The following is a 54,532-nucleotide window of genomic DNA, read 5'->3' as shown; positions in this document are numbered from 1 at the left end:
AGGCCTACCCTCCATCGGTAAGCCTGTGAATCACAACCTCTCGCTCAGTTCAATAAATTAATAGGTCCTGAGCCTAGATCACGTTAACAAAAGGACTGAGCCAGCACCTTGCGGCGGCGATATTGAGGAAACTCATAAAGGACAGGGCGATTTTGTCGTATCAGATCGTGATGTGGCGCGTCTGCTTGAGATGGTTGATCATCCGCTTGATGCGGTTGCGGTCTCTGTAACGCCGCCATTCTGTTTTCTTTAAAGCACTGTGACCTTTGCCTGATGGAATGACCCTCAGGATCCGGTGAATCAGCAGATCCTGACGGAAACCGAATTTCATTTACCGTAGTGCGCTCTGGCAGCAGAAGTGAACCGATCATCGCCCATTCCTAAGCCGTCAGATTACTTCGTCGCATGCTCGCTTCAGAGTACCGTCTGCGTTGAATCTGGCACCAAGTCAGAACTCAGGCTGGTCGTATAGACCTTTTGTCAACGCAGCCTAGTAGTCTGTTAGCAAAGTGTGATCTGCTTGGGTATATGACCCAGAACAAGATAGTTCTGCCTCTTAAAAAGAAATTTCCACAGAAAGAAAATTAATGGCGGCTTCAGATAGTACGCATAGTTAGGATATTTTTTGGTATTGGATAAGATTTATCCAAATGTTGTTACGTTATTATTATAAATGGGGCTCAGTTAGGCCCGGCCGACCGGTTTCGATATGTCCTGACAGTTGCAGGACTATGTTGGTCCGTTGGGTCGATAGAATCTCCAGATCGTACCAGTATGAAGCTGGGGCAATATCCCATTGGATTGTTTGGGTTTCTGCAGGGGACAGAGAAACCGTGCGGAGGCTGGCAGCATGTTTTTCGTTAATATGAAAAGTCTGGGCCTTGGACGTTGTATTACGAAGACATAAAAGTATTGTGCCTAATTTATGATCATATTGAAGCGTCGTCTCAGGAAATTCTTTCCCTCTCAAGTAACGATAGAAGCCATTGGGACCGTGAACTGTGATCGCTTCCATATCGGAAGGTTTTATAGGAACAAGGAGGCTTGTTCGGGCATCGAGAGTGTAATGTCGGGCGGTACCGTTGGTACGAACCCGAAAAACGGCGCCCTGGGAACCAGTATTTGTCAGTTTGAGGGTATCTGGCATCAGAAAATCAGCGTGCAAATCATAAGGTAATGCACGGGCCGGACGTTGGCCTGCCTCCTGTCGGGGCAGTTTCTGGACTGTCGGGACGACCGGATGGGGAAGCACGCAGGAGCGTCGGGTTTCGGGGAGATAGTCGTCCGTATTTGGGAGGCTTGCGGTCCATGTGCGATCTGTCTGGGCGAAGTCGAACACTGATGTCAGGTCGCCGCAGACGCTGCGACGCCACGGTGTAATATTCGGGCATTTAACGCCAAACCGTGCTTCAAGAAAGCGCAGAACGGAGGTGTGATCGAACACCTGCGAATTGACCCAGCCGCCTTTTGTCCAGGGCGAAACGATGATGGCGGGGACGCGCGGTCCCAGTCCGACCGGAACATCGTGATAGGACTCTCCCTGCGTTGAGACGGTCCCGCCGCCCTGCTCCGGTGTCAGCGCGGGGACCGGAGCAGGAACGTGGTCGAAAAACCCGTCATTTTCATCGTAATTGAGAATAAAGACGGTGCGTGACCAGACGTCGGGATGGCGGACGAAGACGTCCATGAGCTGGGAAATGAGATGTTCGCCGTAGCCAGGTGGGGCGTTGGGGTGTTCACTCAATGCGGTGGGCGGGACGATCCATGAGACCTGCGGCAGGCGCCCTTCCGAGATGTCGCGTTCGAATTCGGCAACAAGGTAACGGCCTTCGGTCGTGTGCATGTCGGCTTCGGTGGGGCCGGGAACGATCTGTCGTGCGCGGCGATATTGCCAGGATGTCGGGTCAAGATTGCGAAACTGTGCAAAGGATGCCAGCGGGTTGTCGCCGAAATTGTCGTATTCCTGATAGACGCGCCAGGAGACACCGGCGTCCTGAAGTTTTTCCGGATAGGTGTCCCAGCGGAACGGTGTGAAATCGGGATGGTCATGGGCCATGTCGGCCGACCAGTTCCCGTCATCCACGTTCTCAACGGCCTGTTTGCCGGAATGGCCAACGGCCAGACCGCTCGTTCCGGAAAACAGGAAAAGGCGGTTGGGATTGGTCGGGCCGAAAAGGGAGGCGTGATAGGCGTCGCAGATCGTAAAAGCGTCGGCGAGGGCGTAATAATAGGGAATTTCAGCGCGAGTAAAATGCCCCATGGTCATGGGCCCCTTGTGGGAGATCCATGTGTTCCAGTCGTTCCATGCGGCCTGGGTGCCTTTCCAGCTATGGTCGAGACTGGCGAGGCAGGCGCTGGAGGTGTGGGCCGTGTTGAACAGGAACGGGAGGACGGTGCCTCCCTTTCCGTCCGGTTGGGCAAAGACGCTGCTGCCGTCCGGCAGGCGTTCGGCGCGGGGGTCTGCGTAGCCGCGAACCCCCTGAAGACAGCCGAAATAGTGATCGAAAGACCGATTTTCCTGCATCAGGATGACGACATGTTCCACGTCCTGAATCGTGCCTGTGACGGTATGCGGAGCGATGGCGAGGGCACGCTTCAGGTTCTCCGGCAAAAGGGCCGCCGCCGCAGTGGCGGAGCCGAACCGGAGAAACTGTCGACGGCTGGGGGAACGGGGCATCAGGGCGTCATCCGTAAAGAGGTCAGCGATCAGAAGAAGTGCTTGCGCAGGGTGAAGAACACCATGCGGGGGGCACCGGCCTGAAGGGTCTGGAGGCTGCCGGACGGATCACTGACGGCAAAGCCCGTGCTGCCGACGGTGGCGACATAGCGTTTGTCGAACAGGTTGGTGACGTTGATCTGGGCATCCAGACCATGCAGCACCCAGTTATGGCTGTGGAAGCGATAGCCGACATTCAGGTTGAAAATGTCGTTCGGCTTGATCCACTGGTCGTTCGTGTAGGTGTAGGTTCTGCGGCCCTGATACTGCATGCCGACATTGCCCCAGATCGAGCCGTCGTCGTAGCTGAGCTGTACGTTGGCCAGATTGCGCGGCATGGCAACCACGCTCTTGCCCTTGGTGGCGTAGGTCACGCCGCCGGTCGTCAGGTTGTCGTCATAGGTGGACTGGTTGTAGGCGTATGAGGCGTAAATCGACCAGTTATCGGTGAAATGATAGTTGAAGGCGGCATCGATGCCGCGTGCCGTGACACCACCGACATTGCTCAAGATGCTGGCATAGCCCTGAACGTTCGTTCCGCTGGACACGGGCGAGATGGACGCAAGGCGGTTTTCGAATTCGATGTAATAACCGGTCAGAGACGCCTGAATGCGGTGGTCGTGATAGCGGTAGCCGATTTCTTCGCTGTAGGACATTTCAGGATGCAGCGAATTCTTGGCTGCTGCATACGCTGCGGTCGTCATTGCAAACGGACTGGTGGCGCCAGTCGTGGAGTTGTCGAAGGCCGCCATGTTGCGGGCGAAATCGGCGAAAATTTCGTTATGACGGTTGATGCGGTAATTGCCGCCAAGCTGCGGCAGGAAGCCGTTGGCTGACGTAATGGACCCTCCGGCATAGGTGTTGGCGACCGGGGTGCCCATGTAGTTGCCTTCAAGCTGGCGGGCATGATTGTCGACGACCAGAGACTTGAATCCGTAATTCAGCTTGAAGGCCGGAGTGATTTGCCAGGTGTCCTGAAGATGGAACTGGTATGTCTTGGTATTAAACGCGCTTTGCCACTGCGTGGCGAACGGATTGTTGCGGAACCAGTGGACTGAACTACCAGTATAGCCGCTTTCGCTAAGCGGATAAAAACGGCGAGCCTGCTCGAAGTCGTTGTTTTCGAACCAGAAGCCGCCATCAATTGTGTGGTTGGCGATCTTGTAGGTCAGGCCGCCGATAAAACCTTCGCGGTGGATGTCATATTCGGTGGTTCGCACCGAAATGGGCGAGCCGCCGAGTGAGTCAGGCGTGGGTTCATAAGGTGTGGCGTAAATGCCCTCGCCGGTATTAGTATGGCCGTAAACCGTAGCATAGCCCTTGAGGCGGCTGGTGATGTCGAAGTCCAGCCGTCCGTAACCCAGCGCGTCCTGACGCAGACCGGCGGAGTTGTAATAGGACTGGTCCTGATTTGTGATCCCCTGCGGGAAAGCCGTGCCGTTCTGGTAGGCCCGGGCGATCTGCTTGGCCAGTCCGTAGTCGTTGGTGATGTTATCGACGTTGTAGCCGCGGGTGTGGATCAGCTGCAGGGACAGATCCTGATAATCATTTTCCGCGCGCTGGCTGTAATCGCCGAACAAGGTCAGCTTGACCTTCTCACCCAGCGGCTGGATGAACTTGGCGTTTGCCTGCTGCTGCTGCTGGATGCCGTCGCCTTTCCACTTGTTGGCATCCTGATAATCATAAGAGACGTACAGCCGTCCACCGCCAGGCAGGGTGCCGGAATTGACGCGGGCGAATGTGCGCCATGTGCCGTAAGACCCGACCGTTCCGGCAACGTCCACACCATATTTCGTGCTGGGGTCGATGGACGTGAATTCGAGTGCGCCACCGAGATCGTTCGAAGCCGCAACGCCGACTGATCCTGCCCCCTGGGCGAGAGTTGCGGGGCCGTTGTTTTCGGTTTGCAGGGCGCGGCCGATCGACAGGCCGTTATCGTTGCCATAGGCGAGATTCCCGAGCGGAATACCATCCATCGTGAAGCCCAGACGGCTCTGGTCGAAGCCACGAATAATGATCTGCTGCGACCATTCGTAAGCGCCCAACGGGTCTGAAGACGTGAACATGACGCCGGGAAGTTTCGAGAGCGTCTTCAGAGGGCTGGTGCCGGGGGCGACTTCCTGCAGCGCCAGACGAGAAAGCGTCTGGGTTTCACGCGAAGCACCCGAGCCGAGAACGACAATGGATTCTGATTTGTTGGAAACGGTGGCTTCAGGCGCGGCGCTTTTTTTAGCGGCAGGCTTCTGAGGGGCTGTCCGGGGTGTCCTGTGCTGGGATGTGTCTCCGTGGGGGGATGTTTTCGCAGGGACCGGAGCTGCATGGGCACTGTAGAAGACCAACGAACTCAGACAGGTGGTGAGCAGGACACCATTCTTTTTCATTTCGCGTTTTCCCGGCATCAAGAAAATAAAATCTGGGCAGTGATAACGCGGCGAACATTATGTTCGCGTATCTGTGATGTCGTGTAATAGTTTCATGAAAAATATGTTTCATAAATATTGCACATTTATAAATTTATAATTATTAAATACCATAGGATTTTAATTTATAATTCTGCTTTATTGGAGATTTTTCTTCTCATAGTTAGCGGCTCGCCTCAGTACGAGGCATCTTTCAGGGCCTATGAGGTGTTGAATGGCGCAGAGAAGTGTAGAGTTTTTTGTAAGTAATATGATGCTGTCTGTATTTTCTGAAGATGCATGATCGGTCTGTGAACCTCCATGTGAGGCAGTTCATCCGGATAGCAAAATCCCGTCTCGGACTCTGCAACAGACCATATCAGCGATTTTCTCGCGCCACCAAAACCGGGACGAAATGACGATCCAATCCTCTGAACTCGCTCCTTGGTAGACGACAGCTCAACTCTCCTCTGTTAGGCACCAGGCGGCGTCCGGCAGGTTCTATTCCAACAGTTGAAAAGTCAGGATCCTGCTTTGGACACGAGCTTTTCGACGCACGGACATTCGAGTTCATCACAAGAAGGCAAGAATGATCGTGAAGCAGTTGGCCGATCATGTAGGCCCGACCAGCTTTCTATCGTCAGTACCAGTCAGGCGACCATATCGAACGCGGCGTCCCCACAGGCATTCGCTTCGTCGATTGTCAGAAGCAGCCGGACACGCTCCGGCACCGGGCGGAATGAAAGAGGGGGTGAGCGATGGAGAATTTGCTCTGCCTCATCCCAGCCCGGAAAATGCTTCCCCTTGAGGAAAACGACTGCCCCTGTCGGAGCCTCCTGCACAGTCTGTCCCTCATCAGCAGTCCACTGAACTCCCGGCCCGACATAAGCCCGAAGCAGCCGCAGATCCACACAATCCACGTGGAATTTCCGGCAACTGTCCGTGGTGATTTTCTCCAGCCGGACACGCAGATTCCGGTGTCCGGACACCGCACTGTAAACTTCCGCAAGCTCAAGCATGTCCGGAATCAGAAGCCGCGCTGACTCCGGACAATGCGGAGTAAGCTGTGCGGCCATTTCGGACAGAGTCCCCTTTGCCATAAGCAGACGCGGCCCCGTCACAAGATAGGCTGACGCTGCCGCCGTCAGAGTTGGTGACACGACCATCGGGTGCATCTCAAGGCTGCGATGCGCAGACAGGATGCCACTGAACGGCAACTGGCGCTCCAGACGGCGGCGTGTCGGACAGACAGACATCGCAGACAATATCCCTTATCATTGATATGTTATATCATATCAAATAATGAAGGCGGATCAACCCGCTGCAACGTCCCAAGGATTTCCTCCACATGTCGGATACTCGATTGCCCGTGACTGTCCTTTCCGGTTTTCTGGGGGCCGGCAAGACAACGCTTCTCAATCATGTCCTCAATAACCGTGCAGGGCTGAAAGTTGCCGTCATCGTCAATGACATGAGCGATGTGAATATTGATGCGGATCTCGTTCGCAACGGGGGCAGCAACCTCTCGCGAACAGACGAAAAACTGGTCGAAATGACCAACGGATGCATCTGCTGCACCCTGCGCGACGACCTTCTGACAGAAGTGGACCGGCTGGCGCAGGAAAAGCGGTTTGATTATCTCCTGATCGAGTCCACCGGCATTGCCGAGCCTCTCCCTGTGGCCGCAACCTTTGAATTCCGCGATGAGGACGGGCGCAGCCTGAGCGACATCGCACGCCTCGATACGATGGTGACGGTCGTGGATGCGGTGAACCTGCTCCGGGACTATGGCTCGACCGATTTTCTGCGGGACAGGGGTGAAGTCGCGGGAGAGGACGACGAACGCGCGCTCGTGGACCTCTTCGTCGATCAGATCGAATTTGCGGATGTCATCATCCTCAACAAAATGGATACCGCCTCGCCTGCACAGGCCGAGGCGGCCCGACTGATCATCCGCTCCCTGAACGCCGATGCAAAGCTCATCGAAACACGCCAGAGCCAGGTTGCGCCGGACCAGATCCTGAATACGGGTCTTTTCGACTTCGACAGAGCACACCAGCACCCAACCTGGTTCCGGGAACTGCACGGTCATGCCGAACATCGCCCCGAGACTGAGGAATATGGCATTACCAGCTTCGTCTACCGGGCCAAACGCCCCTTCAATCCGAAAGCTTTCGCCGCGTTCATCGAACAGTCATGGGAGGGTGTCGTCCGGGTCAAAGGCTATTTCTGGCTCGCAACCCGACCGGACTGGGTTGGCGACCTGAGCATCGCAGGTGCTCTGGCCCGCCATCAGGCTGCGGGACGCTGGTGGGCCAGCGTTCCCCACCAGAACTGGCCGGACGACGCGGCATGGCGCACCACACTCGCAGGCTACTGGGACGACGTTTACGGAGACCGCCGTCAGGAACTCGTCTTCATAGGCGCAGGAATGGACGAAGCGGCCATCCGCGCAGCTCTGGACGATTGCCTTGTCCCGCCCTCACAGGACGAGGTGTTCATGCCCTGGCATTACGATCATCTCGCGGATCCTTTTCCACACTGGGAATAAATAAAAGTTTCTAGGTTCAGGACTCATAGCCAGAACATGACGGTTGCAGCGAGGCAGATGGCTGAGAGGGAGACGGTCGGGCATCTGTCATAGCGTGTTGCGACCCGTCTCCAGTCTTTGAACCTGCCGAACATGATCTTGATACCTTTCTCCTCCAGGGCCTCCCTGGACCAGTCAGCGTCATAGCCCCGGTCCGCCAGCATCCATTCGGCTGTTAGGAGACTGTCCAGAAGGGCAGCGGCACCGGTATAATCACTGATCTGACTGCGGTCATGAAGAAGTTCAGTGGACGCCCGTTCGGTGACGGCATGCAACCTCGTATTCATCCCGCCTTTGGTCCGCCCGCTCAGACGGCCTGGGCCCCCTTGTTTAACCGCAGGCTCGAAGCTGTGCGATATGCCTTGAGATAGGTCGCATCAATCATGATCGTCTGAGGCTCCGCCTTGTCAGTGGCCAATCCGTCGATCATGCGAATGAATGTCCCCATAGCACTCCAGCGCTTCCAGCGGTTGTAGAGCGTCTTGTGTGGACCGTACTCCCGGGGTGCATCACGCCAGCACAGACCATTTCGTTTCACGAAAATGATCCCGCTCAACACACGACGGTCATCAACGAGAGGTTTGCCATAGCTCTTCGGGAAAAGGGCCGCAGACGATCCATCTGCTCGTCCGACAGCCAATACAGATCACTCCTCTTCAGTCTCCTCAGGGAGCCTGAATTACATCCTGCCGTCCAGATCAATGCGTCCTGGGCCTAAAATGCGTTGGGAAAACCAGCGATGTTCCATGCAATGTGTGCTGCCCGATAACGCGACGGGCCAGAACTTCCGGATCATGCGACGACAGAGTGCGAACATCGCGCCAGTACTGATCGAAATCGGCTGCCCATGCCGTTCCCCGACCTCCTGCGAGTTCAAAAATACGCGGCGTAATCTCAAGAGCGGTCCGGGATGCAAAAGTCCGGAGCGAGAGTGTCTCAAGGGCGATTTTGCTACGTTCATCGTCCGTCAGTTCGCGGCGACGCTCCCAACCGGCCTGAACTGTCTGGATGGTGGTGTCGAAATAAGCGCGAGCAGCCTGGGCTTCCACCCAATACTGACCGAATTCTGCCTGTATGAACGGATCGTCTGCGGATACCGTGGCACCGGCAAACGTGCCCTGACGTCGGCCGCTCAAAGTATACTTCCGCACGCGCTCCAGTGCTCCCAGCGTTCGTCCGATAAAAACAGCCGAATAAAAGATGGCTCCAAAACTTGCCCAAAGCGGCAGAGGCCCAGTCTGACCCGGACCATGGGACCAATGGAGAACTTCTTCAGGTAGAATTCTGACATTATCGAATTCAATCGTTCCGGAATCAGCCCCGCGCAAACCAATAGGATTCCAGTCATCGTGAAACGTCAGACCCTTACGATTGGTCGGAATGACTGAATAGATATAGCGGTCGCGATCAGGATGAATGGCAAGAACAGTCGTGATTTCTGCCAGCGGGGCACCTGTATTCCATTTCTTTATGCCGCTGATTGTGAAGCCGCCTTCAGGATGATGTTGCGCCACGAAGTCCTTGTTCACATACTGCGTCACATTCCCCCAAAGCCAGCGTGACTGCGTTGAGCGTTTTACGAAATCAGCATTTTTATCCGTATAGTCGGCAAGTAACGGCACGAGTGAATTATAGAAGTGAAATCCAAGAAGCGCTGCTGTGGAGCCGTCAACTTTGGCAATTTCCAACACGCTCTGAGCCGCGTCCTGCAATGTCCCGCCGCCGCCGCCGAGCGCTTTTGGATAGAGCAGACTTACCAACCCGCTCTCACGCAGGCGGCGGATCTGGTCGACAGGTCGCTGCCCGTCATGATCCCGGTCAATGGCACCCGCCTGAAACTCCGAAGCAAGTTCACGGGCGCGTGCAACCCAGTCCTCAGGATAGGTTTCGACTGTTTTGGGACGTGTCGCAGCAACAAGGGCATTCCGCGCCGCGGCAACCGGAAACAGAGTATTGATGGTGTTCATGGTGTCCAAGCCTTGATGATATGAAGGATCAGGATGCGCGGGTACGGAAGATGTGAAGGGTCAGGCCAATCCAGAAGATTGCTGCAAGAGCATAGAAAGCCGGACCGACCAGAATGGCGTTGGCCAGCCCGAAACGGTCCGACAGCAATCCGAGGAGCCATGGAGCGATCAATCCGGAAATTCCGCCGGCGACCATTGCGCCGAACGACCCCGAAATCGTACGAAGCGATACCGGCACGGTCTCGATCAGCAATGTCGTCAGACTGCCAGCCGTTGCCCCGAACGTCGTAATCGCAAGCAGGCAGAAGACTTCGCACAACGGCAAACTGGCGGTCGTGAAGGCAACGAGGAACAGGGACGCAGCCATCAACGCACTGACGGCAAGGGAAGCGGCAATTCCCCAGACCCGATCAGCCAGAAAACGTCCGGTCAGCCATCCCCCGAGAGGCCCTGCTGGCAAAGTGGCGATGAGAACCAGAAATGCAAAACGCGTGGCCTGAAGGTTATCCAGCCCATGCGCCCGGTGCAGAAAGGCCGGCAGCCACATCTGTGCCGTCATCATACCCGAGAAAAACAGGCATAACGCCGCCAGATGCGTCACATATGGACCAATTTTCAGGACGGAAAGCTGATGCTTCCACCCCGCTGGGACTTTTCCGGTCACGATATGCCCATCGGCATCGCCGGGTGCTGGCTCAGACACCAGCAGGAGTAGAAAGGCCAGAGCAAGCCCCGGAAGCCCCGTCAGCAAAAAGGCCTCATGCCAGTTTGCGTGGGCTGCGATCCAGCCTCCAACCCCGAAGGCCAGAGCGGACCCCAGTTTGTTTCGCAGCATGAACAGGGAGAAGACAAAGTTCCGCTCACGCCGATCGTAGAGATCTGCCAGCCATCCGGGGGCAATTCCCTGATAGGCAGCGATGCCGAAATTTGTCAGCGTCCGCCACAATACCAGTGTTGCCAGGCCGGACGCCAGGGCACTCCCCGCAGAGGCAAGGCTCCAAAGAATAATTGATCCAACCAGAACGCTCTTTCGGCTGAACCGTGATGCCAGTGCAGCAAATAACGGCGCACCGACGACGCCCGCAACCGTCGAGACGGACGCAACGCTTCCAAAAGCCGCATCTGACAGATGAAGATCCGCTTTGATCGGGGTCAGAAGCCCGGCAAGGATCATGCCATCCATGGCGCAGGTTGTTCCCGTCGCCAGCAGGAGGGCAAGCGCCCATCCGCGCGATGCGCGGACAGAACGGCCAGTTGTCGACATGGCGGCTCCAGTCTCGGCGGAGAGGATCAATGATGCGTCGGACATGGCGGTTAGACCTTCACGGTCCGGGCCTGCCGCTGACGATGAAGCGCCGTGGCATCGACAAGAATGGAACGGTCAATCCAACTTTCCAGATCGAAATCATGTTCGATCAGACGGTGTCGCAGGAGGAATTCCTTCTGGGCCGCCAGAGACGCGACGTAGTCATCGTTCAGCTCAAGACGGACACCTTGAGGAATATTTTCATAGACTGCCGCCAGACCTTCAGGGGCCTGCCCCAGATCACCGGCCAAGGTCCGGATAGCTTCCAACGGAGCCTGCGCGGCCCGTTCCGACGCTTCAATCAGACGCTCAACAATCCGGACCACAAGATCACGGCGTTCCTCAAGAAGCGGCTGACTGACAACCAGACCTCGCAGGACGGACGGATGCACACGCGAGACCCTGTCTGGCGCAAGGCGTGTGTCATAAACCACGTTAAGCTGCGGATAAAAGCCGCCGTCAGGGGGGATAGAGGCCGCGACTGCATCTACTTCTCCGCTCTCAAGTGCTTCCAATCCCTTGTGAAAGAGCGAGAGCAGAAAGCTGCCCTTTACAGCACCGGGATGAAAACGCGGGAGGTAAACAGGCTCCACATCATTAAGAGATAACCCGACTGATTGCAGGGCCGTCTGATAGATTTTGAGCTGTTGGGCGACCATCAGATCGAACGGGCTGTCCGGATTATGGAAGACCGCAACGCGACGTCCTTTCAGGGACGCAGGGCTGGCGATCCCCTTGCTATGAAGAGACAGGACAGGATAACGGCCTTCTAGGAAAGCAAGGCCCACGACCTTGCAGGCAACCCCCAGACTACGCTTCCACAACGCTGGTGCATGACCGGCATTGCGCAGCCACAGGCGGTCTGCGGCCTCATATTTCAGTTTGGGTGAAAACCCGACAGACGTGAATTCGAAATCCACATCGGGCTCATCGCGAAACTCTTCCTGCAAAAGCCCCTGTGCCTGCGCAAGCGCCGTGATGGTCGGAACGGAGGGGCAACGGGTATAGTGAATAACAGGGTGCGTCATGGTGCAGTATCCTTGAAAGCCGTCAGATGTGTGGGAAGACCGCCATGACGGGAGAGAAGCGAGAGGGCATTGGAAGAGAGCACGGCGCGCTGACTGTCCGGATCGGTGGATGTAGCGGCACGGACACGCTCAAGGGTGGGTCTGACGTCTGGCAGGGGCGCGTAATCGGAGCCAAAGACGACCCGTTCCGAACCCAGAACACGGATCGCCGCAGCCACCGCAGCACTTCCACTCCCCGCCGCACCGGTGTCCAACCAGATCTGACGGAAGTGATGGCGTAATGAGCCGACCTGAATGCGGGGAGACACTTCCGCCTGTTCTGCGGCCAATGCCCCCAGCCCGCTACCTCCAAGCATCGCAATCTGAAGCGTGACATCAGGAAACGGATCCAGAAAATCCGTGAACGCCAGTGTTGCTATGGCCGAAGCAAAGTGAAAGCCGTTGTCGATGACCCAGCGGATCGCTTCGTTATCCTCATAGAGGATATTGGGCGGCTGCCCTGCGATGACGGGATTGGCGAACCCTGTATGCAAATAGATGTGGCTGCGATGAGCCTGAGCCACCTCGAACAACGGCCTAAACTGCTCAGCGGACGCTCGGGAAAAGAACCCATTCACCGGCAACACGCCGCCAATCAGACCAAGTTTCTCATGCGCTCTCGCCAGTTCACGGGCAGACCATGCAAGATCGCTCGTGCTCAGTGCGGCGACTGCGCTGAAACGATCGGGATGCTGACGAACCAGAGACGATGTCTCGTCATTCCATGCAGTCCAGAGATTGAGCGTTTCCGAGGCTGGTAAGGCAGCATCAACGCCAAGAGTGGTCGGCCAGGACAGAAGTTGGTGCGCTATGCCTGCCTCATCCAGATGGGCAAGGCGCGTTTTGACATCCGTCCATTGTGGGCCAAGGGGAAATGCGCCGCCTTTCCCCGCTCCAGCCCCGGTACGCCAGATGGCAAGATGATCCCCCTGCTGTCCGATGCGTGGCGCTTCCTTACGCTTGCCCAGAATATCGAGGGTCGAAGGGGCAAACCAATGGGCATGAAGATCAATGACCGGAAAAGACTGAACCATGAAGATTCCCCTTCTCAAAAGAAATCTACGCGCGCGGACAGTAGGAACATCCGCGGAGCGCTGTATTGATATGTGAAAGTCTGGCTTGTTGCGGAGTACGGAAGAACCTGAACGACGTACCGGTTACCGGTAATGTTCGAGACAATCCCACTCAGCTCCCAACGACTGTTTCCGGGCCGAAAGGACGCATGCACATCTCCGAGCCAGACGGCCGATTGCTGCAAAGCAGAGGCTTTTTCATTCGAAACGAGGTAAAAATAGTGCCCCGTGTAGTTCCAGCGTGTTCCGACCGAGCCATCACCAATGCGGGTATGGTAGCTGTAATCGACGGAGATATTGGCCGTCTGGTGCGGAGCACGGGCAAATTCATTGCCTGTCAGATCCGTTGCGCCTGTCGGAGCCGTAAAGTTCGTAAACTTCGTGCGCAGGATACCGACATTTCCGGATACGGTCAGATCGTTCAGAGGACGGGCCTGAAACGCAAACTCTCCACCGTAGGAAATACCCGATGCTGCATTCGTCAATGAGATGATGGTCGATTTCGTTGCAGCGTCAGTAGCCGTCCAAGAAACCTGGATGTTGTCATACTTGGAATAAAAACCATCTGCGCTCAGGGTCAGGCGTTTGTTAAACCAGCTTCCCTTATAGCCGCCTTCATAGGACGACAGGGTTTCCGGATTGACGGGCGCGGCTTTCTGGAGCGGCGCTCCCCCGCGATTGACCGGATTGGGGGTAATCTGCGTGTTGAACAGCCCGGAGCGATAACCATCGGCAATCCGGACATAAAGCATCTGGTTTTTCCCAAGCAGAACCTGCGGCTCGACTTCGTAGCTGACATTCGACCAGCTCCGCCCACCATGGTAGCTGTCAATCCCGGCAAGCGGGGAGACGACGCTTCCCGCATTCCACCAGTTTGCAGGGTTAGACGAGAACGAAACTGGTGACAGCCCCTGTCTGCTCTCCAGATCCAGATGAAGATAATCATGCGTCCAGCGGACACCGCCTGCGATCTGGAACCATTTATTGACGTGGATCGTCGTGTTGCCAAAAATCGCAACGCTATCGGTTGTCTGTGTGTAGTTTGTTCCTGAATACCCCGGTTGACCAATAATCGCCGGTGTCGTCACCGCCCCCGGTGGAAGCGTTACGCTTGCATTCGCATCATTCAGATTTTCATGAAAGTAATAAGCCCCGGCAATCCAGGAAATACGTTTGTGTGCATCGGATGCCAGCCGGAATTCCTGACTGACCTGTGTCGGGTGCAGTTTGTCATAGGACCGGCTGAACTCCTGAGGTGTGTAATCCCCGTCCCCCGAAAGGCGACGCTGGGCATTTTCGAACGCCGTTATCGACGTCAGTGCGAGCCCTGCCCCCGGACGCCATGTGGTGTGCAGTGAGGCCCCCTCTGAAACAAGCGCCTGCCGGCCGTTGACATTGGTGTTCGTCAGGTCACGGCTGCCGGTTTTCAGAGGGGAATAAACCGAAGTCCCGGGCGCGCTGTAATATGGAACATTCGTGCCTTGCATGTCCCGCACATGCAGGTTGAGCAGGAACTCCAGCCTCTCGCTTGGACGCCAGAGCGTTTGGAAACGGGTTGCGAAATCGCCAAAATTTCCAACGCGCTTGTCAGTCTGCTGGTTATGAGCCCAGCCATCGGAGTTTTCGTATCGTACAGACAGACGCGTTGCGAGTTCGTGCTTGATAATCGGCGTGTTCAGAACCAGTTCGCCACGCTTTTGTCCATAATTCCCGAAATCGACCTGTGCATGCCCGTCATTGCGGAATGTCGGGCGCAGAGAGGTAAACTGAATTGCACCTGCCGTAGCGTTTTTCCCCCAGAGCGTGCCCTGCGGCCCGTTCAGAACGGCCACCTGCGCCTGATCGAACAGTGGAAATCCCTGAAAAGCGAGGCTGTTCAGGTAAACATCATCAGCATAAAGCGCGACGGCGCCCACCGCATTATTGGCGACATTCCCGTTACCAACGCCTCGTATGTAGTACCGGGGGCGCAAACGACCATCGAAATTATACCCCAGTGCATTCGGGGCAAAAGCAGCGACGTCCGCTGCGCTGTCCAGATGCTGGCGCGCAATCGTTTCTGCACTGATCGCCGTAATGGTCGCAGGGACTTTCTGAATATCCTGCGAACGACGGTTTGCTGTAACGATAATTGTCTCCAGCCCCGCCGGCCGCCTTACCGAAGCAACCTGCTTCCTGGCGTGTGTGTGTCCGACAGCTTTGTCCTTGTGAGGTAAATCACTGGCATGGCCCGATGCCGTGGACACGCCTATGGCAACAGTTACGAAGGCCAGCGTCTGCCCGCAAAGTGCCGATGCCATGCTCCATTTGCCCCGGCACGCGCAGCTCTGCGCACCTGAAAACAGGGAGGACACGGTACGAACTGTAGCGTAACGGACGAGACCAACCACAACGTGAGCTTTCTTGCTATGCGACAAAACGAAGTGATAGGGTGAAATCAATATATCACGATAGGTACAGATCATATTGTTTTTATGGGTACAGATATAACTTAATTATATAGTTATATCTGAGTTCTGGAGAAAATCCCATGGTGATGTTCTTGCCATTTCTGGACCGCCAATCGGACGAAAGCCTTCAGAAACAGATCGTCCGACAGATGGTGAGCGCCATCACAAATGGCACATTACGGCCAGGGGAAGCTCTTGCAGGAATACGGGAATGCGCCACGAACTGGGGGGTCTCACGCAACACCGTCATGCACGCGCTGGAGCATCTGGAAGCTGAAGGCTATGTGGAAAAGCGCCCTTCACAGGGGACTTATGTCCATCGCACACCACCGCGGGATGCAGACGCAGTCACGAACATGATTGGTGTTACCGAGGTGGGCGAGGCAGCCCATCTTAAAGTCGAGCCTCTGCACAATCGCGCCTTCGCAAGTCAAAACAACAAAAATAATGCGTTGATTGATTCCCCCACGACAATCAGCCTCGGGTTCGGAAATGATCAGCCCGTCTACCGATCGCTCGAATGGAAACGGACTCTGCAAAAACTGTTCCATTATGAGAACTGGAAACGTGGTGGCCAGTATCAGTCCAATGCCGGCCTACCGTTTCTTCGCGCAACCCTTGCCCGATGGCTGACGGCCCGCCACGGCGTCTCGGTAGATGAGAGACAGGTCATTATCGTTGCCGGTCTTCAGCAGGCTCACTCTCTGGTCGCTCAGGCCCTGCTTGCCCCTGGCATGAACGTGGCCCTGGAAGACCCATGCTATATCGGGAAGAGGCTTCTGTATGAGAAACTTGGCCTTCATATCCTGAACCTTCCGGTGGACGAAAAAGGTGCCAAACTTTCTGGCGTGACGTTTGATGATGTGCAGCTCATCTGCGTCAATCCGGGTTGTCAGGTGCCGACGAATGCATCTTTGTCTCTCCCCCGCAGACGCAAACTGGTGACGCTGGCCGCTCAGACCCAGACGCCAATTTTTGAAGAATCAATGTTCGATCTGCTGATGCTGGAGGGAAAATCCACCCCTTCCCTTCTGTCCCTTTCTGGCGGGCAGAATGTCATACATGCCGGCCTCTTCGCCCCGGCGCTGGGGGGCGGCATGATGCTCGGATACATGGTTGTTCCATGGCCCCTCTTACCTGCCATACTCGACGCCAAACTGATTTTGGATAACGGATTGCCGTGGCTTGAGCAGGAAGCTCTGGCACGGTTTATTGATTCCGGCGATCTGGATGATTTTCTCAAACGCCGACGGATGTCCCTGATGAGGCGTCAGGAGCATCTTGTCAGCGCCATGACGCATCAATGGGGTAATTTTTCCATTTTTAACGCCAGTCAGGCACCAAGAATGAGCTGGTTTCTTCCTGGCCCCGTTTCCGACAGCGCGACATACATAAATAATGCCCGGAAATTAAATCTCCATATTCCTGGAGATTATCCTTTCCACTCCAATTCCCCCACAAGCATCCCCAATCTTGATCGGCTCATTTCTCATGGGTATGGCGAACTGGCGGAGAATGATATCGATAAGGCTGTGCAGCGCATGACACAGTCCAATATTTGATCTGGGTAAAGCCGCTCCCGTTTTAGCTCACCTCAGAAGATCTTCCCCATTTTCTGCAGAACTCCTCGATATTTTCCTCCTGAAAACAGCCCAGACGTTCCATAATCAGGGGTAAAGGCCAGTCCCACCAGGCAATGTCTTCAAGCCTCTTTGCAATATCACGAGTGAACCGTTCCCGAATAACCCGGGCCGGCACGCCCCCTGCAATAGTGTAAGGCGGCACATCCCGACTGACGATGGCCCCCGCCGCCAGAATGGCGCCGTCCCCCACAGTCACTCCGGACAGCACCACCACTCCGTGCCCGATCCAAACATCATTTCCGATCTGGACCCGTCTTGCGCGACGGTTCTGAAAGAACGCATGATCCCGTTGCGCATCGTCTGAGTAATATTCAGGACAATACGTAAAACGGTGCATGGACGGCCTGTTGATCGGATGATTGGGCGCCCCGATCCGGACATGCGCCGCAATCGCACAGAATTTCCCAATCGTTGCATCCGCAACCATCGTCCGCTCGCCGATATAGGAAAAATCGCCCAGCTCGCAATATTCCAGAACACAGTCTTCCAGCACTTCGCACTGCGTCCCGATCTGCGCCTCCCGCAGGCGCACACTGGGATGAACGACGGTCCGCGCAATTTTCGGCCCGGCAGATTTTTCCTGAGACATCGTCACATATTCCACAGGTTGTTTTCAGAAATTTGCGTCAATTCGCCCGAAGTAATAGCCGCCATTGATCGGCACCTGCACGGAATCCTGATCGTACTGGCTTCCTTCCGCCACCTTGAGCTGCTGCGAAACTTCACGCGGACGCACGTTGAAAATATTGTTCGCCCCCACCGCGACATGCAGGTTTTTATTGATCCGGTAGCCGATCTGAAGATCGGTCAGCCAGCGCGGCGTATTCTTGAACTGGGAAAAGCAGCTGCTGGAATACCGCAGGGCCCCACCCGATGGACAGGTTGCCGATGCCGGCGTCCAGTCCTGATATTCAAGCATTTCCGTAGTCTCGCCGTAGCGTGTCTGACGCACATTGATATCCCAGTTTCCAACCTTCCACAGCGCGCTCAGAATGATCTTGCTCCGCGGATAAGCGGTCGTGAGATAGCCAATTGTCTGGGCATTCAGCAGCGGCTTTCCAAGCAGGGACGTTCCGTTGTGATGAAGGCGCGTCCGGTTCAGGTTCAGCGCCATACCCAGATTCAGCGTGCCGTAATCGGGACGGAAGCGGAATGTATAGTCAGCCTTGATATCAAGACCCTGCGTCCGCGTGCTGGCGCCATTGGACAGGTAATAGGCGTTGAAGTCGGAAACCTTGGTTGCTGCCGCGGGAATGGCAAAACCGAAATTATTGATCGCTTCAAGAGCTTCTTCTCCAGAAACGGTTCCGCCCTGCACAATCCGGTCCCGAAGATTGATCTGATAAACATCCGCCTCGACATGGAAGCCGTTGACCGGTTCAAGGACAACACCGCCGCTGGCGTTGGTGGATCTCTCGGGCTTGAGTGGGGATGCTCCCAGAATCTTCGCCGCTTCGGAACTGACTGGCAGCAGGCCGCGCACACTGTCCGTATAGACATTCATCCGGCTGAAATGCTCTTCCTGAAGCGTTGGCGCCCGAAAGCCGTTACTGATCGTTCCACGCACTGCGATCCGACGTGAAAAATCATACCGGGCGGAAATCTTGCCGGTCTCGGTATCCTGTGTGTCCGTATAATATTCATATCGACCCGCCAGATCGATCTGGAGATGTTTGATCGGATGCAGGTTGACGTCCACATATCCCGCCCAGACGTCACGCGACCATTTCCCGGCACTTTGCGGCGGGATGCCGGCATGTCCTTCCGCGCCGCCCGTCTGATAGGAGTCCGGATTGCCAGAAACGAGCTGGTATTCGTCCATGCGCTGTTCGGCGCCGAAAGAGAGGCCAATGGGAAAAGCATGCCCGATCATGAACTGTCGGCGGAAATCAAGATTATTGGTCCACTGGGCATTTTTCTCGGTGTAATCCCAAAACTTGGTTGGAGAATATCCGCAGCCGTTCTGTGAATATCGGGAGGACGTCGTATCCACGGCATTACAGTTCGAAGCGAGCATCCCGAGATTGATGGAGTCTTTCTCCGAAATACGGTCAGAGTCCGCCCCCCATGTCGTGGACAGATCCCAGTCAAATCCGAGGAAATGACGCCCCTTCAGACCGAGCGTGGCGGAATAGTCGTTTTCATCAATCTGGGTGATGGGTTCAACACCATTCGGATACATGGTCGTCGCGCCCGAAGGCCAGTCCAGATCAGGATATTCATACCCTTCCAGAATTTCGGCATGGCGATGGGCGTAAATGACCTGACCGTAGAAATCGATATTTTCCGTGACAGACTTCCCGAAATCGATCCCGAGATTTTCGCGGGTTTCTTCCGGAGTATTGGTATAGTTATTAACCTTGCCTGTATTGGCCTTCGCGCCTGGAACAACACCCGCATAATAACCTGATGTATCAGCTCCAGCCGGCCAGTATCCGAGCATGCCGTGATCCTGGGAATACGCTACCATATGGTCTGTGTGATAAACCTGACCACTGATATGCATATATCCGTCATTGCCCAGCTTCAGCCCGCCATCGGCATTGAACTGGTACTGCCAGCCATCGCCGTTATAGGCATTCGCGCCTGTCTGGCCGCTCAGGTTCAGTCCATGATCCTGCTTTTTCGTTATGACGTTGACCACACCTGCAATCGCATCCGATCCGTACATGGCCGCTGCGCCATCCTCAAGGATTTCGATATGATCGATCATGTTCGATGGGATCATGTTCAGATCCACAGAAGATGAAGCGAATTCCGGTCCTGATTTCTGCACGATATTGGCTGTCGAATGACGGCGCTTGCCGTTCACCAGAACCAGAACCTCGTTCGGATCCAGACCGCGCATTTCAATGAACGACGTCAAGGCGTTTGTATTATGCCCACGCGGCGTTACTTCCAGTGACGGATAGAGCCGCGCAAGAGCATCCGAAGTATTCATGGAACCGGACTGGGCAAGTTTTGCACCTGAAACCACGACGACTGGGCTCATGCTCTGCCGAGCACGCACATTCGTCGAACGCGTTCCCGTCACAATAACTTGCTCGTCTTTCGGGATAGGCTGATTTTCGGCAATATTCGCCTGCCTCGACAAGACCATCGCAGCAGCCCGGCGCTTTTTGCCATCCTGCGCGACAGATGCTGGCTGAACCTGACGCGTCCGCCCTTCGGCAGCGACATGTCGTTTTTTGCTGACAGGCACCTGCGTCGTCGGCAGCTTCCCTGAAGACGCGGCAGAAGCTGTCTGCGCCATGAAAAACGGCGAGGTACAGGCCGACGTCGCGACGAGCAGAAACATGGCTCTACGCATCGTAATTCTCCAAAAGAAATCGCTCATAAGCGAAACGATGAATGTTCGAAGAGAATAAAGACGGATTTTTTGGTATTGTGTATGAATAAATTATGAATGAATCCATAAACTAGACAACAATAGCTTGTTGTCTATCCATTACAACAAATAGATGTTGTATAGTTATTTTGATTTCATATTTCTTTAATAAATATTTTCTTCACAATCTTCTTCTTCAATGCAGAATAAGTCCGTTCTTTTCATGTTGGTTCGCCCAACATCTTTTTGTTTGCATGAGGTCGCGATGACCGTTGATTTCTCTCCTGTCCCTGAGCGGCAATTCTGGATGGGCATTCTCGCACGTACCGAACACGACGTTCTGACGCAGCATCTCCAACAGGTTGAATCCTTGCCATCCTTTACAGTCCTGCGTCGTCCGGAAACCGGTCTGAGCATGGTGCGAGGACGCGTTGGAGCGGATGGGGAAGCCTTTAATTTCATTGAAGCGACGCTGACACGCGCCAGTGTGACCGACCAGAATGGCTATACCGGGCACAGCTATATTCTCGGCCGCAACGAAGAGCATGCCGTCGTTGCGGCACGGCTGGATGCCGCCCTTCAGAACCCGACACTGCGGGAGGGGTTGATGACGGCGGTGATCGAGCCTCTTCAGGCCCTTGAAACCGCCCGTCATGCGGCCATCGAGGCCCGTGCGGCAGAGACTGAAGTCCGCTTTTTCACCATGGCAACGGGGCGTCTATGACCGTCATGTTCCCTGGCCTCCGCGACAGCCACGAGGCCCAGCGCACTTTCCGCGCGCTGCTCAATGCCCTCGCCCATCCTGGTCGCCCGCAGACCCTTCCCCGGCCCGAAAGAATGCCGGAGGGATATCCGGCCTCCATAATCGGACTGCTGTCCCTGCTGGACGCGACCGTCACCGTTGGCTTTCCCGCCGTGCTCGCCGATCTGGAGCGCTGGCTGGTTTTTCATACCGGGACGTCTGTCGCCCCGATGGAGCGCGCCGATTTCATTTATGTCCCGCAGGGTTATGCCCGCCCTCCTCTGGCATCCCTGCGGCAGGGCGCTCTGGATGCGCCGGAAACAAGCGCCACGCTGATGCTGGAAATTCCCTCGTTTTCCGCCGGTAATGCGCTGGAACTGACCGGCCCGGGAATTCAGGCCAGCGAGATCATCAGGCCCGTTCTGGATTGCGGTCTGCTTTCCGAATGGCAGCGCCAGTCCGGCCTTTTTCCGCGCGGCGTGGACATCTTCCTTCTGTGCGGCACAGATGTGATCGGTCTGCCGCGCAGCACAGCCATCCGGGAGATCTGACCATGGCATTTGTTGCAACCAAAGGCGGCGAAGAGGCGATTGCCGCAGCCCATGCCTGGCGTGCCGATCGCCGGCATGGCGAGGGTGCAGGCTGCACGCTCAAACAGGCCACCACGAGTTTCGGGCGCGCCATTGACCGCGTGATGGCCGAAGGCGCGCTCTATGATCCGGATCTTGCGGCCCGCGCCCTGCTTCAGGCCGAAGGAGATCTGGTGGAGGCGGCGTTTCTCCTGCGCTCTTTCCGCGCCACGCGTCCCCGTCTGGTCGACAGTCTGCCTGTTGAGACGGGAAACATGCGGGTCCAGCGTCGCGTCTCGGCGATTTTCAAGGATCTCCCGGGCGGCCAGCGCCTCGGCCCGACAACGGATTATTCGCATCGCCTGTTCGAAGCTGACGACGGCGAGCAGCGGTTCGAACCAACCCTGACCGATCCACCTGCCGAAACACCGTGCAGAATACCGGGTGCCATCAGAATTCTGGGCGAAGAAGCCCTGCTTGAGGGCGTTCCCCTGCCGCATGATGCAGATCTACCGCCCGATCTCTCAACCACGCCCCTCCGTTTCCCGGCGGAACGCCGGGTTCGCCTGCAGGCGCTGGCACGCGGCGACGAAGGGTTTCTGCTCTCCCTCGCCTATTCGACACAGCGGGGATACGGAAATACGCATCCTTTCGTCGGTGAACTACGGATGGGGGAAGTGCCCGTCACAATTGCCCCGCCGGAACTGGGTTTTGAAATCGATATCGGCAGCATCGTCGTCACCGAATGCCAGATGGTCAACCAGTTCAACGGCTCCAAGGTCGCGCCACCGCAGTTCACGCGGGGCTATGGCCTGAGTATCGGACATGCGGACCGGCGCGCCATGTCCATGGCGCTTGTGGAGCGTGCCCTACGTGCGGAAGAACTCGGGGAAAGCACGGGTAATCCCGCGCAGGATCCGGAATTCGTGCTCTCCCACTGCGACAGCATCCAGGCGACGGGATTCGTGGAGCATCTCAAACTGCCCCACTACGTGGACTTCCAGAGCGAACTGGAAATCGTCCGCGCCATCCGCGCCGAAGCGACCATGCCGACACAGCACAAGCAGGAGGACGGCGATGATCTCGTATAATTTCGCCTATCTCGACGAACAGACCAAACGCAGCATCCGTCGCGCCCTGCTCAAGGCCGTCGCCGTCCCCGGCTGGCAGATCCCTTTCGGCAGCCGGGAAATGCCTCTGCCTTATGGCTGGGGAACAGGCGGAATTCAGGTCACGGCGTCTGTCATCGGTGAGACGGATCGACTGAAGGTCATCGATCAGGGTGCGGATGATACGACAAATGCAGTGGCGATCGCATCTTTCTTCAGACGGATGACGGGAGTGGACATCACGACGCGCACCGCTGATGCCACGATTATCCAGACCCGGCACCGCATTCCCGAACATCCGCTGACGGAAAACCAGATCATCGTCTATCAGGTCCCGCAGCCCGAACCCCTCTGGCGCCTCATTCCTGAGCGGCCCGTCGCCATGCGCGCCCATGCGCTCGGGGATTACGGCACGATGTACGTCAAGCTCTATGAAGATATCACCCGTTTCGGCCGCGTCGCCAGCGCCTACGAACATCCCGTCATGGTCGGAGACCGGGTGCTGATGTCCCCAAGCCCCATTCCGGCTTTTGACAACCCGAAAATGGACCGCATGCCCGCGCTTCAGCTCTTTGGCGCCGGGCGCGAGCGGCGCCTGTATGCCGTGCCGCCCTACACATCCGTACGATCGCTGGATTTCAGCGACCATCCGTTTCACCCGGGACGCGCGGACGGCACATGCACACTCTGTGGCAGCACAACCAGCTATCTGGACGAAATCATCATGGATGATCAGGGAACGCGCCGTTTCGTCTGCTCGGATACGGATTACTGCTCTGAAAGGCAGGACGCGAAAGAGGTCACGCCATGAGCATCCTTCTTCAAGCCACAGGGCTGAACAAACGTTTTCAGAGTATCGATGCCCTCGACGATGTGTCCCTCACCGTCAGCCGTCGCGAAATCCTTGCTGTTGTTGGCGAAAGCGGGTCCGGGAAATCCACGCTTTTAGCCACGCTTGCGGGGCTTCAGACCGCAGATTCCGGACGCATCACCTATTATGGTGGGGACCGGCCTCGGGATATCGGCGATATGGACGAGATGCAGCTTCGCCGCCTGCAACGCACGCAGTGGGGTTTCATTCACCAGAATGCCCGCGCGGCCCTGCGGCTGGATGTCAGCGCCGGAGGCAATATCGGTGAACGGCTCATGATGAATGGCGCCCGCAATTACGGCGATATCCGCGAGACCGCCGCCCGCTGGCTGGATGAGGTCGAAATCGGCCGCGAGCGCATCGATGAGATGCCCCTGAACTTTTCCGGCGGCATGCTCCAGCGCCTTCAGATCGCTGCCACGCTCGTCACCAGCCCCGAACTCGTTTTCATGGACGAGCCGACGACCGGACTCGATGTTTCGGTCCAGGCCCGTGTGCTCGATCTGATCCGCAACCTCGTACACAAACTCGATGTCGCGACGATCATTGTCACCCACGACCTTGGCGTGGCGCGTCTTCTGGCGGACCGTACGATCGTCATGCAGGGGGGCGCAATCGTCGAACATGGTCTGACCGATCAGGTTCTGGACGATCCGCAACATCCTTACACCCAGCTTCTCGTATCTTCGGTGCTGCCCTCATGATGCCTTCTCATTCCGGGCCGCTGGCCATCAATGCCGCCGACCTGCACAAACGTTTCGTTCTCCATCTTCAGGGCGGACTGGAACTCGACGTGCTGCGCGGAGCCAATCTGAAGGTGCAGCCCGGCGCGTGCGTTGCCCTTGTGGGGCCGTCCGGTGCCGGGAAATCCAGTCTGATGCGCGCCCTGTATGGCAATTACAGGATCGATTCCGGCTCCATCCGGATTGCCCATGACGGGGGCATGGTCGATATCGCATCCGCCTCACCGGCGGAAATCCTCGCGGTCCGGCAGCGCTCTTTAGGGTATGTCTCGCAGTTTCTGCGGGCCATTCCACGCCTCAGCGCCCTGGATGTCGTCGCCAGTTCCGCCATTGCGCGTGGCATCGACGAAAACGAGGCACGGCGTCAGGCCGGAGCAATGCTGGAACGCCTGCGCATTCCCGCCGCTCTCCATACTCTGCCGCCCATCACCTTTTCGGGCGGAGAACAGCAGCGCGTCAATCTGGCCCGCAGTTTCATCTGCGACTGGCCGACCCTCCTGCTCGATGAGCCCACGGCCTCCCTCGACCCCACAAGCCGCGATACAGTCTGTGACCTGATCGCCGAAGCCTGCAACCGCGGGTCAGCCATTGTCGCCATCGTTCACGATCCCGCACTCCGCGACCGCATCGCCGACCGTAGCGTGCGGCTCGAAAACGGCGCCACCCTTGAGGAAATCCCTGCATGACCCGACTGATCAATGCACGTCTCGTCCTTCCGCACACCATCCTCGACGGCGACCTGACGTTTGATGATACGGGCATTGTCGCCCCGGAAGCGACCACATCAGACCCTGCCGGGGATGTGCTGGACTGCGAGGGTGACTTCATCATCCCCGGCATCATCGACCTGCACACCGACAATCTCGAACGTCAGGTCCTGCCGCGCGTCAACGCGCGCTGGCCGTCGCGCTCGGCCTTCATTGCCCATGATGCCCAATGCGCCGTCGCAGGGGTTACAACCGTTTTCGACTCCCTCAGTCTGGGAGACATCAATGGCCGCGACCGGATCCAGACCTTCGAGGACGGCATTGACGATCTGGCGGAACTGTCTGCTGCCGGTGTCCTGCGGGCGGAACATCTCCTGCATCTGCGCTGCGAACTGATCGCGCCGGAAATGCAGGAACTGTTCGAGATGGTCCGGGACGACGAGCGTCTCCAGCCGATCCTGCGTCTGGTCAGCCTCATGGATCACTCTCCGGGCGTGGGCCAGTACGCCGATATCGCCCGCTGGCGGAAAGGACGACTGGGCGATGGCCTGACCGAAGTCGAGATCGATGTGTCCCTTGAGGAAATCCGCGCCAACCGGATCGAGCATCTGGAAAAGAACAGGGCCTATGTGCAGGCGTTCTGCCGCGAAAATCACGTCGCTCTGGCTTCCCATGACGATCGTCTCGAAGAGGAAGTGAACCGGAATCACGCGGATGGAATTTCCATCGCGGAATTTCCCGTTTCCATGACTGCAGCACGCTGTGCCCACGCCCTGAACATGGATGTCATTGCCGGAGCCCCCAATATCGTGCGTGGGGGGTCGCATTCCGGAAACGTAAATGCGATGGATCTGATCCGCGCGGGACTGGTGACGGCCCTCGCCTCCGACTATGTGCCATCCGCCATGCTGGAAGCCGCCTTCTGCTGTGTGAACCAGAATGCCCTTCCCCTTCCCGACGCCATCCGCCTGATCACGGACGGACCAGCCCGGATCGCAGGCCTGACTGACCGGGGACGGATTGAAGCCGGTTATCGCGCGGATCTCGTTCAGGTGCATGTCCATGACGGCCTGCCGATCGTGCGCCGCGTGTGGGTGGGAGGGCGCCGTGTCGTCTGATCCCGCCTATCGCTACGCCCTGTATTACGCGCCCGAACAGTCTGATCCGCTTTGGCGGGTGGGCTGTGAGTGGCTCGGGCGCTCTCCCGTGACGGGCGATCCGGAACCGGATCTGCTCTCACAGGCAGACGCAGACCGCGTGAAGCTGACGGCCTCGGCCAGACGCTATGGTTTTCACGCCACCATCAAGGCGCCGATCGCCCTGTCTGGCAGTGTCGAGGACTTTCTGGCGGATGTGGCGGCACTGGCGGCAACCGTGAAGCCATTCACCCTGCCGCAACTGAGAATTTCGGAAGAAGACGGCTTCACTGCGCTCCGTCCGGTCGTTCTCAATGACGCCCTGCTGTCGGCCGGAGAAACCTGCGTCCGCGTGCTGGACCGGCACCGCCGCCCCGAAAACGCCGAGCGTGCTGCAGCGCGGGCCCGTCACTGTACCGAACGGCAGAAAGCTCTTCTGGCCCGCTGGGGATATCCCTATGTCTGTGAGGAGTGGCGGTTTCACATGACCCTTGCGGATGACATTCTGCCGTCTCCTCTGCGCGCGGAAGTCGAAACACGGTTCGCCCCCGCCCTGGCGATGGATCGCAGGGTCACGTCGCTCTGCGTCTTTCAGGAACAGTCTCCAGGTGCGCCCTTCACCATGCTGGCCCGTTTTCCCCTCGTGGTGCAACCATGACAGTCGGGCGTCTGATCCTCGTTGTTGGTCCCTCAGGCGCGGGCAAGGATTCCGTGATCGGATATGCGCGCCAGCACATGGCACAACAGAACGTCGTCTTCGGACGCCGGATCGTCACCCGTCCGGCGGATGCGACCGAAACGCCGGATACGATGGATCTGGCGCAGTTTGAACAGGACGAACGTGCGGGTCTTTTCCTGACGTCCTGGCGCGCTCATGACCTGGCTTACGCCCTGCCCCTCTCCCTTGCCGAAGATGTGGCCGCAGGAAAGCAGGTCGTGGTCAATGTCTCACGGCGCGTCATCCCCGAGTTGCGGGAACGTTTTCCCTGTTTCGTGGTCGTGGTTGACGCAGACGAACAACTCCGTCGTGACCGGATTGCGTCACGAGGACGCGAAGCACCGGCCGCGCTCGAAGCCCGTCTCCGACGCCGCATCCCGACTGACTTTCATGCCGATGCCATCATCCGCAACGAAGGCTCTCTGGCCGAGGCAGGCGAAGCACTCATGTCTCTGATCGGGGCACCGGATCATGACTGACGCCCACCACGCCTGCCTGATCCCCTGTCTGGAAGTTTTCGAACGCCAGTTGCATGCGACGCCCCGGATAATGGCCGATCGAAATCTCGATCGGACGCCCGGCGGGGGTCACGTTATAGCCGACGGTTCGCAGGATGGGATCGTTCAGCTCGATCCGCAGCAGCGAAGCCTCGTGAGAATCCGGACACCGCGTACTTACCTGCGTCCTGCGCCGGACACTCTCAAGACCCAGTTTCCTCAGCGCCTCGGTAATTGAATCATGCGCCTCCAGAGCCGCCATCAGCCCTTCATGCAATCCGGCATCGAAAATATGCCGCGAGTAGGACACCGGACGGTCGGCGGAATAGCCGATCCGCTCCAGCACGATCACTTCGGGCACCCCTCCCAGCAGATCCCTGGCCAGAGCACGATCCGGCGCGTCCACCAGAGCCATACGACGCAGGGACAGTTTGCGTCGTGTGGTCGGCCGGTTGCTGTCCTTCATCAGTTCGCTGAACCGCGGACGGGCATGAATGCGGTATTCGACCGGATCGTCACACACGAAACTGCCCCGGCCCTGCTCCGTCCGGATCATGCCGATGCTGGCAAGCTCTTCCAGCGCCCTGCGGATCGTATGGCGATTGAGCTGGAAATGCCGCGCCAGATCGTTCTCGGTCGGCAGCTTTTTTCCCGGCTCGTAAATACCGTTGCGAATACCTTCGGAAAGGGAATTGGCCACGTCCCGCCACCGGGGAAGTCTTTCCGTCATCTGCCACCTCTTCGCGATCACCGCGCGAAAATCATGCGCTCGTGGACATTCCAGAAAGGCACTCAACATGTCTAGACATGTCATGAAAGTTTCATCGCTGGCCGCGCTTTGCATGGGGCTATCCGTCTTGTCCGTCCCCATCACAGCTTTTGCGGAAGATGAGGTGCCGTGCCCTCATCCGGACGGAATCACGTTCGCCATCGAGCCTTATGAGCCCATCAATACGCTTGAGCCCGTCTTCCGCGCCATCGGAGAACAGCTCTCAGAACGTCTTCACTGCCCGGTCCATGTCATGATTACGGTGTCCTACAGCGCCGAGATCGAGGCCATGCGTTCCGGCCATACGGACCTCGGACTGTTTGGTCCGCTGGGATATGTGATGGCTCACAAGATGGCGGGCGTCGATGCCATCGCGGTCCTCTCCACACCCACCGGGCAGGCAGGCCTCTACACCGCCAGCATCGTCACGCGCCCGTCGACTGGAATCCATGATCTGGCCGGACTCAGGGGGCGCAGCTTCGCCTACTCCGATCCGGCCTCCACTTCGGGCCATCTGCTGCCGGCAGCGGCCCTGCGCAAGGCGGGGCTGGATCCGGACCATGACCTTGCCGTTCGTTATGCCGGCACGCATACCGCCGCTTTCGAAGCCATTCGCAACGGTCAGGTCGATGCCGCCGAACTCAACAGCGAAACAATCGCCGATGCGCGCGCGGTTGGCGAGTACGACCCGAAGGATTATGTGGTTCTCTGGCAGTCCGAACCCATCCCGCAAGGCCCGATTGCGGTTGCAGCCGGTCTCTCCCCGGCTTTTCGCCAGAAGCTCCTGACCGCGCTTATGAGTGTGGATGTCAGCAAAATCCGCCTCAATGATAACGGAAAAGATACGGTTGCCGCCTCCCGTCTGACACCGCAAACAGATGCCGCCTATGACGGAATCCGCAACCTCACGCCCATCATTGGCGTCGATACGCATCGGGGGCCGTGATGAGCGAGACGACGGACCGCTCCCTGCTGCTGCGTGGGATCACCAAATCTTATGAAACAGGTGCAGGCGGTTCGAAAACCGTTCTTGAGGGCATCGATCTGCATATCGGCCCCGGAGAACTGGTCGTGCTGCTCGGTGCAAATGGCAGCGGCAAGTCCACGACGCTCAAAATCGCATCAGGCATGATTGCGCCTACCGCTGGGGAAGTCCGGATCGGCAGGACCGATATCACCCAAATGCGTGGAGAAACCCGACGACAGTCCCGCATGAAACTGGGCATGGTGTTTCAGGATGCCCGCCTCATCAGGCGCAGAAGCGTCCTGTCCAATGTCCTGTGCGGCACCCTTGGACGTCATCAGAACATCGCCACAGCGCTGGGATTCCTCCCTCAGTCCGAACGTCCCCTCGCCATGGCGTGTCTGGAACGTGTAGGCTTGGGCGCTCTGGCGGGTCAGCGGGCTTCCACGCTGTCAGGGGGACAGGCGCAGCGTGTTTCTGTCGCCCGCGCCCTGGCCCAGAAGCCATCCGTCATTCTGGCTGACGAACCGGTAGCCAGTCTGGATCCTGAATCCGCAGAAGAAGTCATGACCCTGCTGACGACAGTGGCCCGGAACGAGCGACTGGCTGTTCTCTGTGTTCTCCATCAGATCGATCTGGCGCGCCGTCATGCAACCCGTCTCATTGGGTTGAAAAAAGGCCATATCGCCTTTGATCTGCCGGCCTCCGAAGTGACCGACACCATGATCTCGACCCTCTATACAAGATACGCCCCATGACCAGAACAAATATCCAGCCCGCTCCCGACAGCGGCAACGCGGCGGTCGCCCGCTTTTCGTCAGGCACGTTTCTGGGCTGGGGCGGAGCGGCCATCCTGCTGTTCATTCTGGCGCAGGCCGCCCATAACACACAGGTCAGCCCCACCAATCTCATTACGGGTGCCGGGCGGATTGTAGATATCGTCGGACGCGCGGTTCCCCCAGACTGGAGTCAGCTTCCATCCGAATGGGGCCCAACCCGCGAGACGATCGACATCGCCCTGATCGGGACAGCGCTGGGGGCCATACTGGCCTGTCCGCTGGCCCTTCTCTCGGCACGTACGCTTGTTCCCAATCCGGTCATCCGCATGCTGGCCCGGAGCATCGTCGCCTTGCTTCGGGCTGTTCCCGACCTCGTCTGGGCACTGATTTTCGTAACAGCCGTTGGTCTGGGGCCATTTCCCGGTGTCCTGTCCTTAATTCTGCATACCGCTGGCATGCTTGGCAGACTAGGTGCGGAAATGATTGAAGACATGGACGTGATGCCCCTGGAAGCGATGGAACTGGCAGGCGCCAATCGACTACAGATTTTCATACACGGCATTCTCCCAACTCTTATGCCTTCAATGTTTGGTCTGATCCTTTACAGACTTGATGAAAACCTGCGCTGTTCCCTAGTGCTGGGGTTTGTCGGCGCGGGCGGCCTAGGCTTTCAGCTTTTCACAGCCATCAGTCTCTTTCAGTATAGGACTGCGTCGCTTCTGCTTCTGATGATTCTGGCAATTGTTCTCATCGTGGAAACATCGTCTTCAGCAATAAGAAAACGACTGATGTGATCAATCTCCGCAAATTTTCTGGGATACACTGAAGCAGCTTGATACCCAGAAGATACCGCGCTCTGTGCGTCTTGAAAGGCTTATGACAATACCAGAAGCAGAGCCAAAGCGGTAAACGACACCCCTATCGCCTTCGTTTCAGGTAACTATGGTGCATAACCCTTTTCTGAAAGCGAAATATGAGACGTCTCACCATCGCCGTCATATCCTGTTTATCCCTCCTGTTAACGGCATCTGAGGCGTTCGCTCAGAATTTTCCGGTTGAGCGGGCTGTCAACAATCTCGGCTTTCAGACGACTTATCAGAAAACAATTTCGGTCTGTGCGTCAGGGTGTGATTATTCCAGCGTTGTAGCGGCATTTACTGCTGCGGTCGGTCAAGCGCACAAACTTGCCACTCACGGCATCATCGTCGTCTCCGTTGCTGACGGCACCTATACCGAGACCGCACAGGCCTTCACGAACGATCCGGCGTCCTCTACGGTTCAGGTTATCGGAAACACCCACGACCTGACAAAAGTGCAAGTCAATTTCACCCATATCTCTGGTACGAACCAGAGCGGATTCATCGCAATCGGCGGCGGCCAGATTGGCCTGATCGACGGCATGACCATCAATGGTATTGGCGCACAGGCGTCCCATACAAACACCCGGACGACATGGAAGAACCAGTCTTACGGCGCGGGGATCATGGCGCAGGGAGGATCGGTCATCAATCTCGGCCCGCACATGGATATCGAACATTTCTACTACGGCGTCGAAGCAGACGATGGCGGTGTTGTGAATGCCCGTTCGGGGGGTGTGAAAGCCGGAGATGCCGGCGATGTTGCATTTATGGCAAGGGGAAATGGCGTCATCGTCTGCACACCCTGTACGGCCGTTCGGGTCAGCGACCTCACCAATCCGGACACAGCAAAACTGGGCTATTGCTACGATGCCGAACGCGGAGGTGCGCTTTATATCGACGGTTCGACATGCTCACAGTTCGGGTCGGGAGGACTTTACGCGCTAACCAACGGGAAAATGTGGGCGCACGGCGTAACCGTTTCCAATCCGCTGAACACAACTCTTGCGAAGGGCGCATACGCCTTGACCGGTGGCGTCATCGAAAGCCAGAACTCAACCTTTTCAGGGGGCTACATCGGCGCAGAAGCGCAGGATCTCGGTGTCATTACCTGCAATTATTGCACATTCAAAGGAGCGTCTTCCGATGGCGTTGTCTCTGACGGAGGCGCTTTTCTGGCGGGATCTTCGGTCTCTCAGGACAATGCGGGCTATGGCTATCATGCCATTCATCAGGGCGTCATCCGGATCTATGGCGTAACCGCGAAAACGACCGGAAACACAGCGGGAAAATTCGCAGCAGACACAGCAGGGACGGCAAATGGCGTTGCCTATACCGCCGCTTCGGTTTTCGTCGGCAACTGAATACTCGCGGCAGGCTCGCTGTTTCCAATCAACCCAGCCGCCTCCGGGCGGTTTTTATATCTGGAGAACGCTTCTTTCAGACCAAAAAGCAGATTAAAGACTGTATCCCATTCTCCGATACAGCCCGTTAATCACCGAAACGCTGTGTCTCGCCTCGGCCAGATCAGGCGTTTCGTCCGTATTGTCGTAACCAAACCCCATATCATCGCCCAGCCACTGAACCACGATCCCGTCTCTTCTGGACACAACATAGACGTTTCCAAAACTCATACTGCACAGCGCTTCCGGCTGGGGAATGAGCCACGCGATCTGTCCACGTACGGGCACGATGCTGTTGTCATTCCACAGCGCCCGCGCGCCATATCCGGTACAGTTGATAAAAACCGGTTCTGGAAGACCTGTCAGTTCAGACGGATGATGCAGGGTCAGGATCTTGATCTTTCCGCCCTGCTCCAGAAACTGCCGCATCAGATAGTCCGAGTAGCTGGCAACATTGAAAATCAGATTGGGCTTCTTGTGCACTTCCGAATAAGGAAGCCGGCTGTCATCCACCCGGATCAGGTTCCCCTGCGGCTCGATGTCCCGGATGCGCTCGTCCAGTCTGGCATAACCGATTGGATCTGCGTGAGGGGCGGAGGGTTCACGGGAATGCAGGCCATAAAACGTGTCCCATTCCACCGGATTTCCCGGCAACCCCTGAAGGCTTTGATAACAAGAGAACGAATACCGGGCCATGCTCTCCCACCGTGCGGCAAATTCCGGTGTAACGGCGTCTGCGCGCGCAATGCGGGACGATGGCGTCCAGCTTCCGGACGCCCGTGACGAGCGGACGAACGGCGGCAGAGCCTCGGTATAGATCGTCACCTGCGCGCCAGCCTGCTGGGCGACGATGGCGGTTGTCAGACCAATCGCACCACACCCGATCACCCCGATATTCCGACTGACAGGCAATGCCCGCTCCACAGCCAGCTTCGCGCTCCCCCATGACAGCGACCAGCCGCTGCCACCATGTCCATAATTATGGACAACCGTCTTGTGCCCGACCTGAACAACATCCAGACGCGGCCCGGCGGCCCTGAAAGGACGCAGGCAGACCGTAATGCGGTCAATCCTGTCCGTCCGCGCCCGAATGACCGGAATGGAACGGACGTCAGCATCCAGATCGGGATTGAAAAGCGGTCGGGTCGCGCAGGCGGAAAGGCCGGAAAGACCGACAACGGACGCCCCGCCTGCCATGACATGCCGACGGGAAAGAAGAGGCATCATAAAACCTTCCGGCTGGGACAGTGCATTCGATGGAAAACGAGCATCAGGCAAGCCGGGCAGGAAGGGAATTCTCAAAAAGCCTGCAAAGCATAGCCTCAGGTTATGGCCGCCCTGAAAAGCAGCCTCGGAAACGTTCCGCCACATCTCCTTTTGCAAAAGAAACGTAAAAAGAGTTTCATTCATTGCGGAAGGTACCGGAGCCCGCATCCGCACCTTTCGCGAAACATTCAGCAACCCGCCTTCAGAACAAGGACCGCCAATGCGCCTGCGCCAGATCGAAGTTTTCTATGCGATCATGACGACGGGTTCGCTACGACGCGCCGCGGAGCTGCTTCATGTCTCGCAACCAGCCGCCAGCAAGGTTCTGCGCTACGCTGAACAGTCTTTGGGATTTGCGCTGTTCGAGCGGGCGGGAGGACGGCTTGTTCCAACGCGGGAAGCCCTCATCATGCTGCCACACGTCAACGCCATTTTCGAAAAACTGTCCGACCTCAAGCGCCTGACCAACAATCTGCGTTACGCGCGCGATGGGCACTCGATCAGTATCGGATGCGTACCGAGTCTGGGTCTGGGACTGGTGCCCCGCGTGGTGCAGCGTTACCGCAAGGATCATCCGGGCATGGAACTGACGATCGATGCCATGCACGGCACCGAAATCGTCTCGCGCATCATGAACCATGACCTCGATCTCGGAATCGTCTTCGGCGATTACACATTCGAAGGGATGACGGCCCTGCATCTTGCGGATATCCCGCTGATGATGATCGACGAAGAAGGCGGTGAAGGTCCGGTCAGCGTCACCGACATTGATCCCGAACGCTATATCGGGTTGAGCGAAAACGATCCCACAGCCCGCATGCTCGACATGCTGCTGGAAGAAGCGGGCGTTCCGGCCAAGACCCATGTGCGGGTTCGAACCCATTTCATGGCCGCCGAACTCGTGCGCCTCGGAGGAGGATGCGCCATCGTGGATGCCGTAACGGCCCTGCATCATCCGGGACTGTCACCGCCCCGCCCCCTTTCTCCGCCTCTGAGCGTCAGCTGTACCGTCTTGTTCCGGGCCGATCATGCTCTCTCGCATATTTCGCAGGATATCCTCGCCCTGCTCCGAAGCGAACTGGATGTCGATCTGCGCGCCCTGAAAAAATCCTGACAAAATGACGGGCAGATCTTAACCCGAGGTTAAGAGCACACTGCATCTTAGGACAGGACAGTCAGACCGTTTCGTGCTCTGAATGATGCTTCTTTTCGCAGGGCCCCGATGAATCCGGGGCCGGGAAATCGTATTCAGAGCCGCCCATGATCCAGCCTGCCCGACAGTCCCTCATGCGCGCCATCTCGGCAGCGCTCCTTCTTTGCACGACATGCGCCACACACGCCGCAACGCTGCCCGCAGGACTACCCGAGGGCCTGACCGAACAGGTTATTACCACAACGGTAGAACATGCCCGCTCGGCCTTTGACGTGCCGGGAATTGCGGTAGCCGTGGTGCAGGACGGCGAGATCGTGTTCAGCCGTGGCTACGGACGACGCACACAGGACAGCGCGAGCGCGCCCGTCGACGCCCGCACTCTGTTCGCCATCGGCTCCAACACCAAGGAATTCACCGCAACGGCACTGGCGCAACTGGTGGATCAGGGCAAACTGGGATGGAACGACCGTATCATCGATCACATGCCGGAATTCCGCGTCGCCGATCCGTCCATCACGCGGGACTTCCGCGTCTCGGATCTGCTGACACATCACAGCGGCATGGGACAGGGCGCAGGAGACCTGATGCTGTTTTCGCACAGCACCTTCACGCGCCCGGAGATTCTGGCGGCTCTGCCGTTCATGCCCTTTACGGCCCCCTTCCGCAGCGATTACGCCTATAACAATCTTCTGTATGTCGTGGCGGGCGCTCTGGTGGAGCGCATGACGGGCCAAAGATGGGAAGAGGTCGTCCAGAAACATCTGATCGACGCCGCAGGCCTTCCCGCCTGTCAGAGCACGCCACCGGTCAAAGGCCAGACAGACGTGGCCATCGGCGAAGGCGAGAGTACCGTCCTGCCAGACCGCAGCGCCCTGCACCTGCCAGCCGTCGCACCGGCAGGCGGCATCTGGTGCAGCGCCGATGGCGTAGCACGCTGGGCCCAGACCTATCTCAATGGCGGCCGCGCCCCGAACGGCCGACAAATCTTCAGTCAGGCCAGCCGCGACGCGCTCTGGGCACCACACGGAATTCTGCCCCTGCCTGACACGGCCGAGGCCACAAAGACCCATTTCCGCGCCTATGGTTATGGTTGGTTCATGGAAGATTTCTTTGGCCTCAAGCGCGTCTGGCACACGGGAACCATCAGCGGAATGGTCAGCTATGTGACGTTCCTGCCGGAGCGGAAATCAGCCATTATCGTTCTGACCAACCATTACAGTCACGCGGCTCCTTTCGCCATCGCGACGGAACTCAGCGCCTATGTCGCGAACGGCAAAAGTGCGGACTGGGTTACGTATTTCCTGAACGAGCAGAATGCCAAAGAGGCGGCGAACAGGAAAAAAGCCGCCGAAACCGGCCCTGGCTCGCCCGCCCGACCTTTCATCACGCTCCCGGATGAGGCGCAAAAGGACTATATCGGAACCTATCGCGATGACTGGCGCGGCCCGATTCCGGTCAGTCGCCGGGGAAAGGATCTGCGGATGTCTTTCAGCCATGCTGACGGCCTGACCGGGACCCTCTCCGCCCTGCCGCATGATCTGTTCGTTGTTCGCTGGGATGACCGCGGGCAGGACGCTGATGACGATTCCTATGTCCAGTTCGAGCGCGACACGTCCGGTCAGGTGACCGGTCTGAAAATGCAGGTTATCGGTTCGGATTTCAGCTTCGATGCACAGGATCTGCACCCGGAGAAAATCAGTTCTTCTCCCGAAGCACTGACTCCCTGATTTATTGTTTTCATTACAAAACAACGCCTTAACCGCAGGTTATGGGAAGATGGCCTCTTTGCATTGGCCCGAGCGGTTTGGGAAATGTAGGTTTTGATCATGATAATGGCGCAGGGGATTATAACATCTCCCTGCGCCCGGCCTCTGGACGTTCGGGACTTTTATGGCTGGCAAACGGACCATCACCATCATCGGCGGAGGCGTGATCGGCCTGACAGCCGCCTACGCCCTCGTCCGGGAAGGGCATGACGTCACCCTGATCGAACGTCGCGAAGACGTTGGGCAGGAAGCCAGCTTCGCGAATGGCGGCCAGCTCAGCTACCGCTATGTCAGCCCGCTGGCCGATGCCGGGATCGCGCGGGACGCCCTGGGCTGGCTGTTTCGCCCGAACTCCCCGATTTCTCTGCGCCTGAAGGCCGATCCGTCCCAGTGGCGCTGGCTGCTCGCGTTCCTGCTCGCCTGTAACCGGCAGACAAACCGCCGAAATGCTGGCGTCCTGCTCGATCTAGCGCTCAGTGGGCAGGCGGAACTTCAGACCTATCGCGAAGAGGGCTTGCGGGACTTCCTGTGGCGGCGTCCGGGAAAGCTCGTCCTGTACCGCAACGCCACCACTTTCCACAAAGCCGCGAAATCCGTCAGCGACCCGCAGCGCCAACATGCGCTCTCCCCGTCCGAATGCGCGGAGATCGAACCCGCCTTCGCAGGTCTGCGTGACAAGATCGCGGGCGGTATTTTCTCGCCCGAAGACGAAGTCGCAGACTGCTTCCTGTTCTGCGAAGCCCTGCGCGATGCCCTCGCATCGGCACCAAATTTTCGGCTCATCCATGGCAACGCCACCCTCACGGCTGGTCCCAGAAACCGTTGTACCGTCCTGCTTGAGGGCAAGCCGTTCGAGACCGATCTCGTCGTTCTCGCAGCCGGGATCGCCTCCCGCAAACTGGCCCGCCCCTTAGGGGTCGATCTGCCTCTTTACGGTCTGAAAGGCTATAGTCTGACTACAAGCCCGCGCCCCGGCCTAGTTCCTTCGGTCAGCGTAACGGATTATGATAACCGCGTGGTCTATGCCGGGCTGGGCGACCGCCTGCGGGTTGCCGCGATGGTCGATATCGGCGCGCAGGACACACGCCTAAACCCCAAACGCCTCCGCGAACTCCGCGCGCTCGTGAACGAAACGCTTCCGGGTGCGCTGGGCCAAGGCACAGGGGGTCAGGGTGACGATACGCCCTGGGCCGGACTGCGCCCCGCTACCCCTACAGGCGTCCCGATCATCGACCACACCCGGTATGACAATCTTCTGCTCAATGTCGGACAGGGCGCCCTTGGCTTCACGCTTTCGGTCGGCTCGGCCCTGAGACTGAAAGAGATCGTGGCCGGGTGCGATTCCCGCGCCGTCAGTTGAAAAAGGAACAGGTTTTTATGCAGACCACCCGCCGCACGGTTCTTCTTGGCGGCGTCGCTGCCACCCTGTCCGCGACGGGATTCAGGGCCCGCGCCGCAGCCCCCCTTCAGGGGCTAAAAGGCCTCGGCCAGCCGGTCGAAATTCTGGAAGACCACTGGGGCGTCCCTCATGTCCGCGCGCAAAGCATCCCCGACGCCTTTTTCGCAGACGGCTATCTAATCGCCCGCGACAGGCTGTGGGAGCTGGATTTCGGCCATCGCCAGTCTCTGGGGCGTCTGGCGGAAGTGTTCGGCCCGGCCTTCGTCCCCTCCGACACGGCCAACCGGCTGGTGCTGTTTCGCGGTAATGCCGAGGGCGAACTCGCGGCCTTTCCTCAACTGACCCAGGACTGCGCGCGCGCCTATGTCGCCGGGATCAATGCGCGCATCGCGGAAGTCATCGCAACGCCCGCCCTCCTGCCGCCAGAGTTCAGCATTTTCGCCACGACCCCCCTGCACTGGAATGTGCTGGACCTGATCCGCATCCGCGCCGAAGTTACCGGCAACACCCGCACCGAAATCCGCCGCGCTCGACTGGCCGCACGCGGAGCACTGGCCTACGACGCCCTCATCACGCCGCTGGAACCCGTCCATGATCTGCAAGTGCCGGACGGGCTGGACACCGCCGCCATCAGCGAAGCCGATCTCGGACTATTCGGCGTGCTTCAGGCTCCCCTGCCCCGCCACGACATCCGCGCCGCAGCCGATGACGGCACGCGACGGAGGAATGAGGGCAGCAATGCGTGGGTCATTGCCCCCTCCCGCACCGCAACCGGCCGCCCAATTCTGGCCAATGATCCACATCTCTCCTTCGGCGTGCCCGGCCCGCGTCATGTCATTCATCTGACGGCGCCGGGGCTGGATGTGATCGGAGGCGGCGGGCCGGGTATGCCCGGGGTGATGCAGGGCCATAACGCGACGATCGCCTTCGGGCGGACAAATTTCCATATCGATCAGGAAGACCTGTTCATCCTGCACACCAACCCCGCCGACCCGCTGCTTTATGCCCATCAGGGCGGCTGGAAACGCATGGAACAGGTCGAAACGCGGATCGCAGTCCGTCGTGAGGCCGAGCGCGTGGTGAGCCTGTTCTATTCCGTGCACGGGCCGATCGTCTCGCGCGATCCGGCACGCAACCGCGCCACTTCAGTCTCCGCCACCTGGCTCGCCCCCGGCGCGAACGGGCTTCTGGCCAATATCGGGATCAATCTGGCCCATGACTGGCCCAGCTTCCGCGACGCCCTGCGCGTCCATACCAGCCCGACCAATTTCACCTATGCCGATACGAGCGGCAATATCGGCTGGCAGGCCGCAGGCGGTCTGCCGCGTCGCGCACCGGGACATGACGGGCTGATGCCCGCGCCGGGAGACGGGCGATACGACTGGCAGGGTCTTCAGCCGCTCGAAGCCCTACCCAGCAGCTTCAACCCCGCACGCGGCTGGTTCGGAACATCCAATGAGATGAACCTGCCCCCCGACTATCCGGTCGAGGAACGGCGCGTCAGTTTCGAATGGCGCGACGGCTTCCGCCACGAGCGCGTGGCTCAGGTGCTGGATGCCACGCCGCGTGCGACCCTTGCCGACAGCGTGGCCCTGCAACATGACACGTTCTCCGTGCTGGCGCTGCAAATGGTCCGGCTTCTGCCCGATGTCCCGCCCGACCTTGCCGCAGAGGCCGCAGTGCTCAAAGCATGGAACGGCCGCGTGGATGCGTCGAGTGCAGCCGCCGCGCTGTATGAAGTCTGGTGGACCCGGCTCGAACGCGCCCTGCACGCGCTCATCATTCCGGCCGCCCTGCACGACCTGCTGCCGGGGCCGGTGAACGCCACGGTTCAACTCTCCCTGTTCCAGTCCCCCGACGCCCGCTTTGGCGCAGATCCGGCGAGCGCGCGGAACAGGATGCTCGTCGAACAGTTCCGGGAAGCCGTTCAGGAGTTGCGGAAGCGCCTCGGCCCACTTCCCGCCGCATGGCGTTGGGGCGCGCTCCATACCATTACGCTGCGCCACCCGCTCGCTTCCGTCCCGGCCATCGCTGCGGCTTTCCCCACAATCGGCGGTCCCTCAGCGCAGAGCGGCGGAGATCCCTATACCGTCATGGCCCGCTGGTACAGTCCGCAGACCGGCGGTGCCGACGCCTATGCCACGACCGGAGGCGCCAGCTATCTGATGGTGTGTGACGTCGGCGACTGGGACCGCTCACTCTATCTCAACTTCCCCGGGCAGTCCGCCGACCCGAAATCGCCGCATTACGCCGATTTCCTGCCCGTCTGGCTGCGTGGGGCCATGCAACCGCTGTCTTTCAGCACCCGCAATGTCGATGCGGCCACTGTCCGACGTATGACACTGCGACCGGAGGATCGGCCATGAGCAACTGGCATATTCGCAACCTCGCACTGATCGCCCTCGCGGCCCTGTCTTCAACCGCACAGGCGCAGACACGGGTCCAGACGCCCACCGAGACCACCCATGCGCTGGATCATGTTCTGACGCAGGGTGAGGTCCGTCCGCTGGCCGCCATTGCCGCCGTCCGTCTGCGCCATGGTCAGGTTGCTTACAGCTATTATGGCGGCTTTGCGCGACAGAGCCCGGACGGAACGGTGCCCGTCGGGCCACAGACGCTCTTTCGCATCGCCTCGATTTCAAAGGTTGTCACGACCATCGGATTGATGGAACTGGTCGAGCAGGGCAGGATCAACCTCGATCATGATGCCTCCGACTATCTGGGCTTCCGGCTTCGCAATCCGGATTTCCCCCAGACACCGATCACGGTGCGGATGCTGCTCAACCACACGTCCAGCATTCGCGACGGTGACAGTTACACACTCCCTCCCGGACACCGCATCAGCGAAGTCTTCGACGCAACCCACAAACCCGGTGATGCCAGCTATCATTTCGCCCATGGCGACGGACACGCGCCGGGCACATGGTTTGCATACTGCAATCTCTGCTATGGCCTTATCGGCACGATCATGGAGCGTGTCAGCGGCGAGCGCTTTGACCGTTACCAACAGGCGCATGTGCTTGATCCGCTCGGGATTGATGGCGGCTATAACCGCGCCACCCTCACCCATCCCGAACGTCTGGCCACGCTCTACAGCCACCAGCCCACAGGATGGAATGCCGAGACAGACACCCTGCCGCTGGTGCAGGTCTGGGATCCTGTCGCACTCGCCCAATACAAGCCCGGAACCAATGGCACGTTGTTTGCCCCTCAGGGCGGCCTGCGGATTTCCATGGAAGGGCTGACCCGGCTGGCCCGCTTCATGCTCGGCCACGGCACGCTGGACGGCAAAACGTTGCTTTCGGCCCACAGCATCGCCCTGATGCAGACACCGACATGGCAGTATGACGGCCAGAACGGCGACTGCCCTTACCCGATCGCCAGCTATGGTCTGAGCATGGCGCGCCTGACCGGAGCACGGAATTCTTCGGGCCGCGAAACCCGGCCCTATAAAGGCTATTCCGGCGATCTGGCCGGCCATCTGGGGGATGCCTATTCGCTGCATTCAGGCTTCTGGTACGACCCTGCAACCGGCGACGGCTTCCTGTTCGCCGCAGATGGTTTCCCCGACGCCGGGCAGGAACGTGCGGGCACCTATTCATCATTCACCCGCGTCGAGGAAGAGATCTTCACCGCCCTCGCCGGAGCCGGGAAAGACATTCCATGACCCTTCGCCTGTCCCTCCTTGCTGCCTCGGCGCTCCTTGCCTCCACAATCTCCGGCGCAAACGCAACCCCCACGCAGGACAAAATCCAACTGGGTACCCTTCTGGCCATGCCCTATGCCAACGGCCTGACCGGGGCTGCGAAATCGGCGCGTCTGGCCTGGGTCGAACGTCGGGACGGCGTCCGCAATATTCTGATCTCGGACGGAGGCGCTGCCCCCCGCAGGGTCACGGCCTATACGCAGGATGACGGGACCGATCTGTGGGGCCTCGCTCTCAGCCCGGACGGACAGACACTGGCCTTCGTCGAAGGCGGCGATGCGGAATATCCCAACGACCACGCCCCCAATGCCGGCAACGCCGCTGTCCCGGGCAAGGAAACCGTGCGCGTCCTCCTGCCCGATGGCCGAACCGTCACCGCCGGAGAAGGACATAGCCCCGTCTTCTCCCCGGACGGACGCCTGCTCGCCTTCATGCGCGGCGGCACGCTTCTTGTTGGGCAGCCGGGCCAGACGCCGCGCGTGGTCATGACCACGCCGGGCGACATCACCGCCCTGCACTGGTCCCCGGACAGTAACCGTCTCGCGATCGAAATTGACCGGGGCTCCCACAGCCTGATCGCGCTCTGGGACGCCAGAAACAGCAGCGCCGCACCCGTATTCCTGCCCGCCGCACTGGGCCACGATCAGGACGCGACCTTCTCGCCAGACGGACGCTCCATCGCCTTCGTCCGGGCCTATCAGCCGCTTCTGACGGCCGAATGCGGCAAGGGACATTTCTGGTCCCTTCAGGTCTATGACACCGTCTCCGGCGCAGAGCATATGCTTTGGACCGCACCGGAAGGCACCGGGAACCTCTTCTGGGCGCCCGAAGGCATGGACCTGACATGGACCCGCAGCGGACAGCTCCTGTTCCCTTGGGAAGGCAGCGGCTGGCTGCGTCTCTGCGCCCTCAGCGTCACTGCACCGGCCTCAACACCACACTGCCTGACGCCGGATCAAGCCGAAATCACGTCTTACCGTCTGTCAGCGGATGAAACACGCCTGCTCTACACCGCCAATATCGGCGATCCGGATCACTGGCGCGCCTGGTCCCAGCCCCTCGATAACACCCAGCCCGTAGCCCTCAGCGCACCCAATGAACAGGTTATGGATCTCACACTGGCGGGACCGGCCATCGCCATGATGGCCACCCGCGCAGACCAGACCGCCCACCCGGTCGTGCTTCAGGGCAACGTCCGACACGTTCCCGTGACGCCCGCCTTCCCAGACGGCTTCACATTCACAACGCCCCAAATCGTCCATTTCCGCAGCGAGGACGGCCGCGACATTCACGGACAACTGTTCCTGCCGCCCGCCGGAACACCCGGCCCGCATCCGGCGCTGGTCTTCGTGCATGGCGGCCCCCACCGCCAGATGCTCCCGGCCTTCAATCCGATGGGCTATTATTCCAATGCCTACGCCATGAACCAGTTTCTGGCATCGCGCGGGTATGTGGTGCTGGCCGTCAATTACCGCAGCGGCACCGGCTACGGCATGGACTTCCGGACCGCCCCCGGAATCGGCCGTGCCGGTGCGAGCGAATACAAAGACGTTCGCGCAGCCGGACTGTTCCTGCGCAGCCGCTCAGATGTGGCCCCGGGCAAAATCGGCATCTGGGGCGGAAGCTGGGGTGGTTATCTGACCGCTCTGGCTCTGGCCCGCAACAGCGACCTGTTCGTAGCCGGAGCAGATTTTCACGGCGTCCATGACATGACAGAGCCAGATCATTCTGGCCTCTCCCCCGAAGAAAAACAGCGGGAAAAGGGCAGCGAATGGCGCTCCTCCCCAATCGCCGACATCGATCACTGGCACTCGCCCGTTCTGCTGATCCATGGCGATGACGACTTCAACGTCGAATTCGAACAATCCGTTCTTCTGGCCCGTATGCTCGTGGAGCGGAACATTCCGTTCGAAGATCACGTCTTCCCCGGCGAACGCCATGCTTTCCTGCGGACACAGGACTGGCTACAGGCCTATCTGTGGACGCTGCATTTCTTTGATACAAAGCTTCCGGCCATACAGTCTCATTGATCTTCTATCGGATCTGCCAACGGAAAAAATATCCTGAAATGGCAGATCCTCCCGGAAAACGGGCCATCATTTCCCCTGTCGCCCTCCAAATATTGCCTTCATGAAACGTCAGGGGATGGCGCGTACATAACTTCGGGTTATATGGCGCGCGCAGTTTCGACATCGACGCCTGCGTGACCGGCAGGCATATTAATTCGAAACCGAAACATCACCGCCCACTGGCGCTTATCGAAGGAACGAGGGTATGACCGCCAGACTGTCCCTGAAGTCTTATTTCCTGTCTTTTGCGGCCCTGTCATCGGGCGCAACATTCCTCATGCAGCAGCAGGCTTACGCTGCCGCAACAGTCTCCAAGCCTGCGGATACCAAGCACGCATCTTTGCAGCCTTCGAAACCCACCGCAAATCACAAAAAGACACAAAAACAGACTGACTCCAACCGGGAAGTCATCACTGTTACGGGCAGTCACATCGCAAACTCGCACATCAAGTCCCCGACCCCCATAAGCTCCCTCAACCAGCAGGAAATCCTGAACCAGGCGCCGAGCAACAACCTCGCCGACCTGATCAACCAGATGCCACAGTTCGCAGGCAGCCAGACGCCCCAGAACTCTGCCTACTCCCTCAGTGACGGCACAGCCGGCATCAACGCGCTCAACCTGCGCAACCTCGGCCCCGTCCGCTCCCTCGTGCTGATGGACGGCCGACGGATCACGCCTTCCGCCATCACCGGCATCGTCGACATCAACACAATCCCCCAGCAGCTGGTCAAACGCGTGGACGTCGTGACGGGGGGTGCGTCCGCGCAGTACGGCTCCGATGCCGTTGCAGGTGTCACAAACTTCGTACTCGACAAAACCTATACGGGCCTGAAAGTCAGCGCGGATTCCGGCATTTCAGATTATGGCGACGGTGAGAACGAACACGCTGCCATTGCCGGAGGCTTCGGTTTCGCGCATGGCAAGGGCCACGTCCTGCTCAGCGGCGACATCGCCCATCAGGACGGCATTTTCCACGTATCCCGCAGTTGGAACGTGAACGGCAGCCGCATCGTCGCCAATCCCGACTATGTCGCAGGAAACGGCCAGCCCTATTACCTTCGCGTCGGTGATGCAGGCACCAACAACGTCATGCCCGGCGGCATCATCAACGCCTCCACGGGCGGCGTGGCCAACTCCCTGCGCGGGATCTATTTCGGCCCCGGCGGCAGCGTCAATCACTACAACTACGGCTCGTTCTCAACGTCCAGCGTCTCGGTCGGCGGCGACCAGAACCTTGCCAACAACAACAAGAACATTGGCCTGGAGCCCCAGAGTGACCGCAAAAACCTCTTCGGACGCCTGAGCTATGACGTCGCGCCCTGGATGACCCTGTATGCGGAAGGCGCCTATAATGAGAGCGAATACGTCTACAATTCCGGCCCCCAGTATATCAGTTCGGTGTCCCTGAAAGGGACCAACCCCTATCTTGTCGATGCGCTCGGCGCGGCAGCCCTTCAGAACGTCTCGAATGTCACCGTCGGTACGACCGCGCTCGACATGCCGTATCGCCGGACCGATAACACACGCAACGTCCAGCGCTACACCTTCGGCGGCGAAGGCAATTTCGAGATGTTCGGCAAACGCGCGTCGTGGAGCGCTTACGGACAGTATGGCGTCACCCATACGCACGAGCAGATCTATAACGTCATGAACACGGCAAAAATCGCCAATGCGACCGATGCCGTGCGCAACTCCGCCGGACAGATTGTCTGCCGCTCGTCCCTGACCAATCCGGGCAATGGCTGTTCCCCCATCGACTGGCTGGGAACGGGCGTCATGTCTTCCTCATCCATCGGATACGTCCTCGACGCCCCGTGGCGCGACCAGCGGTTTCAGGAAATCGTCTCGGGCGTGAACCTCTCCACGATCCCGTTCGCAACATGGGCGGGCGACGTGAACGTAGCCGTCGGCGGCGAATATCGTGACGAACGCTCTTCAGGATATGTGCCGACCGAATACCAATCAGGCTGGTCCGTCGGGAATTACCGCCCGACCTTCGGCCATTACAGCGTCAAGGAAGCCTATCTCGAAACCGCCGTCCCGCTGGCTAAAGGCCTGTCCTTTAACGGCGCCGTCCGCGGTACGGACTATTCGACCTCCGGCTATGTCACGACATGGAAGATCGGCGGCACCTGGCAGCCCATCAGAGACGTCCTGTTCCGCGCCACGCAGTCGCATGACATCCGTGCTCCCAACATCAACGAACTCTACAATGCCGGCACATCCCAGACGACGACCGTGCTCAATCCGGAAACGGGCCTGACGAACACCGTTCTCGCCACCACGACGGGCAACACCAGACTGCGCCCCGAGACGGCCAATACGACCGTCGTCGGCGCTGTCATCACGCCGCGATACGTGCCCGGTATGGCCATCTCGGTCGACTGGTTCCACACCAAGATCAAGAACGCGATCCAGCAGTTCTATCCGCAGTCCATCATTAACGAATGTTATTCGGGCTACACCACGTTCTGTTCGGCCATCCGTCCCGACCCGACAGGCACGCGCGATCTCCTGATCAACGCCTCACCGTTTAACTTCGCCAAGCTCGAAACCAGCGGCATCGACATCGACGCGTCCTACACCTTCCCCCTCCGCCGCCTGCTGCGCGACGCTGACGGCAAGATTACCATCCACGGTCAGGCCACGAACTACCTGAAATATGTCTCGGACTCCGGCGTGGGCTACACGGTCGACACATCGGGCGACATTTCGTCCGGCCCGCCGCGCTGGATCTACCGTTTCTCGGCCACCTACAGCACAGACCGGTACAGCCTCACGGCCATCGCGCATGGCATCAGCGCAGGCAACTATTCCAACAGCTACATCCAGTGTTCGGGAACATGCCCTGCGTATAACGCCAACTATCCCACGATCAACAATAACCGCGTCACGGGCATTTTCTACTTCGACATGAACGCGACCTACAATCTTCCGGTCGAGAAAATCGGCAAGATGCAGATCTTCCTGACCGTCACCAACCTCGCCAACACGTCCCCGATCCTGCTGCCGGAAGGCGGGCTCGAAGCCGACGAAACCTACAGCAACCTGCTGGGCCGGGCCTATCGCGGCGGTATCCGCATGGAGTTCTGAGCCAGTCTATCCGCACCTGACCTACCCACGAGGCTGCCTGCCCGACCTGCGGGGGCAGCCTCTGTCTTTTCAGCCTTCAACCCATCTTCAGTCAGGGCCTTCATGCGTCAGATTTTCAACCACGCTTCGCACCGTTTGCCCCGGCCCTTCCACAAGCTGCTCTCCCGCGCCACCGCCGGACTTCCCGTCCTCCTGAGTGCCTGCGCCGTCCAGAGCACCCCGCCCCCGCTCAGCCCGCACGCCCTTGCGAAGCAACTCTCTCCCATCCTGCAACCTTCGCAGGATCAGGGCGTCCGATGGGGCATCGTCATTGCCACCGAAGACGGAAAAATCCTGTTCTCCCGCAACGCCAGCGGACGCTTCATCCCGGCATCGAACACCAAACTGTTCACCACAGCCGCCGCCATGGCCGAGCTTGCAGAACTGGACCACGCGGCAGCCGCACACCCCACAACGCTCCTGCTCGCCCACCGCCTCAACGGAGCACCGGACCTCATCCTGCGCGGCTCGGGTGATGCCGTCCTGTCCGATGACGCTGCCTGCAGAACCGACTGCCTGAAAACACTGGCGGATGCCGTCTCCGCCAAGGGCCTCAGACATATCCACGCCATCATCGCGGATGACCGGCTTTTTACGGACGAACGCTGGGGCGACGGATGGAGTTGGAACAACCTCCCAACCCAGTGGGGCACCGCCGTGTCGGCCCTGACGCTGAACGACAATACCGCCGCACTGACTATCCAGCCCGGAACCCATCCCGGCGACCGCCCAACCGCCCACTGGTCGGCACCCGACGAAGGCCTGTCCCTGCTCAATCAGGCTTTGACGGTCGCGGACGGAAAACCTGAACTGAGTTTTGAAAAGAAGCCCGGCGATAACCGCGTCGTCCTGAGCGGCACACTCCCGCTCACTGCTCCCGCCCAGACACTGAAAATCGGTCTGGACGATCCAGCCCTCTCAACTGCCCGTCACTTCAAATCCCTGCTGCGTGACGCAGGCATCCGGGTGCAGACGATGCAAGTCCGACACCGTCTGACGAAAATCACCCCTGATACGCCCACACCAGACGCAAGCATCCTCGCCACCCTGCCCGCCCCATATCTGAAAGACGATATCCGTCACCTGCTCAAAGTCAGCCAGAACCTCCATGCCGAGCTTCTGCTGCGCCGTCTGGCGCTCGTGCACGGAAACGGTTCGGTCGCGGACGGCCTCGCAGAACGCAGCCGGGCGCTGGCCGCGCTGGGCCTGTCTGCCGCAGGCGTCGCGCTTTATGACGGCTCGGGAATGTCCCCCTACAATCGCGTCACACCCCAGAGTGTCATTCAACTCCTGCGTCTCGCGGAGCTTCAGACCTGGGGCGCAGACTGGCGCGACGATCTTCCCCTCGCAGCGCAGGACGGAACGCTGGCGCACCGCTTCATCGGCACCCCCGTCGCGGACCACCTGCACGCAAAAACCGGCACACTCGCCGCCACGCATTCTCTGTCCGGCTATCTACACACCACGCACGGCCAGACACTTCTGATCGCCATTTTCGCAAACGATATCCCGGACGACCTGCCGCATCCGACCAAAATCATGGATGATCTCGTCACCGCCGTCGCCAAAGCCGAATAGCGGAAGACCCGGAGTCCGTCTCACATGCCTCACCCTTCTTCCGCGCACCCCGCCCGAAAAACGAGCATCGGCCGCCGCACCTTCATGGGCCTGTGCGCGGGAACTGCGGCCACATCATGGGCAACCGCTTCGGGACTGGCCGCCGGATGCCTCTCCCCGACCAAAGTCCGAACCGGCTACGACGTCCTCGAAGCCGATGGTTATCAGGCCCTCAGAGGCCGAAAACTGGGCCTGATCGCCAACCCCACAAGCGTGGACCGACATCTGCGTCATATCGCGGACCGTCTGCACGCCGCACCGGGTGTCAACCTGAAAGCCATTTTCGGACCAGAACACGGATTTCGCGGATCGGCACAGGCGGGTCATGCCGAAACAAAAAGCATCGACCCCCGCACAGGTATCCCCGTCTATGACATGTACACACTTTCCGGCCCAAAGCTGGATGCGCTCCTGAAATCTGCGGATATCGACCTTCTCGTCTTCGACATTCAGGATATCGGCGCCCGATTCTACACCTATATCTGGTCCATGTTCGACGCCCTCGCCGCCTGCGCCCGCTGCGGCATCGCGTTCATGGTTCTGGACAGACCCAACCCCATCACGGGCCTGCACCCTAGCGGCCCCACTCTCGACCCGGCCTTTTCTTCATTCGTGGGCAGGGTTCCGCTTCTTCTGCGACACGGCATGACCGTGGGCGAACTCGCACGCCTGTTCAACAGCCAGTTCGTGCCCCAACAGGCAGGGCGCCCCGCCCAACTCAGCGTCATCCCCATGACCGGCTGGCGGCGGGATCTGTATCTGGACGACACCGATCTCGTCTGGGTGCCCCCAAGCCCCAACATGCCTGACATCACCACAGCCCTCGCCTATCCGGGAACCTGCCTGTTCGAAGGCACAACCCTCTCGGTCGGCCGCGGAACGGCCTCGCCCTTCCTCACACTCGGCGCGCCCGATCTGGACGCAACCCGCTGGGTGGACAGCCTCAACGACGCCGCCCTGCCGGGATGCCTGTTCCGCGAAGACTGGTTCACACCCACCGCAGACGTCGCGAAAGAGCAGCTATGCCACGGGCTTCAGCTCGCCATCACGGAGCGCAGATCCTTCGATCCATTGCTGACAGGCGTAACCCTGCTTCAGAGCGCCCTCAAAATATCCGACCGCCCGATCTGGAGAAAATCCGGCGCAACCTTTGACATTCTCGCCGGCAGCAGCACCCTCCGCCAGCAGCTTTCCCAAAACCTGTCAGTCACCGAAATCATGGCAGGCTGGAAACCTGAGGAAGCGGCCTTCACTCAGAAACGCCACCCTTTCCTGCTCTACTAAAACTATAGGGTTTCTCATTTTTCAGATTCAGGCAGTGTTGATCTGAGGTAAAATCTGCTTCAGTCTTGGAAAAGACCTTAAACTGCTCATCACACGCGATCGATAGTCACCTATGTCCAATGATTTGTAAGAAATAAAATCCAACCGGCCGCCATGAGCATACAGGCCACAGAGATGGGTGCTCCGACACGCGAAAAAGTTGCAAAAGAAATTTTTACACCGCAGCGAGCTGCCTGTTCGACAACGATAATACCAGCAAGACTACCGAAAATTATCAGGTTACTAAAGAACCCTGTTCCCAGCGCCAAGGCTGCCCCTATAGCATTGACATTTGTACCCGGACTTAAAAATGGGACCAGCAACATAACAGTCGGATTATTCCCGATAATGTTGCTCAAGGTTGCGCTTGTTAAAAACAGGGACAAAGGATTGTTTAAATCAATTCCATACCTATGAAGATCATGCAAAATATTTTGAGGCAAACCGGTCTTCGACAGGGCCGCGTTCACGATAAACAAGCCCGATATCAGCAATAATAGATTTGCATCCACTCGCCGCAAAACATCGCTTGATGATATTTTTCGATTCAGCAATAGAATTGCTGCGGCTGTCAGTGCCACCAGTTCTTTTGGCCAGACATCCAGAACAAATGCAATAATTACAGCGATGGTAATAAAAATTGCCTTACAGGTTTCAGGAATATTCAAGGAATTTGGGGTTGTTTTGTCCGGATCTTCCCCTCCCGAAACCCCTGCATGCTCTAAAGTCCATTTGCCACGATACATCCAGGCAACAATGCCCCATACAATTGGCAGGGACAGCAAAGCCGGTATCCCAGCTACGGATAAGAAGCCTGTAAATGAAATCCCCAATTCCTGGGCCGCAATCATGTTCTGGGGGCTTCCAATTAAAGTCCCGGCTGATCCGGTATTGGCTGCAAAGCAGAAAGCCAGCAGAAACGGAACCGGATTAAGACCACGCGCCAGGGTAACGGATACCAGAAGAGGCGTCATGGCGACGACCACGACGTCATTCGTCAGCAGGGCAGAGAGGCCCCCAGACACAGCAACGAAAACGGCCAGAAGCGCTACGGGGCCAACAGAAAGCGTTGCAACTTTGCGTGCCGCCCATTCATAAAAGCCTGATTCAGCAAATGCGCCCGAAACGACCATCAGGCCGAACAGCATTCCGATCGTTCGATAGTCGACTGCCACCCATGCAGCCTTGGCCCCGATGCTGCCAACGGCCATCATCGCCATGGCACCAATCATGGCCGCGCCGGTGCGATCGACTTTGAAGCCGGGCAACTTGCCCAGCCCCATCGCCAGATAAACCATCAGAAAAATAAAAAGTGTTATATTCATAAACTATACCAGCCCAGACATCGGAAACATCAAAACTCAATTTTGAAGACCACTCCTGAGCAGCCGATTAAATATTTTCTTTTTTCGCCTGATGATATTCTTTTCTGATTTCCTCAATATCAACGGTCGGTTCAGGAAAACGCAGGTCCATATCCTGAAGGGTTTTCCAGATGATATTGGATACAGCCAGGTTCCTGAACCATTTGTTATTCGACGGAATAATGTACCAAGGCGCGTGTTTTGTAGAACATTTTTCCATCATGTCCTGATAGGCGGCAGTATACTTATCCCAGTATTCCCGTTCCTTATAATCAGCATCGCTGATTTTCCACTGCCGGGCCGGGTCATCCAGACGTTGACGAAAGCGTTCCAGTTGCTCTTCCGGCGTAATATAGAGGAAGAATTTCAGAATGGTCACATTGTTCGCAACGAGCATTTTTTCAAAATCATTGATAAGATCGTATCGATTTGACCAGATCTTTTTGGGAACAAGATCATGTACTCTCGTCACAAGAACATCTTCGTAATGCGATCTGTTAAAGACACTGACCTGTCCGCGAGCAGGTGTATGGGGATGCACACGCCATAGAAAGTCGTGAAGCCTTTCTTCTTCCGTTGGCTGTTTAAAACCATGCACGGATGTTCCCTGCGGGTTCATCGCTTTCATGACGTGCCAGCACGTTCCATCTTTACCGGCAGCATCAATCCCCTGAAGAACAATTAAAAGAGCATGTTTTTTTTCAGCATATAATTTTTGCTGATACGCACTGACAAGGGCCTGATGTTCTTCAATATCCTTATCGGCGTCATGCTCTGTTTTGTAATGCGCGTGATATGATGCGTTGACATCCTTAAGACGAACTTCAGTTTTCGGCTTAACGATCAATTTACGACGTAAATCCATAGCAATAATCCTTATTCGAAATCAAAAATTAGCTGTGAGCAATCGGCTGAACCAGTTTCAGGCTATTCTTTTCACGACGCTTTATTTGAGAATTGGAAATAATCTTGACGGCATCGATAATGACCATCCAGATCAAGGCATAGGCCCAAACAACACCAATCATGATCCAGGGCAGTGCAGGAACGAGAATGCCGAAGACGCACAGCAGCACGGCCACGATCTGCGTTCCAACAACTGCAAGAAAGAGCGGGCGACTGGGATACGGTGGCCGAAAGATCGTATTGCGGGTGCGCACAACGAACAGAAGCAGGTGGCCGCCAGCAGCAAGTTGAAGGAAAATCATCGTCTGAAGATGAGCGGTTGTAAGCGGAACAATGTCCATCAACCAGGGCGTATGCATCCAGCCGACGCCGAGAAGAAGAAGCCCAAAACTTTCAGCCAGAGACGCAATACCCATAATGGAAGAGAACGAAATAATACGGTGCATATTCCACCGCACCGGTTCGGGCGACGTCACGACGTTGTCGTAAGCGATTGTCATGATCGGAATATCGTCTAGCAGCGCCAGAACGACGATCATGATCGCGGTCAGAGGCTGGAAACCGAAAACGAGATATGCGGCGACGACAAGGAACATGATATCGATCGTCATTGCGATACGATAATAAATATATGACGTGATACGCTCGAAAATTGCTCGCGCTTCCACGATCGCATTCACGATTGTTGATAGTCCCGGAGCCGTCAGGACCAGTGCCGCTGCAGAACGGGCTGCGTCTGTTGCCCCGCTGACAGCGACCCCACAATCAGCCTGTTTGAGAGCAGGAGCGTCGTTAACGCCGTCACCTGTCATGGCGACGATATGACCCAGTTCCTGCAAGGCTTTGACAATTTCAAACTTATGCTCGGGAAAAACCCGCCCAAATCCATCCGCAACTTCGACGGCGCGTGCCGCATCAACCGGAATTTTGTTTGGATTCATATCTGCTGAGAAGATGTCGCTCGCCTTGAGCAGATGCTCGCCCAGTCCCAACTGATGGGCGATTTCAGAGCCGATCGCGACGTCATCGCCTGTCACCATTTTTACGGACAACCCAAGCTTTTTCGCCTGTGCGATCGTTGCTGCCGCATCCGGGCGCGGCGGATCCAGCATGGGCAGAAGCCCCAGCAAGGTCCAGGTCGCCCCATCATCTCGAGAAACCGCTACACCCAGAGATCTGGTGCCATGGCTGGCCAGTTCGGAAACTTTACCGAAATATTCGGCCGTCGGAGTGTTATCATTCGCGCCAGCCGGCTCTTCTTTCATTCCGCACAGCGTCGCGATAACCTGTGGGGCGCCCTTGGCATATCGGATTTTATGCCCGGCAGCGTCCTGCACAATGCCGACGGTCTTCTTGTTGACAGGATCGAACGGAATAAAATCCACAGGCTTGTAAGAGCCCAGCGGATTATTGTCAGGAAGCGCCTTGAGAACAGCAAGATCAATGGCGTCCGTGCTTTCTTTCTGCGTCGCCAAAGCAGCGGCAATGACGAGATCGTCTGCTTTGGCGGTTCCAAATGGGATCGGAGCTTGCAGTGTCAGCTTGTTTTGAGTGAGTGTTCCGGTCTTGTCCGAGCACAGCACGTCAACACCTGCCAACTCTTCAATGGCTGACAGACGTGACACGATGGCTTTCTGTCGCGAAAGTGCCAGTGCTCCGAGCGCCATCGTTACAGACATCACCGCTGGCATGGCCACTGGTACAGAGGCGACAAGAAGAACCAGCACAAACTGTGCGATCCCGCCGGCTTCGCTCCAATGCCAGACACCATGATAAGCCAGATCGTGCCAGAGCTGCGCTCCGACCAGCACGACGGCGAGCGCTGCCGCAAGAATGATCAGAAAGTCTCCAATCCGCAGAACAGCCTGCTCTGCATGTGACTTGCTTCCAGCGGACGCGACCAGCTTTGCGGTACGGCCAAAAAAAGTATTATTCCCTGTTGCAACAGCCACACCGATCATGGAGCCCTGGCGCGCAATCGACCCGGAATAGGCTCCATCACCAATTTTCTTTGAAACCGGCAAAGACTCGCCCGTCAAAGCTGCCTGATCAACAGACAGATATTTTCCATCAATGAGCAGCAGGTCGGCAGGAACGATTTCTCCCGCAGCAACCGTTACAACATCCCCCGGCACAAGCTCAGTTGCATCGATGGAGGCCCACACACCGTCGCGGCATACAGAGGCCTTGAGAGCCAGGCCTTTTTTGAGGGCGGCCAGCGCATTGGCTGCTTTATTATCCTGCCAGAAGCCGATTGCTGCGTTGTAAAGGAGCAAGCCCGCGATAACAAAAAAATCTGGCCAATCTGCACGCAGAAACGAAATAACCGCTGCAATTTCGATCATCCAGGGAATTGGTCCCCAGAAATAGCCCAATAGCTTTTTCCAGCGGCTTTCTTCATGCGCCTGAATGGCATTTGGGCCATCT

40 protein-coding genes and 1 pseudogene (1 of these 41 only partly in view) are annotated in these 54,532 nt (G+C 58.0%); 24 read left to right on the top strand and 17 right to left on the bottom strand.

Going from position 1 to position 54,532, the window contains the following annotated elements:
• Positions 1–160 precede the first annotated feature (160 nt).
• The 4 genes from JK208_RS09810 to JK208_RS09795 all read right to left on the bottom strand — a co-directional run bounded on the left by JK208_RS09810 (position 161) and on the right by JK208_RS09795 (position 6,371).
• Positions 161–331: a hypothetical protein gene (locus JK208_RS09810; RefSeq protein WP_211575913.1), complete on the bottom strand. Its 171-nt coding sequence runs from the start codon at positions 329–331 to the stop codon at positions 161–163.
• A 336-nt stretch (positions 332–667) separates the two neighbouring features.
• Positions 668–2,677, bottom strand: coding sequence for a phosphocholine-specific phospholipase C (locus tag JK208_RS09805; protein ID WP_211575911.1), 2,010 nt, complete (start codon positions 2,675–2,677; stop codon positions 668–670).
• Positions 2,678–2,706: 29 nt separating this feature from the next.
• Positions 2,707–5,097, bottom strand: a complete 2,391-nt coding sequence (locus JK208_RS09800) for a TonB-dependent receptor (RefSeq protein ID WP_211575907.1) — start codon at positions 5,095–5,097, stop codon at positions 2,707–2,709.
• A 668-nt stretch (positions 5,098–5,765) separates the two neighbouring features.
• Complete coding sequence (locus JK208_RS09795) at positions 5,766–6,371, bottom strand: DUF1826 domain-containing protein (protein ID WP_211575906.1); 606 nt, start codon at positions 6,369–6,371, stop codon at positions 5,766–5,768.
• Positions 6,372–6,463: 92 nt separating this feature from the next.
• Between JK208_RS09795 and zigA the strand changes: the two genes are divergently transcribed.
• On the top strand, positions 6,464–7,666 hold the full coding sequence (gene zigA / locus JK208_RS09790) for a zinc metallochaperone GTPase ZigA (RefSeq protein ID WP_211575904.1): 1,203 nt from the start codon (positions 6,464–6,466) through the stop codon (positions 7,664–7,666).
• A gap of 23 nt (positions 7,667–7,689) precedes the next feature.
• On the opposite strand, the pseudogene JK208_RS09785 reads toward zigA, so the two are convergent.
• From JK208_RS09785 to JK208_RS09760, 6 genes and pseudogenes are all read right to left on the bottom strand, one after another.
• Positions 7,690–8,326 (bottom strand): annotated as a pseudogene (locus JK208_RS09785) (IS5 family transposase).
• Between the two features lie 77 nt (positions 8,327–8,403).
• Entirely contained in the window at positions 8,404–9,672 is a 1,269-nt protein-coding gene (locus tag JK208_RS09780) for an acyl-CoA dehydrogenase family protein (RefSeq protein ID WP_211575901.1), read from the bottom strand.
• Positions 9,673–9,700: 28 nt separating this feature from the next.
• Positions 9,701–10,981: an MFS transporter gene (locus tag JK208_RS09775; RefSeq protein WP_211575899.1), complete on the bottom strand. Its 1,281-nt coding sequence runs from the start codon at positions 10,979–10,981 to the stop codon at positions 9,701–9,703.
• 5 nt (positions 10,982–10,986) lie between these two features.
• Positions 10,987–12,006, bottom strand: a complete 1,020-nt coding sequence (locus JK208_RS09770) for an ABC transporter substrate-binding protein (RefSeq protein WP_211575898.1) — start codon at positions 12,004–12,006, stop codon at positions 10,987–10,989.
• On the bottom strand, positions 12,003–13,079 hold the full coding sequence (locus tag JK208_RS09765) for an amidohydrolase family protein (RefSeq protein WP_211575897.1): 1,077 nt from the start codon (positions 13,077–13,079) through the stop codon (positions 12,003–12,005). The genes JK208_RS09770 and JK208_RS09765 overlap by 4 nt, the downstream gene beginning before the upstream one ends.
• Before the next feature lie 14 nt (positions 13,080–13,093).
• The gene (locus JK208_RS09760; RefSeq protein ID WP_211575893.1) at positions 13,094–15,418 is read right to left on the bottom strand and encodes a TonB-dependent receptor; all 2,325 of its coding nucleotides are present in this window, start codon (positions 15,416–15,418) and stop codon (positions 13,094–13,096) included.
• A 230-nt stretch (positions 15,419–15,648) separates the two neighbouring features.
• Between JK208_RS09760 and JK208_RS09755 the strand changes: the two genes are divergently transcribed.
• A complete protein-coding gene (locus JK208_RS09755) occupies positions 15,649–17,130 on the top strand; it encodes a PLP-dependent aminotransferase family protein (RefSeq protein ID WP_211575891.1) in 1,482 nt (493 codons plus the stop codon).
• Positions 17,131–17,152: 22 nt separating this feature from the next.
• Here JK208_RS09755 and JK208_RS09750 read toward each other — a convergent pair whose 3' ends face one another.
• Both JK208_RS09750 and JK208_RS09745 read right to left on the bottom strand, forming a co-directional pair.
• On the bottom strand, positions 17,153–17,800 hold the full coding sequence (locus JK208_RS09750; RefSeq protein WP_211575889.1) for an acetyltransferase: 648 nt from the start codon (positions 17,798–17,800) through the stop codon (positions 17,153–17,155).
• Positions 17,801–17,824: 24 nt separating this feature from the next.
• Complete coding sequence (locus JK208_RS09745; protein ID WP_249202076.1) at positions 17,825–20,521, bottom strand: TonB-dependent siderophore receptor; 2,697 nt, start codon at positions 20,519–20,521, stop codon at positions 17,825–17,827.
• 283 nt (positions 20,522–20,804) lie between these two features.
• Here JK208_RS09745 and phnG point away from each other — a divergent pair, with 283 nt between their 5' ends.
• From phnG to phnN, 9 genes are read left to right on the top strand one after another with little or no spacing between them, the layout of a single operon-like run.
• Positions 20,805–21,263, top strand: a complete 459-nt coding sequence (gene phnG, locus JK208_RS09740; RefSeq protein WP_228125518.1) for a phosphonate C-P lyase system protein PhnG — start codon at positions 20,805–20,807, stop codon at positions 21,261–21,263.
• Positions 21,260–21,832 carry a phosphonate C-P lyase system protein PhnH gene (gene phnH, locus JK208_RS09735; protein ID WP_211575887.1) on the top strand — a complete coding sequence of 191 codons (573 nt, stop codon included), beginning with the start codon at positions 21,260–21,262 and terminating at the stop codon, positions 21,830–21,832. The genes phnG and phnH overlap by 4 nt, the downstream gene beginning before the upstream one ends.
• Before the next feature lie 2 nt (positions 21,833–21,834).
• Entirely contained in the window at positions 21,835–22,941 is a 1,107-nt protein-coding gene (locus tag JK208_RS09730; RefSeq protein ID WP_211575886.1) for a carbon-phosphorus lyase complex subunit PhnI, read from the top strand.
• On the top strand, positions 22,928–23,770 hold the full coding sequence (locus JK208_RS09725) for an alpha-D-ribose 1-methylphosphonate 5-phosphate C-P-lyase PhnJ (protein WP_194262560.1): 843 nt from the start codon (positions 22,928–22,930) through the stop codon (positions 23,768–23,770). The genes JK208_RS09730 and JK208_RS09725 overlap by 14 nt, the downstream gene beginning before the upstream one ends.
• Positions 23,767–24,534, top strand: a complete 768-nt coding sequence (gene phnK, locus JK208_RS09720) for a phosphonate C-P lyase system protein PhnK (protein ID WP_211575885.1) — start codon at positions 23,767–23,769, stop codon at positions 24,532–24,534. Before JK208_RS09725 ends, phnK begins: the two co-directional genes overlap by 4 nt.
• Positions 24,531–25,259 carry a phosphonate C-P lyase system protein PhnL gene (gene phnL, locus JK208_RS09715; protein WP_249202075.1) on the top strand — a complete coding sequence of 243 codons (729 nt, stop codon included), beginning with the start codon at positions 24,531–24,533 and terminating at the stop codon, positions 25,257–25,259. Before phnK ends, phnL begins: the two co-directional genes overlap by 4 nt.
• Positions 25,256–26,398, top strand: a complete 1,143-nt coding sequence (locus tag JK208_RS09710) for an alpha-D-ribose 1-methylphosphonate 5-triphosphate diphosphatase (RefSeq protein ID WP_211575884.1) — start codon at positions 25,256–25,258, stop codon at positions 26,396–26,398. The genes phnL and JK208_RS09710 overlap by 4 nt, the downstream gene beginning before the upstream one ends.
• Positions 26,388–27,074: a DUF1045 domain-containing protein gene (locus JK208_RS09705; RefSeq protein WP_211575881.1), complete on the top strand. Its 687-nt coding sequence runs from the start codon at positions 26,388–26,390 to the stop codon at positions 27,072–27,074. Before JK208_RS09710 ends, JK208_RS09705 begins: the two co-directional genes overlap by 11 nt.
• The gene (gene phnN / locus JK208_RS09700) at positions 27,071–27,613 is read left to right on the top strand and encodes a phosphonate metabolism protein/1,5-bisphosphokinase (PRPP-forming) PhnN (RefSeq protein ID WP_211575879.1); all 543 of its coding nucleotides are present in this window, start codon (positions 27,071–27,073) and stop codon (positions 27,611–27,613) included. The genes JK208_RS09705 and phnN overlap by 4 nt, the downstream gene beginning before the upstream one ends.
• On the opposite strand, the gene phnF is transcribed toward phnN, so the two are convergent.
• Positions 27,579–28,361 carry a phosphonate metabolism transcriptional regulator PhnF gene (phnF, locus tag JK208_RS09695; protein WP_211575877.1) on the bottom strand — a complete coding sequence of 261 codons (783 nt, stop codon included), beginning with the start codon at positions 28,359–28,361 and terminating at the stop codon, positions 27,579–27,581. The genes phnN and phnF overlap by 35 nt on opposite strands.
• 82 nt (positions 28,362–28,443) lie before the next feature.
• Here phnF and JK208_RS09690 point away from each other — a divergent pair, with 82 nt between their 5' ends.
• The 4 genes from JK208_RS09690 to JK208_RS09675 all read left to right on the top strand — a co-directional run bounded on the left by JK208_RS09690 (position 28,444) and on the right by JK208_RS09675 (position 32,364).
• The gene (locus tag JK208_RS09690) at positions 28,444–29,346 is read left to right on the top strand and encodes a phosphate/phosphite/phosphonate ABC transporter substrate-binding protein (RefSeq protein WP_211575875.1); all 903 of its coding nucleotides are present in this window, start codon (positions 28,444–28,446) and stop codon (positions 29,344–29,346) included.
• Positions 29,346–30,122, top strand: coding sequence for a phosphonate ABC transporter ATP-binding protein (locus tag JK208_RS09685; RefSeq protein WP_211575874.1), 777 nt, complete (start codon positions 29,346–29,348; stop codon positions 30,120–30,122). The genes JK208_RS09690 and JK208_RS09685 overlap by 1 nt, the downstream gene beginning before the upstream one ends.
• Complete coding sequence (gene phnE / locus JK208_RS09680) at positions 30,119–30,937, top strand: phosphonate ABC transporter, permease protein PhnE (protein ID WP_211575872.1); 819 nt, start codon at positions 30,119–30,121, stop codon at positions 30,935–30,937. The genes JK208_RS09685 and phnE overlap by 4 nt, the downstream gene beginning before the upstream one ends.
• A gap of 179 nt (positions 30,938–31,116) precedes the next feature.
• On the top strand, positions 31,117–32,364 hold the full coding sequence (locus JK208_RS09675; protein ID WP_211575871.1) for a hypothetical protein: 1,248 nt from the start codon (positions 31,117–31,119) through the stop codon (positions 32,362–32,364).
• A 93-nt stretch (positions 32,365–32,457) separates the two neighbouring features.
• Here the strand turns inward: JK208_RS09675 and JK208_RS09670 are convergent, their stop codons facing one another.
• Positions 32,458–33,630 carry an FAD-dependent oxidoreductase gene (locus JK208_RS09670; RefSeq protein WP_249202073.1) on the bottom strand — a complete coding sequence of 391 codons (1,173 nt, stop codon included), beginning with the start codon at positions 33,628–33,630 and terminating at the stop codon, positions 32,458–32,460.
• 259 nt (positions 33,631–33,889) lie between these two features.
• Between JK208_RS09670 and JK208_RS09665 the strand changes: the two genes are divergently transcribed.
• The 9 genes from JK208_RS09665 (at position 33,890) to JK208_RS09625 (ending at position 49,796) form a co-directional block, all read left to right on the top strand.
• Positions 33,890–34,783, top strand: a complete 894-nt coding sequence (locus JK208_RS09665) for a LysR family transcriptional regulator (protein ID WP_194262549.1) — start codon at positions 33,890–33,892, stop codon at positions 34,781–34,783.
• 146 nt (positions 34,784–34,929) lie between these two features.
• Positions 34,930–36,549 (top strand): serine hydrolase, encoded by a 1,620-nt coding sequence (locus JK208_RS09660; RefSeq protein WP_249202072.1) that lies wholly within the window; start codon positions 34,930–34,932, stop codon positions 36,547–36,549.
• Between the two features lie 163 nt (positions 36,550–36,712).
• Positions 36,713–37,948 carry an FAD-dependent oxidoreductase gene (locus JK208_RS09655; RefSeq protein ID WP_211575870.1) on the top strand — a complete coding sequence of 412 codons (1,236 nt, stop codon included), beginning with the start codon at positions 36,713–36,715 and terminating at the stop codon, positions 37,946–37,948.
• A gap of 17 nt (positions 37,949–37,965) precedes the next feature.
• On the top strand, positions 37,966–40,353 hold the full coding sequence (locus JK208_RS09650) for a penicillin acylase family protein (protein ID WP_211575869.1): 2,388 nt from the start codon (positions 37,966–37,968) through the stop codon (positions 40,351–40,353).
• Positions 40,350–41,654, top strand: coding sequence for a serine hydrolase (locus JK208_RS09645; RefSeq protein ID WP_211575867.1), 1,305 nt, complete (start codon positions 40,350–40,352; stop codon positions 41,652–41,654). The genes JK208_RS09650 and JK208_RS09645 overlap by 4 nt, the downstream gene beginning before the upstream one ends.
• The gene (locus tag JK208_RS09640) at positions 41,651–43,723 is read left to right on the top strand and encodes a prolyl oligopeptidase family serine peptidase (RefSeq protein ID WP_211575865.1); all 2,073 of its coding nucleotides are present in this window, start codon (positions 41,651–41,653) and stop codon (positions 43,721–43,723) included. The genes JK208_RS09645 and JK208_RS09640 overlap by 4 nt, the downstream gene beginning before the upstream one ends.
• A 244-nt stretch (positions 43,724–43,967) precedes the next feature.
• Positions 43,968–46,856, top strand: coding sequence for a TonB-dependent siderophore receptor (locus JK208_RS09635; RefSeq protein WP_211575864.1), 2,889 nt, complete (start codon positions 43,968–43,970; stop codon positions 46,854–46,856).
• 102 nt (positions 46,857–46,958) lie between these two features.
• The gene (dacB, locus tag JK208_RS09630; protein ID WP_211575863.1) at positions 46,959–48,473 is read left to right on the top strand and encodes a D-alanyl-D-alanine carboxypeptidase/D-alanyl-D-alanine-endopeptidase; all 1,515 of its coding nucleotides are present in this window, start codon (positions 46,959–46,961) and stop codon (positions 48,471–48,473) included.
• Between the two features lie 24 nt (positions 48,474–48,497).
• Positions 48,498–49,796: an exo-beta-N-acetylmuramidase NamZ domain-containing protein gene (locus tag JK208_RS09625; protein ID WP_211575862.1), complete on the top strand. Its 1,299-nt coding sequence runs from the start codon at positions 48,498–48,500 to the stop codon at positions 49,794–49,796.
• Positions 49,797–49,906: 110 nt separating this feature from the next.
• Here JK208_RS09625 and JK208_RS09620 read toward each other — a convergent pair whose 3' ends face one another.
• From JK208_RS09620 to JK208_RS09610, 3 genes are all read right to left on the bottom strand, one after another.
• On the bottom strand, positions 49,907–51,160 hold the full coding sequence (locus JK208_RS09620) for an SLC13 family permease (RefSeq protein ID WP_211575860.1): 1,254 nt from the start codon (positions 51,158–51,160) through the stop codon (positions 49,907–49,909).
• 67 nt (positions 51,161–51,227) lie between these two features.
• Positions 51,228–52,064 (bottom strand): polyphosphate kinase 2 family protein, encoded by an 837-nt coding sequence (locus JK208_RS09615; protein WP_211575859.1) that lies wholly within the window; start codon positions 52,062–52,064, stop codon positions 51,228–51,230.
• A gap of 28 nt (positions 52,065–52,092) precedes the next feature.
• Positions 52,093–54,532, bottom strand: the 3' portion of a protein-coding gene (locus tag JK208_RS09610) for a plasma-membrane proton-efflux P-type ATPase (protein ID WP_211575857.1). It continues 185 nt past the right edge of the window; the window shows 2,440 of its 2,625 coding nt (coding positions 186–2,625); its start codon lies off the right edge, out of view; its stop codon occupies positions 52,093–52,095.

The sequence above is a fragment of the Gluconobacter sp. Dm-74 genome (assembly GCF_018256135.1).
In the GTDB taxonomy this organism is placed as follows: domain Bacteria; phylum Pseudomonadota; class Alphaproteobacteria; order Acetobacterales; family Acetobacteraceae; genus Gluconobacter; species Gluconobacter cadivus.
This window is presented reverse-complemented; position numbering and strand designations above follow the sequence as displayed.

Coding starts and splice junctions, on each gene's coding strand:
- JK208_RS09810 (WP_211575913.1), bottom strand. CDS start 331: ATGAAATTCGGTTTCCGTCAGGATCTGCTGATTCACCGGATCCTGAGG.
- JK208_RS09805 (WP_211575911.1), bottom strand. CDS start 2,677: ATGCCCCGTTCCCCCAGCCGTCGACAGTTTCTCCGGTTCGGCTCCGCC.
- JK208_RS09800 (WP_211575907.1), bottom strand. CDS start 5,097: ATGAAAAAGAATGGTGTCCTGCTCACCACCTGTCTGAGTTCGTTGGTC.
- JK208_RS09795 (WP_211575906.1), bottom strand. CDS start 6,371: ATGTCTGTCTGTCCGACACGCCGCCGTCTGGAGCGCCAGTTGCCGTTC.
- zigA (WP_211575904.1), top strand. CDS start 6,464: ATGTCGGATACTCGATTGCCCGTGACTGTCCTTTCCGGTTTTCTGGGG.
- JK208_RS09780 (WP_211575901.1), bottom strand. CDS start 9,672: ATGAACACCATCAATACTCTGTTTCCGGTTGCCGCGGCGCGGAATGCC.
- JK208_RS09775 (WP_211575899.1), bottom strand. CDS start 10,981: ATGTCCGACGCATCATTGATCCTCTCCGCCGAGACTGGAGCCGCCATG.
- JK208_RS09770 (WP_211575898.1), bottom strand. CDS start 12,006: ATGACGCACCCTGTTATTCACTATACCCGTTGCCCCTCCGTTCCGACC.
- JK208_RS09765 (WP_211575897.1), bottom strand. CDS start 13,079: ATGGTTCAGTCTTTTCCGGTCATTGATCTTCATGCCCATTGGTTTGCC.
- JK208_RS09760 (WP_211575893.1), bottom strand. CDS start 15,418: ATGGCATCGGCACTTTGCGGGCAGACGCTGGCCTTCGTAACTGTTGCC.
- JK208_RS09755 (WP_211575891.1), top strand. CDS start 15,649: ATGGTGATGTTCTTGCCATTTCTGGACCGCCAATCGGACGAAAGCCTT.
- JK208_RS09750 (WP_211575889.1), bottom strand. CDS start 17,800: ATGTCTCAGGAAAAATCTGCCGGGCCGAAAATTGCGCGGACCGTCGTT.
- JK208_RS09745 (WP_249202076.1), bottom strand. CDS start 20,521: ATGCGTAGAGCCATGTTTCTGCTCGTCGCGACGTCGGCCTGTACCTCG.
- phnG (WP_228125518.1), top strand. CDS start 20,805: ATGACCGTTGATTTCTCTCCTGTCCCTGAGCGGCAATTCTGGATGGGC.
- phnH (WP_211575887.1), top strand. CDS start 21,260: ATGACCGTCATGTTCCCTGGCCTCCGCGACAGCCACGAGGCCCAGCGC.
- JK208_RS09730 (WP_211575886.1), top strand. CDS start 21,835: ATGGCATTTGTTGCAACCAAAGGCGGCGAAGAGGCGATTGCCGCAGCC.
- JK208_RS09725 (WP_194262560.1), top strand. CDS start 22,928: ATGATCTCGTATAATTTCGCCTATCTCGACGAACAGACCAAACGCAGC.
- phnK (WP_211575885.1), top strand. CDS start 23,767: ATGAGCATCCTTCTTCAAGCCACAGGGCTGAACAAACGTTTTCAGAGT.
- phnL (WP_249202075.1), top strand. CDS start 24,531: ATGATGCCTTCTCATTCCGGGCCGCTGGCCATCAATGCCGCCGACCTG.
- JK208_RS09710 (WP_211575884.1), top strand. CDS start 25,256: ATGACCCGACTGATCAATGCACGTCTCGTCCTTCCGCACACCATCCTC.
- phnN (WP_211575879.1), top strand. CDS start 27,071: ATGACAGTCGGGCGTCTGATCCTCGTTGTTGGTCCCTCAGGCGCGGGC.
- phnF (WP_211575877.1), bottom strand. CDS start 28,361: ATGACGGAAAGACTTCCCCGGTGGCGGGACGTGGCCAATTCCCTTTCC.
- JK208_RS09690 (WP_211575875.1), top strand. CDS start 28,444: ATGAAAGTTTCATCGCTGGCCGCGCTTTGCATGGGGCTATCCGTCTTG.
- JK208_RS09685 (WP_211575874.1), top strand. CDS start 29,346: ATGAGCGAGACGACGGACCGCTCCCTGCTGCTGCGTGGGATCACCAAA.
- phnE (WP_211575872.1), top strand. CDS start 30,119: ATGACCAGAACAAATATCCAGCCCGCTCCCGACAGCGGCAACGCGGCG.
- JK208_RS09675 (WP_211575871.1), top strand. CDS start 31,117: ATGAGACGTCTCACCATCGCCGTCATATCCTGTTTATCCCTCCTGTTA.
- JK208_RS09670 (WP_249202073.1), bottom strand. CDS start 33,630: ATGATGCCTCTTCTTTCCCGTCGGCATGTCATGGCAGGCGGGGCGTCC.
- JK208_RS09665 (WP_194262549.1), top strand. CDS start 33,890: ATGCGCCTGCGCCAGATCGAAGTTTTCTATGCGATCATGACGACGGGT.
- JK208_RS09660 (WP_249202072.1), top strand. CDS start 34,930: ATGATCCAGCCTGCCCGACAGTCCCTCATGCGCGCCATCTCGGCAGCG.
- JK208_RS09655 (WP_211575870.1), top strand. CDS start 36,713: ATGGCTGGCAAACGGACCATCACCATCATCGGCGGAGGCGTGATCGGC.
- JK208_RS09650 (WP_211575869.1), top strand. CDS start 37,966: ATGCAGACCACCCGCCGCACGGTTCTTCTTGGCGGCGTCGCTGCCACC.
- JK208_RS09645 (WP_211575867.1), top strand. CDS start 40,350: ATGAGCAACTGGCATATTCGCAACCTCGCACTGATCGCCCTCGCGGCC.
- JK208_RS09640 (WP_211575865.1), top strand. CDS start 41,651: ATGACCCTTCGCCTGTCCCTCCTTGCTGCCTCGGCGCTCCTTGCCTCC.
- JK208_RS09635 (WP_211575864.1), top strand. CDS start 43,968: ATGACCGCCAGACTGTCCCTGAAGTCTTATTTCCTGTCTTTTGCGGCC.
- dacB (WP_211575863.1), top strand. CDS start 46,959: ATGCGTCAGATTTTCAACCACGCTTCGCACCGTTTGCCCCGGCCCTTC.
- JK208_RS09625 (WP_211575862.1), top strand. CDS start 48,498: ATGCCTCACCCTTCTTCCGCGCACCCCGCCCGAAAAACGAGCATCGGC.
- JK208_RS09620 (WP_211575860.1), bottom strand. CDS start 51,160: ATGAATATAACACTTTTTATTTTTCTGATGGTTTATCTGGCGATGGGG.
- JK208_RS09615 (WP_211575859.1), bottom strand. CDS start 52,064: ATGGATTTACGTCGTAAATTGATCGTTAAGCCGAAAACTGAAGTTCGT.